We start from the raw sequence: 54697 nt of genomic DNA, 5'->3' as shown, positions 1-54697 counted from the left end.
GAACGCCCGTTTGCAGTGCTCCGATCTCGAGCCGTGGGCGAAGTTCGCGTTCGAGCTTGCGACGCATTGCTCTTTCAAAATCCTCAAACCCGGAGGCGATCTCCAAAAATGCGCCGGGGCCGTGCAGAACATTATTTTCGTAAAACGGGATCAGATACAGCTCACCTTCAAAATCGGCTGCATTGATGACAAGCCCGTTGACGATGATGTTCTCAAACGGAAAGTGCTTGTAGGCTATCCGGGGACCGTAACCATCATTGTTCGAGCCGTCACCAGATACATCGATGGTTTGGAACAGGCAGTTTGGTGCCTCTTCCATCAGCGATGCACCAAACGCCATTGCGTATCCCATCGCAGTAGCGGAACCGCTGTCTGAACGCACTGAATTTGCGATTTGTGTCGAAGCGGCGAGCAGGTCGGGGGGCTGCTCAATGAGTTTCCAGCTCAGGATTACTCTTTGAGTTGTTCGGCCACTCCATTCATACACCGCAAGTGCAACTGGCATTGGAGAAGAGAAGAAGGCTTCCTGAACCTCGGGTGCGAGTAGCGCAGCTGCCAGCCCCTGACGTTGCAGAGTATCTTCGGTCGCATCGACAGAGGTCGAGATGTCCATCGCAAGCGCCAAAGCGAGGCGGCACTGGGCCGCCCAGACAGGGCTGCCCAGACAGGCCAGCCCCAGTGATATCAGCCAGCGGATTACCAGTGACCAGTGCTTTCCATGCTTGCCCAGGGTTCGGCAGGTTCAAGCGCCTCACCATTCTGCAGCAGTTCGACCGAGATATTGTCAGGTGAGCGGACAAAGGCCATGCGCCCATCACGCGGTGGTCGGTTGATCACGATACCGTTGTCCTGAAGGTGCTGACAGACCTCGTAGATGTTATCGACGCCATAGGCCAGATGCCCGAAATGTCGGCTGTCACTGGGCAGCGCATCGTCGCCATCCCAGTTGTAGGTCAATTCAATCGGCACGTCCTCTTGCCCGGGAGGTGCGAGAAAAACCAGTGTAAACCGAGCGGCCTCACTTTCATAACGACGCGTTTCTTTCAGCCCCAGCAACTCATAAAACGCTATGGATTTCTCCAGATCCTTCACGCGGACCATGGTGTGAAGATAGGTCAGGCCCATCGCGGCTTTCCTTTCGTTATTCGTGTTTGAGCGCAGGTTAGCGCGCTGACTTGGCGTGTCGAGGGGGACACGAAGAATTACTTATCCACATATTTGTGTGAAAATGAACCCAAACCCCTTGATATCGCGGTTCCGGTGGTGGTGAGGCCGAGATATAGTGGTGGGCGACTCATTACAGGAGAGGATGTTTTCATGCCGCTGTCTTCCGACCAACTGGCCGAGATCGAGGCGCAACGCGCGCAATCGCAATCAACACGCCGCGTGGTGGCCTCGGGCATGGAAGAGCACCTGTATACGGCGCACCAGGTACTGGATCACGGTTTCGTTCGTGTAATCGACTACATGGGAGATGATGCCGCTATCTGCCAAGCCGCGCGTGTTTCCTACGGTAAGGGCACCAAGTCGGTTCAGAACGACGAAGGGCTGATCCGTTACCTCATGCGCCATTGGCATTCGACGCCGTTTGAAATGTGCGAGGTCAAGCTGCACGTCAAACTTCCGGTATTTGTTGCGCGCCAGTGGATCCGGCACCGTACTGCCAATGTGAACGAATACTCCGCGCGGTATTCGATCCTTGACCGTGAATTCTATATCCCGGCACCCGAACACGTCGCCGCACAGTCTGAGGTGAACAATCAGGGCAGGGGATCAGCCCTTGAGGGTGAAGAAGCCGCGCGCGTTCTGGAAATCCTCAAAGCTGACAGCACTCGTTGCTACGACAACTATGAGGCCATGATCAGCCAGGACGGCCAGCAAGGGCTTGCCCGTGAACTGGCACGTATGAACCTGCCCGCCAATGTATATACGCAGTGGTATTGGAAGGTTGATCTGCACAACCTGTTTCACTTCTTGCGTTTGCGGGCTGATCCGCACGCGCAGTACGAAATCCGGATTTATGCAGAGACCATGTGCCGGATCGTAGCTGACTGGGTACCATTTGCGTACAAAGCGTTCGAGGATTATCGCCTTGGCGCGGTCAATCTGTCGGCGCAAATGGTCGAGGCGCTGCGTCGTATGCTGAAAGGTGAAGCTGTCACGCAGGAAAACTCGGGTATGACGGCACGCGAATGGCGTGAGTTCGAAGCCGTCATCCGCGAAGGCTAATCAGGTAAAACGCATATCGATTGTCTATACATTTGTCATGGAACTGTTACACTGGTTCCATGACCTGTTCTGTTTTCAGCCGAGCATTTTGCCTGAGCATGCTTCTTGTAGCGCCTGTTCATGCGAAATCCCCCATCGCCGAAGTGATTTGCGAACCGACGGGCCGAATGCACGAAAAGCTCTCCCGTCAGTTTGGGTCACAGCAAACGGCATCCGGTATCCGCGGGCCTGAACAGATTATGGAAGTCTGGACCAGCGAACGAGGCGACTGGACGCTGGTTATGACCTACGCCACCGGAACATCCTGCATCGTTGCAATGGGCGAAAACTGGAACACTCATGCCAAAACGGATCCGGCACGAGGGTAGCGCAGTTACCTGATGTGTGGTTAACGGCCGATAATTGGCCGTTAACCTTCTTTGATTTACCCACCGAAGCGGGATCGCATTAAAGCGGCTTCAAATCTGCCGCCATCTGGCGGCCGTCACGTCCGTCCTGCAACTCGTACGAGACTTTCTGATTGTCAGCGAGTCCGGTCAGACCGGATCGTTCTACGGCCGAGATATGAACAAACACATCTTTGCCCCCTTCATCAGGAGCAATAAAACCATAGCCTTTGGTCGTATTAAACCACTTCACGGTGCCGGTTGGCATTTCCCGTGTCTCCTTCTACTTTCAAGTCGCCCCAAAATAATTGCCGGGGCAGAGGCTGACGTAATCGCAACGCATGACGGTTTCGCTAACGCGATACAGTCAGAATTGCGTGTTTCGCCTTTTTCAACATTGCACGGTGAAGTAAAAAATCAAGAATAACTGGGGTAAGCTCATAGTTTTGCCCGATTTTATTGCACAAGCGAGAGAAACGAGAATATGGACCTTTACGGGCTCAAAAACTGCGATACATGCCGTAAGGCATTGAAATCAATGCAAGATGTGGAATTGATCGATGTCAGAACGCAGGGAGTTCCTGATTCTGTGCTGTCGCAAGCTTATGAGCGCTTCGGCGAAGCTTTGCTCAACACACGCTCGACAACCTGGCGTGGTTTGGCCGAAGAAGAGCGCTCTCGCCCCGTGCTTGAACTTTTGAAATATTACCCGGCTCTGATGAAACGTCCGTTGATTGACCGGGACGGAGAGTTGTTTCTTGGCTGGACCCCTGAGACACGTGCAGGACTTGGTGTCGCGTAGCAGAGTGCTTATCTGGTTGGTCTTAGCAGCGGAGACATTGAATGCGTAATGCGACCATGATTTTGGGCGTCATCGCCGGCCTAGTCGGCATGATCGTTGGCTTTTTCGGATATGGTTATGTCGAAGCCATTAAGCACTTTGGTGAGATTGAAGGCGTGGCCGAGCAGGTCAAGGATCCCGAACTGATTCAGGCGGCATCAATAATCGCACCGCTACTTGCCATCGCTGGGGGCGCAATGGCGCACGCACGGGCATTGATCGCGGGCATTTTGTTATTGGTGTCAGCTGCAGGGATGTACTACGCGTTTGGATTTGGCGTGTTTACCATGTTCCCGATCGCATTTGCCGGCGTGGCCGGGATCCTTGGGATCGCCGCGGGAAAACCGGACGAACCCAAGGCACATTTCTAGATCATTTGAGGCGCAGAAGCCGGTCTAGCGAGATTGGGCCTGCGCCATTGATCGCGATCACGAGGAACAGGAAGGTCCACATGACACGCTGATCCATCAGAGTGATTGCGTTGTCGAACAGGCTACCCAGCTTGATGCCATGTCCATTGACATCGACCAGCGTCTGAACCCAGACAAAGCCAATCATACCTACAGCTGCCAGTCGTGTCAGCAAACCGACCAGAAGCAGCGCAGGCAAAACAAACTCGGCCACTGTGCCGAGGAAAATGACAACACGCTGATACAAGGTCATCTGAGACACGTCGTACAGAACCGCCTCTGCTGCTTTTGGAAAGATCTGACCAAATGCGCCAGCCGAAGGCGAAAAGATCGAGCCGTCGATCTTAAGAGTGGCGGAATTCCAGTAGTAGACCAACAAGACCGCGACGAACACCAGCCGCGCCAGTGTCGGCGTCAGCCAGTTGGAAGCATGATCCAACTTTCCGAGTGCGCTGTTGTGAAAAGAGATCAGGGCAGTCATGTGTCCAGCCTTTCGATAGTCACAGAAGTTATTGCGGCACCCTGCAACAGCAGGGCCAGAGTGGTTCCGAGGTCAAAGTCGGGGATCTCGGCAGTGGTGATTTCAAAAGCTTCGCCAATGGTTTGTCCTGACAGAAGTCCGGATATCCAATCTGCGCCACCGGGGGGCAAAAGCTGTGGTGTTGGGTCGTATTCCGGACGAGTGACCAGCACGTCCTGTGCGCCAGGCTCGGGCTTAGGGGCATCCGGATCGTTGTTGAAGCGCCAGATAGCATGCACTGGCCAAGCCGATTTCAGCACACGCATCGATGGGGCAAATCCCAATTTCGCCTGCATCAGATCTTCAGGTGATACCGCAAGTGCGTCGGCGTCAATCGGTTGACTATCCGCAGCGTGATAGGATTCACGTATGGCCAGCTCCAGCCTCGCGACGTCTGGTAGGTATCCCAGATGCGAGAGCTGTTCCATCCTCGATAGAAACTCCGGAAACTCCTGACCATAGAACATCATCAGTGGCGATGAGGGTGGGTGTTGACGCAGGAACAGGCCCGCTAGCCCATCCATGTTTTGCGGCCCCAGCAGTTTGGTGATGACCGGAAAGGCCTGATGCATCGCTTCTGTCAGGGAAACGGCCACGTTGTTGCGATAAACGCTGAAGCGACGACCGGCGGGTTGCGACGACGCGTCCAGCAGACCGTCAGGAACGGGTTTCGCTGCATCCAGAAGGGCCGCTCGAAACTCCGTCTGCGAAACGCTCATGCCGGCACCCGATCCAGCGCTGCCTGTGCTCGAACGGCTTCGTCGCGCAGCACAGGCCAGTCAGGCACATCAGTATCCCATTCGATCAAAACAGGCTTTGGGCCAGACCGGTCCAACACATAATCCAGCAACGCCCAGACAGGATCGACCACTTCGCGACCGTGACTGTCAATCAGCAACGGATGCCCATGATCATCTTCGTCTTCATCATGTCCGCCGAGATGAATCTCACCGACTTTTTCAAGCGGATACTCGTTGATGTATTCCTGCGGTGAGTAGTCCAGATTGGTCGCAGAAACAAAAACGTTGTTGACGTCCAGCAACAAACCGCAGCCGGTGCGCTGCGAGATCTCTCGCAGGAAATCTGGCTCGGACCAGGTACTTTCTTCAAATGCCAGATAGCTGGAAGGATTCTCCAGCAACATCTGCCGCCCGATGGTGTTTTGAACCTGATCGATGTGTTCGCAAACACGGGCAAGCGTCATATCGGTATAGGGTAGGGGCAGCAGGTCGTTCAGAAAATGCGCGTCATGTGTGGACCATGCCAGATGCTCGGAAAAACTGGCTGGGTTGAGCCATTCCACAAGATGTTTCAGGCGGGTGAGGTGATCGGAGTCCAGCGAACCTTCGCCGCCGATCGACAAACCTACACCGTGAACTGAGATCGGGAACTGTTCTGACAGGTGACGCAACTGGGCAAGCGGACGCCCGCCATCACCCATGTAGTTTTCGGCATGGATTTCCAGCCATGCAACCGGTTTGGCATGTTCAAGAATCTGCGTGAAGTGCTGCGGTTTATAGCCAACACCCGGTGCTGCGGGCAGACGGTTCGACCTAAGTGCATCATCCAACATTTGCGAGTTTCCCGATTGCAACAAAGAGGGCGGGCGATATCCGATTGCCCGCCCTCTCGTTCATATCCTGGCTCTTATGCCGGCAGGTCGCGTTCCAGCGGCTCCAATGAACCCTTGCGCGGTGTGCCATTTGCTTCGGCAGGCAGTTCAATATCTGCGCAGGTGCCTGCATCAACCAGAGTCCATGCATTGCCCTGATAATCTACCGTCGAGGTGCCGGCGCATGTGGTGCCGGGGCCAGCGGCGCAGTCGTTCTGACCGGCTTTTGACACGCCATAGCATTTCTCTTTGGCTTGTGCGCTTGCGGTTGTAGCTGCGCCCGATACGGCTGCTGCAACGGCAGTTGCGATAACCAGGGTTTTTGCGGTGTTCGACATCTCGGTAATCCTTTTAATGACTGCGTATGTCTGCTTGTGACAATGACAAAGGTAGTAGCTTAATCGGGGCAGGTGAATTCACGAGCCCGTGTCTCACAACCCCGTCAAAGAGCGTAATGCCCTCTTGAAGCTTAACAAATTGTTTTTGAATTGAAAAATGTAATTTGTTTCAATCCGGCCCCGTTTTTGGGGCCGGATTTCGGGCGATTTGTCGCCGAATGTTACAGAAGGTCCGGCGGAGTTGCTGCCGTGCTCAACTCATTTGTTACAGCATCAAGTGCCTGAACCTGCGTCTGTTTTTCGCCGAGACGACGCACACTTACGGTGCGTTCTTCGACTTCACGATGGCCGACCGCCAGAATGACCGGCACTTTTCCGACTGAATGCTCGCGGACTTTGTAGTTGATCTTCTCGTTGCGGATATCCGCCTCGGCGCGAACGCCTGCAGCTTTGAGAGTTTCAACCACTTCCATCACATATTCATCGGCGTCTGACGTGATCGAGGCGACCACAACCTGACGCGGTGCCAGCCAGAAGGGCAACTTGCCAGCATGTTCTTCGATCAGGATGCCGATGAAGCGTTCGAACGAGCCAAGCGTTGCCCGGTGCAGCATGAACGGACGGTGCTTGGCACCATCAGCGCCGATAAAGCTGGCGTCCAGACGCTCGGGCAGGTTGGGGTCAACCTGCAGGGTGCCGCACTGCCAGTCCCGACCGATTGCGTCGGTCAGGGTAAACTCCAGCTTCGGACCATAGAATGCGCCTTCACCTTCGAGAGTCTCGAAGTCATATCCAGCAGCTTTACAGGCATCTCCCAGAGCTTTTTCGACCAGATCCCAGCTTTCGTCCGACCCGATGCGTTTCTCTGGACGGGTGGAAAGCTTGATGGTCCAATTGTGGAAACCCAAATCTGCGTAGACTTTGGACAGAAAGGCGATGAACTTGGCGGTCTCGGATTCGATCTGTTCTTCTGCACAGAAGATGTGGCCATCGTCCTGGGTAAAGCCGCGCACTCGCATGATCCCGTGTAGGGCACCGGAGGGTTCATAGCGGTTACAAGAACCGAATTCCGCCATGCGCAGGGGCAGGTCGCGATAGGACTTCAGGCCCTGATTGAACACCTGCACGTGGCAGGGGCAGTTCATCGGCTTCAGCGCGTTGATCGCCTTTTCGCGCGCATGCTCCTCGTCCACTTCGACGATGAACATGTTCTCTTGATACTTGTCCCAGTGACCCGAGGCTTCCCACAATTTGCGGTCGACGACCTGAGGGGTGTTCACTTCGACATAGCCGTCACGTTCCTGCATCCGGCGCATATAGTCTTGTAGGGTGGTGTAGATTTTCCACCCATTTGGATGCCAGAATATCTGACCAGGGGCCTCTTCCTGCATGTGGAACAGGTCCATCTCGCGGCCCAGCTTGCGGTGGTCGCGCTTGGCGGCCTCTTCCAGCATATGAAGGTGGGCTTTCAGCTTTTCCTTGCCGGTAAAGGCCACGCCGTAGATACGCTGCAACATCGGGCGCGAGCTGTCGCCACGCCAATAGGCGCCAGCAATGCTCATCAGCTTGAAGGCGTCGCCCGGCAGTTGGCCGGTGTGTTGCAAGTGCGGGCCGCGGCACAAATCCTGCCAGTGGCCGTGCCAGTACATTCGCAGGGGCTCATCACCCGGAATGGCTTCGATCAGCTCGACCTTGTAGGGCTCATTATTAGCCTTATAGAATTCGATCGCGCGTTGGCGGTCCCAGATCTCGGTTGTAACAGGATCACGCTTGTTGATGATCTCTTTCATCTTCTTTTCGATGAGGCCGAGATCTTCGGGCGTAAACGGCTCTTCCCGATCAAAGTCGTAGTACCAGCCATTTTCAATAACGGGGCCGATGGTGACCTTGGTTGCGGGCCAGATTTCCTGCACCGCGCGCGCCATAACATGAGCTAGATCGTGACGGATCAGCTCGTTAGCTTGTTCCTCATCCTTCATGGTGTGGATGGCGATCTGCGCGTCAGAATCGATGGGCCACTGCAGGTCCCAGTGCTGGCCGTTCACCGTGGCTGAAATCGCCTTTTTGGCCAATGAAGTCGAGATATCGGCAGCGACCTGCGCGGGCGTCACGCCTGCGTCAAATGATCGGGAATTGCCGTCGGGAAAAGTAAGGGAGACTGACTGTGAGTCCAGGGCCATATCGGCTCTCCTCGTCGGTTTGGCGCCCACTGAACGCCCGGTTGCGGGTTATGTGTGTTTGGCTCATGTGGCAGGTGCAGCAAAACCTGTCAAGTGTCGAACGCTATCTGAACTGACGCCGCGGGATGGTGGAAATCGGGAATTGCGACCATCGGGCTGCCGTGCATGATGTTCCTCAAAGAGAAAGAGGATTTCATGGCAGCGACGGATTTTCTGGAAACAGCGCAGGGTCGGCGACTGGCGTATCATAAGACCGAGGGCGCAGGACCGACCATTGTTTTTCTGGGCGGGCTCAAGTCGGATATGGAGGGCACCAAGGCGGTGCATCTTGAGGCATGGGCGCAGGCGCGCGGTCAAGGCTATCTGCGCTTTGACTACTCGGGTCATGGCGAAAGTTCGAATGCGTTTACAGATGGCTGCATCGGTGACTGGCATGAGGATACGCTGGCAGCGGTTGCGTCATTGACTGACGGACCGCTTATCGTTGTGGGGTCTTCAATGGGGGGATGGCAGGCCCTTCTGTTGGCACGAGCCCTGCCTGAACGTATTGCGGGATTGGTGACAATCGCCGCTGCGCCGGATTTCACAGAAGATGGTTATTGGGCTTCGTTCTCAGATGAACAGAAGGCTGCTCTGGATACTGTGGGTCATGTCGAACTGCCGTCGGATTACATGGAGCCCTACATCATCACAAAGCGCATGATCGAAGACGGGCGTCAGAACCTAGTTCTGCGGAACGCACTGGAATTGCCATTTCCTGTCCGGTTTCTTCAGGGAACCGCAGATACGGCCGTATCGACTGAAACCGCAATTCGTTTGCTGGAACATGCCAACGGTGCGGATATGCGGCTGCTGCTTGTCAAAGATGCCGATCACCGGTTTTCTGACGGCCCATGCTTGGGGCTGATCGAAAATGCCGTTGTCGAAGTGATGGGAGAACAATAATGCGGCGTTTCGGTCAATTCCTTGGACGCCTGTTGCTGGCGCTGATCGTCGTTGGTGGACTGATCTATTGGTTCGGACCTCGGGAAGAGGTGAATTTGAACCCAACTTTCGATCCCCGAAAATTTGGGGAAGGGGTTCAGGTTTACTTTGAAAGCGTCGAATCCGGGTTCGACGACATCACACCCGGCGTCGAAAAACGGGTCATCTGGCAGGATGGGTTCAAAGAGCAACGCACACCGGTTTCCGTCCTTTATGTGCACGGCTTCTCGGCTACTTCCGAGGAAATCCGCCCCGTTCCTGATCTGGTGGCGAACGCATTGGGTGCAAATCTCGTCTATACCCGGTTGCAAGGACATGGCCGGGTTGGCGAGGCTATGGCCGAAGGAACCGCGTCGGGCTGGATGCAGGATTTGGCAGAAGGATTGGCCGCAGCGCGAGCAGTAGGTGAAAAAGTCGTCGTTATCTCAACATCGACAGGTGGAACCTTGGTCGCAGCTGCGGCTTTGAACCCAGAGCTTAGCGAGAATATCGCCGGAATGGTCTTTGTTTCCCCGAACTTTGGCGTCAACGCGCCGGGCGCATGGATCCCGGGACTGCCCTGGGCCAGAGACTGGCTGCCCCTTTTGATGGGCGAAGTCCGTGATGTTTCCGGCCCTGATCCGGAAAAGAACAAGTACTGGTCGTCGGTTTATCCGTGGGAGGCAGTCGTTCCCATGACCGCTTTGGTTGAAACAGTCTATGCGCTTGATTTCTCTGATGCGCAGGTTCCGGCGCTGTTTTGGTTTTCGGACGATGATCAGGTTGTACGGCCCGATCTGACTCACAATGTGGCCGCGGCATGGGGCGCGCCTGTCGCCGTGGAGTTGGTCACAATGGGGCCACAGGATGATCCGTCTTCACATGTGATCGCCGGGCGCCTTATGTCCCCGGGGCAAACCGAGGCCGCTGTTGCAGGCATACTGGCCTGGTTGAAAGAGCAGGGAGTCGAGTGATGGAGCAACGTGTCAGCCTGATTACCATTGGCGTAGATGATCCCGAAACTGCAGCCGGGTTTTATGAAAAACTGGGATGGCAGAGAGTTGATAGCCCGGATGGTGTGATTGCCTTTGATCTGATCGGTCAGACATTGGGCCTGTACCCGTTGTCGGCATTGGCCGAAGAAATCGGGGTCGATGTTGGCACTCTAGGGCAGGGCGCGCTTACTCTCAGTTATAATTGCCGGACAAAGGAAGACGTCGCGCAAGTGCTGAGTATGGCCGAAACTTCTGGGGCAGAGGTGCTCAAACCGGCCTCAGATGTTTTCTGGGGCGGGCATCATGGGTACTTCCGTGCACCTGATGGAACGATCTGGGAAATCGCGTTCAATCCGTTTTCGAAACTTGGGCCAGATGGTGCCTTTCGCTGGAACGGGTACTGAAGATGCGTAAGCCGGGCAGTATGTGGAGCCTCGAGAACCTTGGCCGCATACGCTTGTCCCGGCATTTTTTTATGCGGGACTTTCTTTACTCTGAAATAGGAAATTTTCATCAGAAGCAGAATCTCCCTGAAAATCCCGATCTTGCGATCGAGACTGGCCGCGCCTTTTGCGAGACGTTGCTGGATCCTTTGGAAGAGACCTTTGGCCGGATTGCAGTGAGATCAGGTTATCGTTCGCCATCGCTCAATCAGTTCGGAAACGAAAATAAGCTGAATTGCGCTCGCAACGATAATCCACTGGAATGTCACATCTGGGATCTGGGTGAAGGTGACGCCCGTATTGCCGGTGCATCCATCGTCGTTCCTTGGTTTGCAGATCAATACGCTGATGGCAGGGATTGGCGCGACCTGGCGTGGTGGATGCACGACCATCTGGATTACTCAGAGATCTGGTTTTTCCCAAAACTGTGCGCATTCAATCTGGTGTGGAGACCCAGGCCTCTGCGTCGGATCGACAGCTATATAGCCCCGCGTGGTAGCCTGTTGCGCGCTGGGGAAGAACCAGAGGAAAGCCTGACCTCCCGACAGTCGCGCTATGCGGATTTTCCTCAGTTCCGAGGTATTCAGTACCCCTGAACTTTTGCTTGATTGCCGGAGATGAAACTCCCATCCTGATAGAAATTGAGAACCCTCGGAGCTCCGAGAAGATGGAGGCCCCGCGTGATCGAGCCGCTGGTTTTGTTGCCTGGTTTAATGTGTGATGCTCGGCTGTTTCGTGCCCAGACAGAAGCGCTTTCGCGTGACAGGGCAGTCACTGTTGCGCCTGTTTCTGCGGGTGACCGGATCGAAGAAATCGCTTCGGGATTATTGGACCAACTTCCTCACAGGTTTGCTTTGGCCGGCCTTAGCATGGGCGGTGTCGTTGCGCTGGAATTGATCCGTCGAGCGCCAGACCGCATAACTCGGCTGTGTTTGATGGCAACAGATGCTCAGTCGGATACACCACAAATCGCTGCGGCACGCGAAGACCTGATTGTGGGTGCACAGGCAGGGCGACTGGAAGAGGTTATGCGCAAGGTTGTAGGCTCTGACACGCTGGCCCCCGGTCCACAACGAATTCCCATCCTGAATGATTTGTTGAAAACGGCCATGGAGCTGGGGCCCGAATTGTTCGTACGTCAGATGCGGGCGCTGCAACGTCGCCCCGATCAGCAAGGAACACTGCGCAAGATCAAAGCCCCGACACTTGTATTGTGCGGGGCGCATGACACGCTGACTCCGGTTCGAAAACATGCGTTTATGGCTGATTTGATCCCAGGGGCAGAGCTGCAAGTCATCGACGATGCCGGGCATCTGCCAACTTTGGAAACGCCTGAAACTGTGAACGAAGCGCTTGCACGTTGGCTGCAATCGCCACTCAAAATGTTCTAGTCGTAAAGACCTGCGCGTTCTTCGAGCGTAATAACATGCGAGGCTACGACAGGCTCGCCAGTTGTGAGGTTGAAGAAAGGGGTTTGTCGCCAGCTGCCTGTGAGCCAGGACTTCAGTAACCGTTTGGACAATCCGAATGCCGCATATTGCAGCTTTTCGTGTTTTTGCTTTCCATTTGGTCGCGGCACAAATCCGCGAGTGGTGACAGACCCCAGACGATCAGTGTCTGCGATCCGTTTCACGATGAAACTGGCGAATGGAAATTTTGGAGTACCTGGCGTCGTCGCCAACGGTGCATTGCAGCATCTTGCGTACCAACGAAACATACCGTTGGGGCTAAGCTGCATAAGCGCCAGGTTTTCTGCGCCTTCAGTGAATTGAATCTCCTCGGGGCTCATCTGGAAAACATCCACTGGTCCCGGTGCAGGATCTGGTTGATGGAAGTAGAGTTGTGCCGCCCGGCAATCATGACAGAAACAGGCGCAATGGGTTCCCGCCGTTACTCCGGAGCCGGTAATCTGGCCACGCAAACCACCGCAATCACATGAAAACGAAAGCGGCGGTTCGGTGTTATGCGCCATGGCTTAGGCTGCGCTGTTCTTGTTGGCAGCGCGCCGCTTGGATTTGGGCTTGCGCTGATTGTCATTCATGAAATCGATGACCAGAGGGCGGATATTGTCGCGCCAGCTGCGGCCAGCGAAAATGCCATAGTGGCCAGCGCCGGGCTCGACATGGCTCGCCTTTTTGCTGTCAGGCAAACCGGTGCAAAGGTCCAATGCGGCAATGCACTGTCCTGGGGCTGAAATATCGTCATTCGCACCTTCAACCGTTTTGACGGCGACGTCGGTGATTTTGCCGATATCCACTTTGTGGCCCGCCACGACAAACTCGTTCCGCGCAATTTCGCGGTTTTTGAAGATACGCTCGACGGTCGACAGATAGAACTCGGCCGTCATGTCCATCACGGCAAGGTACTCGTCGTAGAAACGGTTATGAGCGTCGTGCTCGGTGGCCTCGTCACGAACCACGCGCTGGATCTGGTCCGAGAACGCTTTGCTGTGACGTTCCGCATTCATAGACATGAAAGAGGCCAGTTGCAGCAGACCCGGATATACCATCCGACCCACGCCTTTGTATTTGAAGCCGACCCGCTGGATCATGGTTTCTTCCAGCTGGCCCATAGTTACCCGACGACCAAAGTCGGTGACCTCGGTAGGGGTCGCGTCCGGATCGACCGGCCCGCCAATCAGGGTCAGCGTGCTGGGTTGTGCTTTTGGATCAACTTCAGCCAGATACGCGGTTGCGGCCAAGGTCAGGGGAACAGGCTGGCAAACCGCAACAACATGCGTGTCCGGGCCGAGTTCCTTCATAAAATCGACAAGGTAGAGCGTGTAGTCCTCGACATCGAACTTGCCTTCGGAAACCGGGATATCGCGCGCATTATGCCAGTCGGTGACATATACCTCGCAATTGACCAGCAGGCTTTTGACCGTCGACCGAAGCAGCGTCGCATAGTGGCCCGACATCGGTGCAACCACAAGAACTTTGCGTGGTTGCTCTTCGCGCCCATTCACGCGAAAGTGGATCAAGTCTCCAAAGGGACGCTCAATAACTGTGGTGACGTCAACAAGATGATCCTTGCCATCTTCGCATGTAAACGTACGAATGCCCCAGTCGGGCTTCACGATCATGCGCTGGAATGTACGCTCGGTGACCTCACCCCATGCAGCCATCCAGCTGAACGCGGGATTGGGGACCATGGAAAACAACGGATACGACGCCATCGCACTGGCCGTAGCACCCAGCCACTGGTTGGTGTTGCGCATGGTTTCCATGAGGTCGTAGGTCATCATATAGCGCATGAAATGGGGCCTCCTGAGTGTCAGCCTGAGAGTTCGGACCATTCGCCGCTTTGCCCCCCAGCACCCACGACGTTATTCTGCATAGCAGCGAGGTTAGGGGGGAATTGTTAAAATGACAACAAGTGAAGGCCAAGCACCCGAAATGACCGACGAACATATTGAACGTATTAAGGAAAATATGGAAAAGGTCGAGCAGCTGTCTAAGCGCCTGATCGAAGTCATGGCGACAAAAAAGCCACACACCCCTGCGCTGGATGGTCCGAATCAAGAGCTTTTTGCACGAGCAGCAACAGCTTACTGGGCCGAGGCTTGGCAAAATCCTGCCAAGTTATTGGAACAACAGATAGAATACTGGGGCAAATCGGTTCTGAACTTTGCTGAGGCGCAGCAAGCTTTAACCGGTGCCGAGGTTGAAGAGCACGCGGAATTACCCCGTGATAAGCGCTTCTCGAACCCACTGTGGGAGACAAACCCCTATTTCCGGCTGGTCAGGCAGCAGTACCAGACCAATGCCGAGGCTATCGCACACGCTGTTGCCTCGGTTGAAGATCTGGATGCCAAGGACAGGCAGCGGCTGAAGTACTTTTCGCAGCAGATCGTTGATATGATGTCGCCGACCAATTTTCTGGCGACAAATCCGGATGCACTGGAAAAAGCGGTTGAAACCGAAGGGCAGTCGCTGATCCAGGGGTTGGAAAACCTGGTTTCCGATCTCGAAGCCAACGATGGCGAGCTTGTGGTCAAGCTGGCGGATGAAAGTGCATTCCAGATTGGCGGTAATATCGCGACCACTCCGGGCGATGTGGTTTACCGCAACCGAATGATGGAGCTGATCCAGTACAAGCCGGCAACCGAGACGGTGCATGAGACCCCTATCGTGCTGTTCCCGCCGTGGATCAACAAATTCTACATTCTGGATCTCAAGGCGCAGAACAGTCTGATCAAATGGGTGACCGAGCAGGGGTACACTCTGTTTGTCGTTAGTTGGGTCAACCCTGATGAATCCTATGCCGATACCGGGATGGAAGACTACATTCAGGACGGTTTTCTGACAGCGATTGATGAGGTCAAGAAGATCTGCAAGGTCAAGCAGGTCAACGCTGTCGGGTATTGTATCGCGGGCACCACTCTCAGCCTCACACTGTCGCTGCTCAAACAACGCGGAGATAAGTCTGTTAAGTCGGCAACCTTTTTTACGGCGCTGACGGACTTCTCGGATCAGGGAGAGTTCACACCTTTCCTGCAGAATGACTTCATCGACGGGATCGAAGAGGAAGTGAACAAGGAAGGCCTGCTGAGATCATGGATCATGGCGCGCACCTTCTCATTCCTGAGATCACGAGACCTGATATATGGCCCCGCGATCCGCAGCTACATGATGGGCGAAACACCTCCGGCTTTTGATCTGCTGTATTGGAACGGAGATGGTGCGAACCTGCCGGCTAAAATGGCAGTGCAGTATTTGCGGGGGCTCTGTCAGCGAAATGAATTCGCCACCGACGGGTTTGAGTTGATGGGGCACACATTGAAAGTGTCCGAGGTTGATGTGCCGCTGATGGCCATCACATGCCAGACTGACCATATCGCGGCCTGGAAAGACTGTTATAGCGGTGTGCAGAAAATGGGGTCGCGTTCCAAGACATTCGTGGTGTCGGAATCCGGTCACATTGCGGGGATCGTCAATCCCCCAAGCAAGAAGAAGTATGGGCACTATACAAACGCGGATCTGAAGGCAGACGCTGACACATGGTTGAAAGATGCGACCTTCAATGAAGGGTCGTGGTGGCCGATGTGGGAGGCTTGGCTGAAGAAGCGTTCAGGCAAGCAAGTGCCAGCCCGCGATCCGGGCGATTCGGGCCACCCGTCATTGGGACCTGCTCCAGGTACCTATGTTGTGGTCAAAGCAAGCGCCTGATTTTACACTGAAATCAAAAAATTTCTGCGCTGCAGCAAGAAAAAACTTGAAATGCTGCAATGCGGCAATCATATTACCTTCAAGCTGATGAAAACCGGGGTGGGCTCGGTTCGGCAAAAAGGATTATGACAATGGCAAAGACCCAAGACTTTACCGCGATCATGAAAGACATGATGGGCGCATTCCCGGTAGACACATCTGCTCTGGAAGATGCATTCAAATCGACTGCTTCTCTGAACGAGAAACTGTCGGGTGTTGCTCTGGAAGCAGCTGAGAAGTCGGCAGAAATCTCGAACAAATGGACCAAGGAAACCCTGGCCAAGCTGACCGAGATGTCGAAAGCAAAAGCCGAGCCTGCCGACTATGCCAAAGCCGCAACTGATTTCGCCAGCGCGTCTGCCGAAGTTGCTGCCGAGAACATGGCTGCATTCGCAGAAATCGCAAAGAAAGTTCAGTCCGAATCCATCGAACTGCTGATGGCTGCCGGCAAAGAAGCTGCAGAAGACGCAACTGCAGCTGTTAAGAAAGCTACCAACGACGTAACCGCTGCTGCGAAAAAAGCATCGGCTGCCAAGTAAGGTAAGTCCGCGACAAGCACCCATTCCTCCCAATCGGTGCAATCGCAAGAGGGCAGGTCGCTTGACCTGCCCTTTCTTTTTGTTCTGCAGTCGCATAACCTCTGCTGCAACGCATCATCCTTGGGGAGGGTAACCGGTGTCAGAACAAGAAAAACCGCTGTTGATAAAGCGTTACGCCAGTCGTCGACTGTATAATACAGAGACCAGCGATTACGTTACGCTTGAGGATATTGCCGGGTTCATTCGCGACGGACGCGAAGTGCAGATCATAGACCTGAAGACCGGTGATGATCTGACACGTCAGTATCTGCTTCAGATCATTGCCGAACACGAAAGCCGAGGCGAAAATGTTCTGCCGGTCAACGTCCTGAACGATCTGGTACGCAGCTACATGATCCCCGGCGGAGGCATGATGCCTCAATTCCTGCAAAGCTCGTTCGAGATGTTGCGCGAAAGCCAGACCAAGATGATGGAAAACATGAATGCCATGAATCCCATGAGTGGCATTCCGGGCTTTGATGCGATGCAGGCGCAGCAAAAAGCGTTTTTGAAAGCGATGACCGGTGGGTTGTCCGGCAACTGGTCTGGACCTGATAGCGAAGAAGAGGCCAAGCCAGAGGCAAAGGAAGACCTTGACGATATCAAGAAACAACTGGCCGAGTTGCAGCAGAAGCTCTCAAAACTGAGCTGATCGGAGACATGGATGCGATGGCTCATCCTGCTTGGTGCATTGCTCTGGGCAGGAGGAGTGTTCGCGCAGGGCCAGTTTTCAGAAACCTGGGAGCCAATTTGCACATTGGGCCAAGATACGGCTCTGGGCTGCAGTGATATCCGTGCCCGTGAAGTCTTGGATGCGTCTCAAGACCCTTGGCGGGCGATCGGGCGCGTCAACTTTGCGGGCAGAAATCAGCGTTCACATTGTACTGGCGTCCTCGTATCTGAACGATTGGTCCTGACTGCAGCGCATTGCCTTTACAACAGCGCCCGCAAGCGTTGGATACCCCCGTCGAGCATTCGTTTCGCCGCCGGGTATGAGCGTGGCAAGGCGGCTGCCGTGTCGTCAGTCAGAAAATTTCGTTTGGCCCCTGAGCAGGGAGTGGACGGCAGTTTCATAAATCGTGCTGAATTGGACTGGGCTGTTCTGGAGCTGAATGAGCCTATTGGTCAAAAGGTCGGATTTCTGGACGTCGCAATGGCTGGACAGGGCGCTGCCTTTGTCGCTGGCTATCCGGGTCTTCGTCCGCATGTGCTGAGCCGGACCAACAATTGCAATCCGCGCCTATATGGAGGCGGGTTAATGCTAGCGAATTGCCCGGTGATGATGGGAGATTCTGGCGCGCCGCTACTGGCGCAGGCTGAGACGGGACTACAGGTGGTCGGCATCCTGTCTCGCATTGCACCAACCCCTGAGGGGATTGATGCGCTGTTCTTGCCACCTGACTTGTTTCAGTTGGGCGACGACTAAACGTCAGGTGCCGTAGGCCGGGACCGCGTCAGCTACCTCTGCGACCGAAGCCAGCAGGATATCGGCGATGACATCCAGCTCTTCCCGCGTCAGACGTACAGGCAGACGCACGTCGCATGCTTTCATCAACATGTCGCGTGTCTGGGGCAGGTCGAACTTTTCAGGCAAAAACTGCCAGTTCCAGAAGGCACGGGCGTTGTCTTCACTCAGGCCAAATACCTGAACCTTGACACCACGCGCATCTGCCGCGGCAGCAAAGGCGCGTGTTTCAGCCTCATCCAACCCGACCAGATTGAACTGAATCGAATCCGGCGCGCGACGCTCGGGTTTCAGTGGGGCAGGGACATTGATGTAGGGCGAGGTGTTGAGGCGTTCGGCCACATAATCGTGGTTCGCCAAGCCATCGCGTACACGGCGCGCAAGCTCGGGGATTTGAGGGCGGATGACGGCCGCGCTCAGGTTGCTCAAGCGCAGGTTATAAAGGGGCAGTTGGTTCTGCCAGCGGGCAAAGGCCTGTTCCAATTCCGGTGAGTTATCACCCCGCGGACCTTTGTGTTTTTTCCAGTTGTGTTCATATGCGCCCGACATGATGACGGCACGAGCGACCAGATCGGCATCATCAGTTATCAGGATGCCACCTTCGCCTGCATTGATCATCTTGTAGGACTGAAACGAGAAGCATCCCACATTGCCAATCGTACCGATATTGCGACCATGCCAAGTTGTGCCCAGCGAATGTGCGGCGTCTTCAATAACCGGAATGCCCCGCGCGTTGCACAAATCCATAATGGCGTCCATGTCGGACGTGTGGCCGCGCATGTGGCTGATGATTACAGCCTGCACGTCATCAAGTTTGACTGCAAAGTCGGCCATGTCGATGCGATAGTTCTCACCCACCTCGCAAAGAACCGGAATGCAGTCTGCGTGAACCACCGATGACGGTACAGCGGCAAAGGTAAAGCCCGGGATCAAAACCCGCGCGTCCCGTGGCAGGTCCAGAGCTTTGAGCGACAGGAATAGCGCGGCTGAGCATGAGGAAACAGCCAGCGCGTATTTGGAGCCCAGCAATTCCGCAAACTCAGCCTCGAGCAGGGCGACAGGTGCATCCTGCGGTGCGGTGTAGCGGAACAAGTCCCCCGACTGCATTAATGCATCGATGGCTTCTCGTGCTGCTGCTGGGATGGGTTCGGCGTCATGAACGTTGGGTGGAAGCGTCATATTTGGATTTCCCGAATTCTATCTTTTGTAAAGATAAAGTCAGGATGCGGGCAAGCCAAGCTCTCATTCGCGCTGTCGGCGAAATTTCACCAAATTGTTGCGTTTAGAAAGTCACAGTCCCAACCGGTCGCGCATTGCGTACCAAGTCATTGCCAACACCAATAGGGGACTACGCAGAGCAGGACCGCCAGGGAAAGGCAGCGAAGGGACTTTACTCATCGTGTCAAACCCTTCGGATTGGCCTTGAATAGCCATTGCCATCAGTTGACCCGCATGGGTGGCGGTGCCGACCCCGTGGCCGGAATAGCCCGAAGCGGAAAGGATGTTGGGTGCTAGCCGCGTCAGATACGGCATACGCCGCATAGTGATCGCCAGCGTTCCACCCCAAGCATAGTCAATTTTGACATCGCGCAGGTGCGGAAAAATCTCGACCATGGGTTTGCGGACCTTGGCTGCGATATCAGCCGGGAACCGATAGCCATAGCTTTCACCGCCCCCAAACAGCAGACGTCCATCTGCACTCAGCCGGAAATAATTCACGACAAACTTGGTATCGGCGACTGCTATATCCTTGGTCAGAACCTGCTGAACATCAGCCCCCAAGGGCTCTGTTGCAGCAATGAAATTGTTTATCGGCATAACGCGTGCAGCAACCTGCCGGTTCAGATCACCCAGATACCCGTTGCAGGCGAGTATCGCATGATCCGCAGTCACCTGACCATTTTCTGTTCGGATAGTGACCTGCTGCCCCTCGTCAACCGCCAGAACCTCCGTCCCTTCATGAAGACGCGCTCCGGCTTTGATAGCAGCCCGTGCCAACCCGAGCGCGTAATTCAACGGGTGCAGATGCGCGGCACCCATATCCAGAAAGCCACCAGAATAAGCCGGAGAGGGGCACAAATCATGCCCGGCCGCCTTATCCAGTTGCTGTATTTGGTCATAGCCATACTTGCCCGACAGGTGCGCAGCATGCTCGTGTAATTCGTCTCGTTCGGTATCGGTGAAACCCAAAGTCGCTATGCCGGGCTTCAGATCGCACTCGATCTGGTGTTTCCCGATCAGCTCTTTGACCAGTGTCTTGGCATCCTCGGCCAAATCCCAGAGCTTGGCTGCATCTGCGTCTCCGACAAGCCGCTCCAGGTCTTCCTGCTCCATGCGCTGGGCGCTGCCCAGTTGACCGCCATTTCGTCCCGAAGCGCCAAAGCCCACACGATGAGCCTCAAGAAGCACCACATCGTATCCTGCCTCGGCCAAATGCAAAGCAGCCGACAATCCGGTATATCCGCCACCAACGATACAAACGTCGGCTTTTACATGCCCATTCAGCGGAGCGGTTTCTTCGGCACCATGTGCGGTAGCGGCGTACCAACTGGGTGGATAAGCGCCGCGCGTATCATTGCTGTAGAGCAGGTTCATTCAGCGCCCTCGTCAGACGTTCAGAAGCAGGTGCTCACGCTCCCACGGGGAAATCACTTGCAAGAACTCCTCGTATTCCGCCCGTTTGACGATGCCATAGACACGCGCAAACTCTGGTCCGAGAACCTCGTGCAGGGCTTCAGCTTCATCAAACAGATCCAGCGCTTCGCCCATGACCTGCGGAATGTCACCATCGCCCTCATAGGCATCGCCATAAAACTGTCGGCGCGGACGTTCCTGATGCGTCAGTCCCAGATACCCGCAGGCAAGTGAAACTGCGATCCCCAGATACGGGTTGCAATCCATACCGGCGATGCGGTTTTCAATCCGGCGGCTTTCAGGCCCCGACAAGGGAACGCGAATACCGGTAGTGCGATTGTCGCGCGCCCATTCCAGATTGATTGGTGCGGCATGGTCTTTCACATAACGACGATAGGAATTCACATAGGGTGCCATCACAGCAAGACCTGCTGGCAGATGGGTCTGCAGACCAGCGATGAAATGGTAGAATGCGTCAGTCTCACCACCCTGAGGACCCGAGAAGATGTTCTGCCCGGTTTCAGTATCCGTGATCGAGTGATGAATATGCATCGCCGATCCCGGCTCATCTTCGATCGGTTTTGCCATGAAGGTGGCGAAGCAATTGTGGCGAAGCGCAGCTTCTCGGATCAGCCGTTTGAAGTAGAAAACCTCATCGGCCAGCTTGACCGGATCACCATGGCGTAGATTGATCTCAAGTTGTCCGGCGCCGCCTTCCTGCGTGATGCCATCGATCTCAAAACCCTGATGTTCGGCAAAATCGTAGATGTCATCGATCACCGGCCCGAACTCATCCACGGCCGTCATCGAATAGGCCTGACGTGCTGCTGCCGGACGACCGGAGCGGCCCATCATGGGCTCGATGCCCTGCGCAGGGTCGACATTGCGGGCAACCAGAAAGAACTCCATTTCCGGTGCGACGATAGGGTTCCAGCCCTTGTCTCGATACAGTTGCACAACCCGCTTCAGCACGTTGCGCGGGCTGTAGGGGATCGGCTCCCCCTCGCGGTCGTAAGCATCGTGGATCACCTGCAATGTCCAGTCGCCTGTCCAGGGGGCGGCTGACACGGTTGAGAAATCCGGCTTCAGGATCATGTCGCGTTCGATGAACCCGTCCTCGCCTGCCGCTTCTCCCCAACCTCCGGTGATGGTCTGGTAAAAGATGCTGTCGGGCAGGTGGAAATAAGACTGCCGTGCGAATTTTGATGCGGGAACTGCCTTGCCTCGTGCGATACCGGGCAGGTCTGAAATAATGCACTCGACCTCATCAAGGCGATGACCATCGATATAGTCCTGTGCTGCCTGCGGCAGGTTATCCGTCCAATCGGCCATCAGGCCCTCGCTTTCTTTAAGAAATCCGCCATGTATCGTGCGATTTCCGGGTTGCTGTTCGAGGCATCTTGTCGGTTTGCGGCATCCTGCATTAGGTCATCGGGTACGACACCTTTGCCACGCGTCTGCATCAACCCTTCGACAAAACCATTCGAAAATTCCGGGTGCGCCTGCACGGTCCAGATCGTATCACCGTAGGACAGCATCGCGTTCTTGCAAAAATCGTTGGTACCCAGCACCTGTGCGCCATCGGGCAGTTCGACGACCTGATCCTGATGCCATGCGTTCAGGGATACCTTGTGACCGTCGAAATCATATTCGGTTCGACCGACTGCCCAGCCACCCTTGAATTTCTCAACCGTCCCGCCAAGGGCTTGGGCGATGATCTGATGGCCAAAACACACGCCGATCAGAGGTTTGCCGCTTTGCTGAATGTCGCGGATCAGATCCTCGAGTGGGGGTATCCAGGGATGGTCTTCGTATGCACCGTGACGAGAGCCGGTGATGATCCAGCCGTCCGCATCATCAACACTTTGCGGAAACTTCTGATCTACAACCGAAAACGTTTCGTATTCAAAGCCGTTTCCGTCCAGAAGCGTACGGAACATTTCGTCATATTCGCCGAACTTGTCGGTCAACTCGTCAGGTGAGTGGCCGGTTTGAAGGATGCCGATTTTCATGGGTCACCAAATTTGATCAAATTTAATCTAGCCGAGTCTCAGACAACGGGCAAGAGGGTCATACGGCCTCGAGATAACTGAGCCAGTGCTCCTCGGCCGGGCGGTCTGCAAAGCGGGCGATTTCCTGCCGCTTGGTCATCGCCATAAAGCGGATCAGATCGGCAGGGAAGATGCGAGCGACTTGCGGATCGGTTTCAAAACCCGCAATGGCCGATTGCCAATCCCCTGCCAGTTGGGGAAGGCCGTCGATCTCATAGGCATTGCCCGAGATTGGCTCGGGTGCCTGTGACCCATCTTTGATGCCATTGAGGGCGGCCCCCAAAACAGCGGCCAACATGAGATAGGGATTGATATCTCCGCCTGCGACGCGATGTTCGATCCGGCGTGCCGCTGGTGCGCCACCGGGAATCCGGATGGCGGCCGTTCGGTTTTCATAGGCCCAGCTGGCACCGGTCGGGGCGTGTGCACCCGGGATGAGGCGGGTGTAAGAGTTGCCATGGGGCGCAAAGATCAGGGTGCTGCCGGGCATTGCCGCAAGACAACCGGCAACGGCTGAGCGCAAAACCTCGGTGCCCTCCGGACCGCCATTATCGAAAACATTGTGGCCTTTCTCATCCACAACCGAGAAATGCACATGCATCCCGTTGCCTGCATCTTCGGAATAGGGTTTGGCCATGAAGGTTGCCGAGAACCCGTGTTTGCGCGCAAGCCCGCGGGTCAAAGCCTTGAAAAGCCACGTATCATCTGCACAGCGCATCGCATCCTGATGATTCAGGTTGATCTCGAACTGACCAATTCCACTTTCCGAGATGGCGGTCTGGGCCGGAATTCCCATCTCCGCACAGCCATCGTACAGGTCGTTAAAAAATGCATCGAACGCGTCCAGTTCGGCCATGGACAATACAGCCTCGTCTGAAAGGCGACGGCCCGTTAGTGGATTGATTGGCGGCATGGGCGATGAACCCGACGCATCCAGCAATGTAAATTCAAGCTCGGTAGCTGCGATAACAGACCAGCCTCGCTCTGCGTAATCGGACAAAACCGTTGCCAGTGCGTGGCGCGGATCACCGGCAAACGGCTTACCATCGTCGTCGTAAAGACACATCGGAACCAGCGCCGTTGGTGTATCAAGCCAAGGCATAGGTACCGGGCCGCGCTCTGTCGGAAGCAAAACACCATCGGCATCGCCGGATTCAAATACCAGCGGACTGCCATCTATATCAGCCCCCCAGAGATCCACATTGAGTGCTGAAAACGGCATCCGGACTGCACCCTTGTCGAGTTTTGCAGCATAAGAAGAGGGTACACGCTTGCCTCGCATCTGACCGTTGAGGTCACAAGCGGCGACGCGAAAGGTGTGCAGCGTACTCAGGTCCATTGGGAACTCCATTGGTCTTGCTCTCGCAAGGTGTAGCCGAGGAGAAATACGATGTCACGGAATTTGATCAAATTACCGCACGCCGTTTTGAGCTGACGTCTGAAAATCGGGATTGATTGGTTTCGTACGCAGGATCGCCGTGGGATTATTTGATTTGTACCAAACGCTCTTGGTGCATTCACTTGCCAAACTATAAGCAGAGATCTGCCCTAACAGTCAGGCGCATCAGGTTGGGCTTTCGCGACAAAGGGATGAACGCGTCGGGGTCAATTCGGCAACCTGCTGTGAATTTTCAGCTACCGGAATGCTGTCGTTCAGAACCAAGAACACCTATGTTGAGTTCCGGATGACATTCGGGTGTCATACGCTGACAGAGATTTGGGATGTTGTGCCATGTTGATTTTTTTTGCAATTCTGCTGCTGGTTGCAGGGGGGATGGGCTACTATTTCTGGTCCCGGAAACAGGCGCGTGCCACACTTCTTGCAACGCCTCTGTCGGAACATCAGCGTGCGGTCATCGAGGCAATGGTGCCGATTGTAAAACGGCTACCTCCGGATTTGCGTGACAGGCTGCAAGGTAAGGTGAACCTGTTTCTGGATCAGGTCGATTTCATTGGCTGCGATGATCTGGAAGTGACCGAAGAAATGCAGCTGTCCATTGCTGCGCAGGCCTGCATCCTCGTCGTGAACAGTGATATGTGGTACGACAACCTCACAACAATCCTGATTTATCCGAACGCTTTCAAATCCCAGCAACGCAGGCACAGTGGTTATGTGGTGACCGAGCAGGAGATTGTGCGCACCGGTGAAAGCTGGGATCGCGGACCGGTAATCCTGTCATGGGCCCACAGTAAGCAAGGTGCCAGAGATGACCATGACGGGCACAATGTCGTGTTTCATGAGTTCGCCCACCAGATCGACGATCTGTCTGGGGGTACGAATGGTGTTCCATTGCTGGCCGAAGGTCAGACCTTTGCGGAGTGGGAGCGCGTCTTTCTGACGGCCTTTGAGGCCCATGTTCATGCGGTTGAGAGTGGGCGTCGAACGGTGATCGATCCGTACGGCGCCGAGGGTCATGAAGAGTTCTTTGCCGTTTCGGTCGAAGTGTTTTTCGAGCGGCCGCAAGCCCTCAAGCATGAAAACCCGGAAGTTTATGAGCAATTGTCAAAGCTGTTCAGGTTGGATCCTGTTGCGTGGGTATAGCTGTACCACTGCTTGGTCGGGGACCGCTGCGTAGGTAGGGTAAGGGCTGCAGATCAATCCTGCCTGCCCACATTCCTTTGGACCAATTGCCGACGCTTCACCTACAGTAGACTTGGATCCATGAGTTCGAGGCAGAAGTTTAGGGTATGGCAACATTTGTTCTGGTTCACGGTGCCTGGCAGGGCGGTTGGTGTTGGAAGCGCGTCGCAAAGCTGTTGCGCCGGGCAGGACATGATGTGTTCACGCCAACACTAACGGGTCTTGGAGAGCGGTCGCATCTGTTCAGCAAAGACATCGATCTTGATACACACATCACGGATGTCCTTGCGGTGATTGAGTGGGAAGAATTATCCGAGATCATTCTGTGTGGTCACAGTTATGGTGGAATGGTTGTCACCGGAGTTGCTGACCATGCGCCTGAAAAAATCCGCTCTTTGGTCTATCTTGATGCGTTGGTGCCTGACGATGGTCAGAACACGTTGGACTGTCTGCCTGCCGAAGCGGCATCCGGCTTGCGGGATGGTTCAATGGATGGTCGCGCAGCGCCGGGACCGGCTGAGGCATTTTCCGTAAACGCTGATGACCGTGCGTGGGTCGACAGGCGTAACGTCGCCCATCCCTTCCGGAGCTTCGAGCAGCCCATTCGACTGGTGGGCGACTGGGAGAAAGTGGCCAGGCGCATCTATGTTTATGCAACCGGCTGGACCCCGGGGATTGGCCGCCCATATTTTGAGAAAGTCAGTCACGAGACCGAATGGCGGGCTGTTTCGGTAGAATGCGGGCACTACGTCATGATCGATGTGCCCGAAGAACTGACCCGCATCCTGTTAGCCGAAGTTTGATTGCGGCCGCGCTGAAGGTTTTTTGCGGGTGATGATCCAGCCGGACCAGATGTCAGAACCCGGCGCTTAGCGCGCCAGATTCAGACGGAAGCGCATCTTGGCTTTCCTGGCGGCGGGCAGGTGTCGGTTCAGTCGCTTGTTGACCAGACCAAAACCTCCGACGATCACCAGCGTCAGCAGGATGAAATAGAAGGCGAGGATCGGGTAGGGGATAAACGGGTTGAACGTTTTGTCCGCAAAATAGCTGGCGTAGTAGAGCGCATCACCGCGCTGTTGCCAGGCCGGGAATGCCGAGAAGAATACCAGTGTAGTGGCGTGGAACAGGAAAATGGCCTCGTTGGTGTAGGCAGGCCAAGCCAGTCGCAGCATAGTCGGCCAGACAATCCGGCGGAAACGCGACCAACCGGACATGCCGTAGGCATCCGCAGCTTCGATATCACCCTTGGGGATCGAGCGCAGGGCGCCATAGAAAATCTCGCCCGAATAGGCGGCCGTGTTCAGGAATAGCACGATCAGCGCACCCAGCCATGCCGATGTGAACGCATCGAACATCGGATAGGATTTCTTCAACGACAGGAAGAAGAAATAGGCGAAGAAAAACTGGATAAAGAGCGGTGAACCCCTGAAAATGAAGATGAACCACTCGGCCGGTTTGCGCAGCCACTTGTTGGGCGATGCCTTTCCGACCGCCAGTGCTGTGGCGAAAAAGAACCCTGTCGCCAGTGCCATGATCCCGAAATAGACGTTCCAGATCATGCCCGAGCCGATCAGTGTGAACTGCTCGCACAGGGTAAAGTCGCTGCGGGGCAACAGGCGTTCGCCAAGTCCGATTGAACGCAGGCCGTAGTCCTGAATGGTTTGCAAGCAGCTCATTGGGTGGTCTCCTTGCGCAGTAGCTCGCCACCGGATGTGGCCTGACCGTGGGACAGCTTGCGCATCAGACGCTCGAGCCCGATTTCCGAGACGCGGGTCATTCCAAGGTAGAAGATCAGCAGGAACAGGAAGTACCACATGCGCCAGTCACCATGCGGGTAGGCGGTAAATTTGGATGTCTTGGTACCGCCCAGTTCGCGGGCCCAATAGACGATATCTTCGATACCCAGCAGGAACAGCAACGGTGTCGCCTTGATCAGAACCATCCACAGATTGGACAGGCCGGGCAGGGCATAGACCCACATTTGCGGAACCAGGATGCGCCAGAATGTTTGGCGCCGCGTCATTCCATAAGCTTCGGCTGTCTCCAGCTGCGCGTGCGGAACGGCGCGCATACCTCCAAACAGGACGTTCGCTGCAAAAGCGCCGAACACGATAGAGAAAGTGATGACCGCGAGGAAAAAGCCATAGGTTTCGTGAACCCATTCCGGAGCAGTGCCCAGCGGTAGTTTTGCGGCCTGACAGACAAGGAAATCGTTGCCCTGACGAATGGGATCGGTCCATTCGGGGCATAGAATCTTGTGCCGCGTCCACTCGAACGCCTGATCCAATGCGATGACGAAGAACAGAAAGAAGGCAATGTCAGGAACGCCCCGGACGATTGCGATGTAACCTTTGCCGAGCCAGCTGAGCGGCAGGAAATGCGAGCGGGCGGCCATCGCACCGGCAAACCCAAAGCTGAGTGCAACGGGCGCGGTTACAGCCAGCAAAGCCAGAACCTTGACGAACGACAGGTAGAACGACCAGTGCACGCCGTTGGTCAGATAGCAGGAGAACCAGCGAAACGTGCCGAGCGTGTCGGGGTCAGCGCAATAGGAAAACATGAAGCGTCTTTCGAACGTCAGGCCTGACGGATGGTCAGGGTGATCCGGCGCCCAATCGGCGCCGGATCATTTAGACGGAGGGCTTAGTTGGTAACGACCGAGCCGTCAGCGTTGTAGGTGGGAACACCTTCGCCAAACCACTTAACGATCAGCTCGTTCAGTGTGCCGTCAGCTTTCATCGAGGTGATCGCTTCGTCGAACTTGCCGCGCAGTTCGCCATCCGATTCACGCAGGCCCAGGCCAATGCCACCGCCCAGCGGTACATCATCACCTACGAAAACCAGCTCGCCACTCGATTCTTCAACGATCGGAACGAGGAAGTCTTTGTCTGCGAATACCGCATCGGCTTCGCCGTTACGGACAGCCGCGATGGTTTCTTCCGGAGTTGCGAATTCCACCAGTGTTGCGCCGCTTTGCGCAATGTGGCCTGCCTGAATGGTCGCTGTCTGTGCTGCGACAATGCCACCGCTCAGATCAACACCGTCCGAAGCTGCTGCATATGCCGAAGCTGCTGGCGGGAAGTAGTTCTGGGTAAAGTCGATGACTTCATCACGCTCGTCAGTTATCGACATGCCGGCGATGATGGTGTCGTAGTTGCCCGAAACCAGGTTCGGAATGATCGAATCCCAGTCGTTCTTGACCCACTCGCATTCCAGACCGGCGCGCTTGCACAGCTCGTCGCCAACTTCACGCTCGAAGCCGTCGATCTCACCCGCATCGTTGATGAAGTTGTACGGAGGGTAAGCGCCTTCGGTACCCATGCGGACAGTGTCGGCCATTGCGATACCGGCGGTCAGCGCCAGTGCTGCTGTGGTCAGAATCAGGTTTTTCATTGGTTACTCCCCAGTTTGGTTCTGTTCTGAAGTTATGCCGCCTTGGTGGCGGAGAGAAAACCCTGAAGCCGTGCGGATTCAGGGGCTGTAAAGATATCCTCGGGTGTGCCTTCTTCTTCGATCAGGCCCTGATGCAGGAACACGACGTGGCTGGAGATATCAGCCGCCATTTTCATGTCATGTGTCACGATGATCATGGTGCGGCCTTCAGCGGCCAGATCCTTGATCACCTTGATTACTTCCTGCTCCAGTTCAGGGTCGAGCGCCGAGGTTGGCTCATCAAACAGAAGTGCTTCGGGCTCCATGCAAAGACCGCGGGCGATGGCCGCGCGCTGTTGTTGGCCACCCGACAGCTGAGCCGGGTAGACATCGCATTTGTCACCGATGCCAACCTTTTCAAGATACTTGCGGGCGCTGTCCTCAACCTCGGCCTTGTCGCGGCCAAGAACGGTGACGGGTGCCTCCATCACGTTTTGAAGGATCGTCATGTGCGCCCACAGATTGAACTGCTGGAACACCATCGACAGGTTTGTACGGATGCGCAGTACCTGTTTTGGGTCGGCCGGGCGGCGGTGGTGATGATCACCAGACCAGCGTACGGGCTCACCCTTGAACAGGATTTCGCCTTGCTGGCTGTCTTCCAGCAGGTTGCAGCAGCGCAGCAGAGTGGATTTTCCGGACCCGGATGAGCCGATCAGAGAGACGACGTCGCCCCGATGCGCGGTAATGTCCACTCCTTTCAACACTTCGAGATGACCGAAGCTTTTGTGAAGGTTTTTGATCTCGATGACGGGAGCGGATTCTGTCACGGGTAGTCCAGATGTTGTTGGCGTCGTTGGTGCGGTACTAGGGCTTAAAAAACTGACCAATGCAATGCGCAAATGACAAGTTCAAGACCCGAAACCGCCGAAATGACCAGAGGTTTTGGTCAAAATGGTCAGGTTTGTGTGCGAATTGCCTGCGGCGTTGGCGGATTGGGAACGGCGAGGTAGTCCTCGGCTGCGATATCGATCAACCCATGGATGTGAAGCGCTTGCCGGTCTTCTGGTGTCAGGCTGTCGATCGCTGCCCGAACGGCTTGTCCGATGCGGCCTGCATCCTGTCCGTTTGAGGTGATATAGGGCAGCACAGGTGTCGGTTTGGTTGTTGTGACCTGACACAGCTTGTCGCCCAGATCCGAATGTTCGGTGAGCAGCGTCCAGGTCAGGGCATCTAGTGAGGCAAGATCAGCGCGTCCTTCAGCCACCGCCTGAGCCGACAGAGCGTGGCCGCCCGTTTCCAGAAGGGAACTGGGTGTAAGCCCAAGGTCTGACAGATGAACCACCGGTGCGGCCCAGCCGGATTGCGACAGCGCTTCGTTGTAGGCAAAGGTCCCGGCGACGAGTCCTTCAAGATCGCGGTCATCATCGACCCGTGCAACAAAAACCGAGCAGTAGTGGCCGGGTGGGCAACCGGGTAAGCCGTAATCCGGTGTCCCAACCAGTTGTACCTCACCGTGCAGACGTGTCCGGTAGGGCATGCCGCAGGTTTGTGCGAAAACCAGTTCCGGATCTTTCCAGATGTCCCAGAAATCGCGATCTCTGGTCAGGTGCTCCGGGCCTTCGCCCAGATGGGCACGAATCAAAGTCCAGAATCGGTCATTGGCTGGCTGAAGTGCTGGCATGTCATACATGCCCAGCATTGCGGTCACGATTTTGCAGCCTTCTGACGGGCGAGTGCCGAATCCACGTCACTGATGCCCAGCAGACTGACAGCCAATCGGATCAGCGAATCTTCGTCTTCCGAGCGTTCGCCATCGGCCAGCGCCACGGACCAAAGTGCCTCGACCACGCCAAGGCGATGGTCATAAGGGACAGCCTCTTTGATTGCGCGGGTGAAGCGGACAGTGTCGGGGGCCTGGGCCTCCAGATCTTCGGCGCGGGCGCGTAAACCTGCAGCCTCGAACGGCGACAGGCCATAACGTTCGGCTGATATGCGGTCGATCCGAGCCATCTCGGTATCGGCATAGTCATTGTCGGATCGCGCAATGCGTACCAGCAGGGCCGTCAGGGCCAAGCGGGCATCATCATCGGCAAGCGGGTCGGGCTGCGGCTGTGTGAGCCGGGACAGGAAATCACTGAACATGCAGAAAGATATAGACGCAGGTTAGCTGGCTTCCAAGCGACTTTGCACCCGTTCGCGTGCATCGCGACTGTCGTTAAAGCTGAGTCCCATGGCAGCGCGGGCTTCTTCGACGATCTTGATCTCACCTTCGTCCGAGTTGCCATCGGCCAGAACAACCTCCCACAACGCCTCAAGCGCTGCCAAGCGTTCCTGCAGATCAGTGGTTTCGCGGATCAGTTTGCCAAATGTATCGGTTTCCGGCGCCGCAGCATGTAACTTTTCGCAGGTTGCGCGGACTTTGGCGGCTTCAATCGCGTTGTGCTGATAAAGCCGGGCGAGAATCCGGTCGATCAGGCTGATTTCCTCGACCTTGTAATCCCGATCGGCCTGCGCAACGCGCACCAAAAGAGCACCCAGGGCAAGCTCGGCATCCGGATCTGGCAGGGTGGTTTGTTGCGGCGGGCGAAACGCCTGAAAGAACTTCTTCAGCATGGGCACAGGTTATTCCATATTTTGTGGTCCGCCAAGCAGAGACTACCCGTCATAGCCCTGAATGATCACAAGATCGCCCATCGACACAGGATCGCGCAGGGCCTTTGCCTTCTGATAGGCATCGCTTTCATAGCAGGCTAATGCCTGTTCGTAGCTGGGAAATTCGATCACCACGGTCCGTGATCTTGATGCGCCCTCTTTGACCACGCGATCGCCACCGCGCACAAGAAAGCGCGCGCCGTACTCAGCGAAGGGTTCAGCGTTGGCGGTGATGTACTTTTTGTACGTATCCATGTCGTCCACGTCGACATGGGCAACCCAATATCCTTTGGTCACAGGCTCGGCTCCGTAATTTGCTCCGGGCCAAACTGACCCGGAACGAAGAGCAAGGCAACCAAAAGAGGTGTGCAGAAGCGTCAGACCAGACGCGAGGTTTCCTTGGCTGCGCGCACGAACTCGCGGAACAGAGGATGAGGATCAAAGGGTTTGGATTTCAGTTCGGGATGGTATTGCACCCCGATGAACCATGGGTGATCCGACCATTCGACTATCTCGGGCAGGCGACCATCCGGAGACATGCCCGAGAACTTCAGGCCAGCCTCTTCGAGCTTCTCGCGGTATTTGATGTCCACCTCATAGCGGTGGCGGTGGCGCTCTTCGATATTGGTGCTGCCATAGACTTCAGCAACCTTTGAGCCTTCGCCTAGAACAGCATCATAAGCGCCCAGGCGCATGGTGCCGCCCTTGTCGTCGCCAACCTTGCGTTCGACCTTGTGGTTCCCCTGCACCCATTCTTTGAGGTGATAAACCACTGGCTCAAAACGCTTTTTGCCTGCTTCGTGATCGAATTCTTCGGAACCGGCCTCTTTGATGCCCGCAACATTGCGGGCAGCTTCGATGACGGCCATCTGCATGCCAAGACAAATGCCCAGATAAGGCACCTTGTGCTCGCGCGCGTATTGCGCTGCTTTGATCTTGCCTTCTGTGCCGCGCTCTCCGAACCCGCCAGGAACGAGGATTGCGTGATAGCCCTCCAGATGCGGAGCCGCGTCTTCCTTGTCGAAAATCTCGGCATCGACCCACTCAACCTTGACCTTAACGCGGTTGGCCATGCCACCATGGGTCAGGGCTTCGGCGATCGACTTATAGGCGTCTTCCAGCTGGGTGTATTTACCGACGATAGCAACCTTCACTTCGCCTTCGGCGTTGTGGATACGGTCGCTGACATCTTCCCATTTCGCCAGATCGGGTTTCGGTGCCGGGCTGATCTGGAACGCATCCAGAACCGCCTGATCCAGACCTTCGCGGTGATACGCCAGCGGAGCGTCGTAGATCGTGCTCAGGTCCTGCGCGGCAATTACGCTGTCAGGGCGGACGTTGCAGAACAGTGCCAGTTTTTCCCGCTCTTTGGTCGGGATAGGCCCTTCGGAGCGACAAACCAGAATGTCGGGGGCCAGACCAATCGAGCGGAGCTCTTTCACCGAGTGCTGGGTTGGCTTGGTTTTCAGCTCGCCAGAGGCCTTGATGTAGGGCAGCAGTGTGAGGTGCATAAAGATACACTGACCACGCGGTTTATCCTGGCTGAACTGACGGATCGCTTCGAAAAACGGCAGGCCTTCGATGTCGCCAACGGTGCCACCGATTTCGCACAGCATGAAATCAACCTCATCTTCGCCAATGGAGATGAAATCCTTGATCTCGTTGGTGACGTGCGGGATCACCTGAATGGTTTTACCAAGGTAATCACCACGGCGTTCTTTCTCGAGCACGTTGGAATAGATCCGGCCTGAACTGACCGAGTCGGTTTTGCGCGCAGCAACGCCGGTGAAACGTTCGTAGTGACCAAGGTCCAGATCGGTTTCCGCGCCATCATCGGTGACGAACACTTCGCCATGTTCGAATGGTGACATCGTGCCCGGATCGACGTTCAGATAGGGGTCGAGCTTGCGCAGACGCACCGAATATCCCCGGGCCTGCAGCAGCGAGCCCAAAGCCGCCGAAGCCAGTCCTTTGCCCAAGGACGAAACCACACCACCAGTGATGAAAATAAAACGCGCCATGTTTTCGGCTGCTCCCGTGAGACGTCAAAATCAGCTGCCCGACGGTTCCGAAAAACCGCTGCATCACGGGACTTCACATATAAAGGATTCGCGCCAATAGCGCAAGAGAACCGCAAGATGCTGTTGCAGTTCTCTTTTAGGTTTCTAGGTCTAGTGGATCAGTCGGCTTGCGGAATCAGCGGCGCGTTGTCGCCCTGCGTCGGAGGCAGCAGATCATCCGCCGACGGAACCGCCGGTGTGCTTTCTTCGGTCGCCGCAGGTGCCGGAACGCCCAGACGATCGATGACCGAACTGCCAGAAGACTTCTGAGCGGCCAGAATGGTCAGCGTGATCGAGGTCACGATAAAGCACGCAGCCAAAATCCATGTCAGCTTACCCAGAGCGGTTGCAGCTGCGCGACCGGTCATGGCACCGCCGCCACCGCCGCCCATGCCAAGGCCACCGCCTTCGGACCGCTGCATCAGAACAACGGCAATCAGGCCAAGGGCCAAGAGGAGGTGGATGATGAGAACGACGTTTTCCATGGTCTTCCTGTGCGGCGTGACGTGTATCGCGTGGTATCTATGCAAGTTTGATGCTGGGGGCAAGGGAGGAGTTGGCATCAAGAACGGTGATGTTTCAGATCACGGCAAAGGGACTGGACAGCAGGGCTTTGCCTCGCGCAGGCTGCGGCCATGCCACATGATGATCACGACCACCCGCACGCCCTTTTGCCACCTGAACCCGCGCTCCGCGTCAAAGCGCTTGAGACGATTCTGACTCGCAAGGGTTTGATCGATCCCGCGGCGTTGGATGAGATCATCGATACCTATCAAAACAAGATTGGTCCCCAGAACGGCGCGCGTGTCGTCGCCAAGGCTTGGGCAGATCCCGAATTTAAAGATTCTTTGCTCAATGATGCGACCTCGGTGGTGGCTGAATTGGGCTACTACGGTCGTCAAGGTGAGCACATGGTCGTGGTCGAGAATACGCCTGGGCAGCACAATATGGTCGTTTGTACCTTATGCAGCTGTTACCCATGGCCGCTGCTGGGAATTCCGCCGGGCTGGTACAAATCCGATGCCTACCGCGCCCGCGCTGTGCGAGAGCCGCGCAAGGTGCTGGCCGAATTCGGGGTTACGTTGCCCGCTGAAACATCGGTGCGCGTTTGGGATTCGACAGCAGAGGTGCGGTATCTTGTTCTGCCGATGCAACCGAAAGGGAGCGAAGGGTTTAGTGAGGAAGAGCTTGCCGCCCTTGTCACGCGGGACAGCATGATCGGAACCGGCCTGCCCAAGGTGCCATCATGACGCGCGTACATGATATGGGCGGGCGTTTCGGTGACGGTCCGGTTAATCCCGAATCTGAGGATGCCCCGGTGTTTGCCGAAGACTGGCACGCGCGGGCTCTGGCAGTGACGCTTGCCGCCGGATCGCTGGGGCAGTGGAACATTGATATCTCGCGCCATGCCCGCGAGAGGTTGTCGCCCAAGGACTACACGCGGTTTTCCTATTACGAGAAGTGGATTTCTGCTCTCGCCGACCTGTTGGTTCAAAGCGGTGTGTTGACCGAAGAGGACTTGCGGGGTGAGGCTGACGGTGGCGAGCATGCTCTGGCCAATCGGGCATTGAAGGCGGAAGCGGTAGCAGGTGTATTGGCCAGTGGCGGTCCCGCTGATCGGCCTTCGAACGTGCCTGTGGAATTCGAAATCGGGCAGGAGGTCGTCACTGCACGCCCGGCTGCGAACCGTCTTGTTGACGGTGGACACACGCGGTTACCCATTTACGCAGCCGGAGCGAGGGGCCGCATTCTGATGGTCCATGGAACACATGTGCTGCCCGACTCGAGCGCGCACAGATTGGGTGAGGCACCTGAACCCCTTTATGCCGTGGCATTCCCTGCATCAGAACTGTGGGCGAACCCGGAACATCCACAGGATGAGGTCGTGCTGGATCTGTGGCAAAGCTATCTGGAACCCGAATGAGTGACTGTCTGACGCATTCCGCCCCTGAACCTGTCTTTGTCGAGCCATGGCATGCGCAGGTATTTGCCGTGACTGTGGCATTGAACGAAGCCGGTCGGTTTAACTGGTCGTACTGGGCGGCACGGTTTTCACAGACTCTTAAGCGTCATGGCCTGGATCGCGAACTGGATGGTGGTGATGACTACTTCCATGCCTGGCTTGAAACATTGGAATCACTGCTGGCCGAGCAGGGCGAGGCGGCACCGGCAGATGTGGATACGATGAAAAATGCTTGGGAAGATGCCTATCTGACGACCCCGCACGGCCAGCCGGTGCGATTGGCACCTGTCTGAGCCTCCGATAGGTTCAACTGCGTCGAATTACCGGTTTCCCTGCCGCTTTCCCCCCGCTATACGAGCCGAGTTTGATAACTCAGCGCAAAAGGACCGGATATGGCCAATGTGGTTGTTGTCGGCGCCCAGTGGGGTGACGAAGGAAAAGGCAAGATCGTCGACTGGCTCAGCGAGCGGGCGGATGTGATCGCGCGTTTTCAGGGCGGGCATAATGCAGGGCATACGCTGGTCATTGACAGCGAGGTTTACAAGCTGAACGCGCTTCCATCCGGCGTTGTGCGCGGCGGCAAGCTGAGTGTGATTGGCAACGGTGTTGTTCTGGACCCGTGGCATCTGGTTGGCGAAATCGCATCGATCCGCGAACAGGGTGTCGAGATCACGCCCGAAACACTGATGATTGCGGAAAACACCCCGTTGATTCTTCCGATCCACGGTGAACTCGATCGCGCCCGTGAAGAGGCCGCCAGCAAAGGCACCAAAATCGGGACCACAGGTCGCGGTATTGGCCCGGCATACGAAGACAAGGTAGGCCGCCGTTCGGTGCGTGTTGCTGATCTTGCTGACCATGCAACGCTGGAAGCACGTGTTGATCGCGCGTTGCAGCACCATGACCCGCTGCGCAAGGGTTTGGGGATCGAGCCGGTTGATCGCGATGCCCTGATTGCTCAGTTGAAAGAGATTGCCCCGCAGATTTTGCCGTTCGCTGCGCCCGTCTGGAAAGTGCTCAACGAAAAACGCAAAGCTGGCAAGCGGATCCTGTTCGAAGGCGCGCAGGGTGCATTGTTGGACATCGATTTCGGTACCTATCCGTTCGTGACCTCATCCAACGTAATTGCCGGGCAGGCCGCGACTGGGGTTGGCATCGGCCCGGGCTCGGTCGATTTCGTTCTGGGGATCGTCAAAGCATATACCACCCGCGTCGGTGAGGGGCCGTTCCCGACCGAGCTGGATGACGACGACGGCATGCGTCTGGGTACTCGTGGACATGAGTTCGGAACCGTAACTGGCCGTAAGCGCCGCTGTGGCTGGTTCGATGCCTGCCTGGTGCGCCAAACCTGCGCGACCAGCGGTGTTAACGGCATCTCGCTGACGAAGCTGGACGTTCTGGACGGGTTTGAAACCCTGAAGATCTGCGTGGGCTATGATCTGGACGGCGAACGTCTGGATTATCTGCCAACCGCAGCTGATCAGCAGGCGCGCTGCACGCCGATCTACGAGGAAATGCCAGGCTGGAGCGAATCCACTGAGGGTGCACGCAGCTGGGCCGAACTGCCAGCCAATGCGATCAAGTATGTACGTCGGGTCGAAGAACTTATCGAATGCCCGGTCGCACTTCTTTCCACCAGCCCGGAGCGGGATGACACCATTCTGGTGACCGACCCGTTTGCAGATTGATGAGTGGTGAACAGAAATCTGGCCTAAGCTACAAGGCTCGCCGGCGCTGGTCGCTGGTGATCCTTGTGATCGGGTTGCCGCTTTACATTGTGGCGGTGGTGACGGTGGTGAACTGGCTCGACCGTCCACCAATCTGGGTCGAACTTCTGGTCTACATCGTACTTGGCGTTTTGTGGGCACTGCCGTTCAAGTTCGTCTTTCGTGGTGTCGGCAAAGAAGACCCAGATCAGGATTCAAACTAGCCCCGGCTGTTGATCGAAAATCACCTGCATGACAAACTCACTGAATCGAATGTGTTTTGGTGATATATTGGCTTGCAGGTGAAACATGAAACAAGCGGTTGCGGGGGCATTTGCGATTGCCATATCGGGGATTGCCCCAGAGCCTGTGCAGGCCAACGATTGGGATTTTGTGGTAGCACCATATCTCTGGGGACCGGAATTCAGAACGTCTCTGGATATTGGACCCAATCCCCCGGTCGATGGCAGTAAGTCTATCTTTGATATTCTGAACAGCGCGTTCCTTATTGCCGGTGAGGCGCGAAAGGGACGATGGGCGATTGGTGGAGAGTTCAACTATCTCAATCTCGGAGATAACGTTCCGATTGGCCCATTCAACGATCTGGCGAACTGGGAACTCGATGGCATCATGATGTCTCTGGGCGCCAGCTATACGGTGTTTCAGGACAGCCAATCGCGCGTCGAGGCGATGGCAGCGTTGCGCCATTGGGACCTTGATCTTTCAACGACTGTTGCTCGATTTACAGCCAGCACGGATCAGAGCTGGACCGATCCGCTGATCGGCGCGCGATACCACCGGGCGATCAATGACCGGTGGAACTTTTCTGCGATGGGGAATGTTGGCGGGTTTGGCGTTGGGTCAAAATTTCAGTGGGAGGCATTGATCCAGGCAGGCTGGAAATGGACTGACACGACCCATGTTGTTGGCGGATACCGCCACCTGAGCGTTGATTTCGAAGGCGGACAAAATGTTATCGATCTGACGTTGACCGGTCCTTACGTCGCACTGGCATTCAACTTCTGACTTTAGTGATCATAGGCAAAAAAGAACGGCCGGAGAAACTCTCCGGCCGTTACCATTTTCTGTTTGTGCCTTACCCGGCCGCGCGTTTGTCGTCCGGACGGAAACCAATCTGGTTCGAGGCCGCGAAACGACCTCCACCGGCCTTTTCGATCTTACCGTCGCGCAGCAACTGACCGAACGAGCGCAGGCTCTCTTCACGATTGAACTCATCCTGCTTCAACGAGCGGACCTTGTTCATGAGTTGCGGGCGCGAGAATTGTTCCTGGCCTTCGATGAAGGACAGATAGGCCGCAGCCGCTTCGAGCAGATCGGGAAGGGATTGAGCGCCTTGTTCCTGTGCAAACGAGGCAAAGCCGCCTTCTTCTGATGTATCTTCGTCCTCTTGAGCGGCTGTGACACGGCGCGGCGTAATAGGCCCTGCATCTGTGTCCTGCGTATCGATGCGCTGCTCAGCCACCAGTTTGAGGGGCGCCGCATTATCGGTTTCAGGGCGCAGGCTTGTGACTTCAATCTCGGCAGGGCGACGGGGGCTGACAACGGACGCCAGATCGCCGCGATAGTCGGCGTCGCCCGCAGCGGCAGCATCTTCACCCGCCTCGTCGCGCTCTGCTTCGGTGGCAGCAACTGCTGTCCGCAGGTGCGAATAGGTTTCTCGCTGATCGTTGGTCGCAGGGTCGTCCATCCGTGCGTCGGCCTTGTCCATCAGTCGTGAAACATCCTGATCAATGCCGGATTCTTCGGACAGTTTATGGCCGGTACGGGCATCCATCTCTGCTTCGACTTCCGAAATCTCATTCAGCAGATTGTGTTCGTCCTCTGCGGTCAGGATACCATCATGCGATTCGAACACGATGTCGGACTGCTCCAACTGCAGAGTGCTGTTCTCGTCGTTTTCAGTTACATCGTCTTCATCAGATTCATCGACATCGAGAATGTTGACGATTTCATCCTGTTCTTCTTCGGCCTCGGGCGCTTCGTCGAGATCCGAGAACAGAACGTCAGTGGGTTGATCAGCCTCGGCCAGTTCTTCCTGAACCTCTGCTTCGGCAATGGTTTCCTCGATTTCGGGGGTCGCTTCGGGTTCAATGACTGGTTCAGGCGCTTCAGGAGCAGCTTGCGGGGCTTCGCCCGTTGCCGTGTCGTCCAGATCCTCGGGGCTCAGGGCGCCCGACTCGAATGCCGCCGAAATGGCGTCAACCTTTGGCTGGGCTGGGGTCAGGTATCCGTTGTCTTCATCCTCGGAATACGCTGTCGAGCCTTCGTCCGCATGCGAAACAACCGCGCGGATGCGCTGCAGCTTGGCAGCGATGCTGTCGGCGGCAGCGGGCTGAGCAGGTTCAACCGGTTCGGCCTCGGCAAAGAATGCGTCAGCGCTTGTGGAGGGCGCCGTGTCCACAACAGTCAGATCGGGGGTGCTGTCAGGCGTTTGTTGTGGCTGGGGTTGTGGTTGTTCGGCTGCGATTACCGGCGCGACCGGCTGTGGTTCGGCTGTGGGCGCTTCTTCGGTTGCGCGTAATAGCAGGCCAGTTTCATTCTGGCTGGCCTCGACACGGCGCGAAGCGTCGCGCTGGGCGATGCGGGTCAGCATTTCTGCGTCTGGCTGTGGGGGTTCCGATCCAAAGTAGCGATCATCCGCTGCGAGATCGCGAAAATACTCTGCAATCGCTTTCATCGTTTCAAATGAATCATCAAAACCTTCCAAAGTGCACGAGAAGGTTCCGTAGGAAACGGTCAATACCTTGTTATTCTGTACCATCAGACGCACGTCCTTTACAAACTACAGAGCCAATCCGCGCGACGCTGGGCGCAGAGTCGGCTCGGAACTGTCTAGATGAACCTATCATTTTGTGGTCTCAATGTGTCCAAAACCGGGAAAAATGGTCAATCTTGTAAAAAATAGCCCGATTGTATGTTCTCAGAGGCCAATAGCACTGATCGGAGGGGGACAAATCGGTCCTGATGACCTGAATTTGGTGCTAAGCCGCGTCAATCAGGTGGTCGCAGCGGATGGTGGAGCCGCCGCCGTCATCGAATCGGGTCGGATGCCGGACGCGGTAATCGGAGACTTCGATTCGTTGGAGAGAAGGTATCGCGAGCAGATCCCGGAAGAGCGTTTGTTTCCGATACGTGAACAAGATAGCACCGACTTTGACAAAGCACTACGCAGCATTGAAGCGCCTCTTGTTTTAGGTGTCGGGTTTCTGGGGGGGCGTCTGGATCATCAGCTTGCCGTACTTAATGCGTTGGTCCGGCTTCCCGATCACCGCTGTATCTTGCTGGGCGAGCATGAGGTCGCGTTTCACGCACCCCCACATATCACGATGACCATTGAGCCGGGGCAGACAGTTTCATTGTTTCCGTTTCAGCGTGTAACGGGGCGAAGTAAAGGTTTGGAATGGCCAATCGATGGGCTGGTTCTGGAACCGGATGGGCGAGTTGGGACCTCAAACCGGGCCATGTCGGATGTTGAGCTTGAGGTGGATGGTCCGGGCCTGCTGGTCATGGTGCCGCGAACGGCTTTGGATCAGGTCATGCTGGCGTTTCAGTCGGAGCGGACCGGGCGTTGGCGCGCTCACGCAGGATGACATAGAGCCCGGCGCAGATGGTGATCAGAATCCCGATCGCCGCAAGGCCATCAGGCAGATCGTGAAAGATCATCCATCCGATCAGCGTTGCCACGGGAATCTCGAGATATTGCATCGGTGCGAGCGTGGCGGAAGGCGCATAGCGTAGCGACCATGTCATCAGCAGATGAGCGACCGTTCCCAACACGCCGATCGCGATCAGCAGCCAGTGGGTTTCGCCTGCGGGTACGATCAAAGAGAGCTCCCATATGTCGGCCCCTGTCCCGATCAGGAGAAGCGGAAGAAGCATCACTGTCGCGAAAGAGCCCGAAACCGCCTGGAGTGCGATCGGATCTGTTTCTTTCGCGATCTTCCGTGTGACCAGCATGAAAAACGAAAACACCACCGCGACCACGAGCGGCAGCAAAGCGGGTGCACCGACCTCGGCAAAGCTGGGTTGGATAACCAGCAGGGTGCCAATGAAACCAACGATGCACGCGATCAGACGCCGGGCACCGACTTCCTCACCCAACACATAGCTGCCCAGCAGCAGCATGATGAAAGGCATGACGAAGGCGATCGCGACCGCATCGGCCAATGGCAGATATTGCAGCGCACTGAACATGGCGGCAATCCCCGCGATGTGCAGGATCGTGCGGATCAGTGTTAACCTCAGTATACGGCCACTCATTCGCCAGGGACGACCCGTCACAGCGACCAGCGGGATCAGGATGATCGCCTGAACAGCAAAGCGGACCAGAACCAGCAGACCCAGTGGGGTTGTTTCGCCCAGCAGTTTGGCCATTGCATCACCAAGCGGTGCAAGCACACAAAAACCAAGCATCAGAAAGATGCCAAAGACGGGACGATCCTGGGTCATGACGGGCACGCTAGGTCAAGCCGTGCCCGTGTGAAAGAGCAAACTGTCAGGTCAGCAATTGGGTACGTTTACGGCAAGGCCACCCAGAGAAGTCTCTTTGTACTTTTCATGCATGTCATGCCCGGTCTGGCGCATGGTTTCGATCACCGCATCCAACGGCACGAAGTGTTTGCCATCCCCGCGCAGCGCAAGCGAAGCTGCAGAAACTGCCTTGATTGCAGCCAGTCCGTTGCGCTCAATGCAGGGAACCTGAACCAGACCTGCAACAGGATCGCAGGTCATGCCCAAATGATGTTCCAGCGCAATCTCAGCTGCGTTCTCAACTTGCTCGGGCGTGCCGCCCATCACTGCGCACAGGCCTGCCGCGGCCATTGCCGAGGCGCTGCCGACCTCTGCCTGACACCCGGCTTCGGCACCGGAGATCGAGGCGTTATACTTGACCAGTCCGCCAATCGCGGCGGCGGTTAGTAGAAAATCCTCGATATGGCTTTCCGAGGCGCCGGGCACGTGATCCAGATAGTACCGAAGCACCGCAGGCAAAGTCCCTGCAGCGCCATTGGTGGGCGCGGTGACCACCTGACCGCCTGCAGCGTTTTCTTCGTTCACGGCCATCGCGTAGACGCTCATCCAGTCATTGATGGTGTGCGGCGCGTTCAGGTTCATGCCGCGCTCGGCTTGCAGCGCGTCATAGATACCCTTGGCGCGGCGGCGTACATTCAGGCCACCGGGCAGGATGCCGTCGGTGGTAAGGCCGCGCTCGATGCAATTGTTCATTACTTCCCAAAGTCGCGCCGACCCTTTGGCGAAGCTATCGGCACAGCCGCGCGCAATCTCGTTCTCGCGCTTCATCGCAGCGATGCTCTTGCCGCTTGAGTTCGCCATTTCCAGCATCTCGGCAGCCGAGTGAAACGGGTAGGGTACAGCTGGGCCGTCGTTGGTATCTTTGCCTTCGGCCAGTTCTTCTTCGGTCAGGACAAATCCGCCGCCGACGGAATAATAGACCTGTCGCAGGATCACATCGCCCTGCGCGTCGGTTGCCATCAGGATCATGCCGTTGGCGTGACCGGGCAGGTTGTGGTCATAGTCAAAGACAAGATCTGTTTTCGGATCGAATTTCAGTGTCGGCAATCCGTCGGGTGTGACCGTGTGCGTCGCCGCGATTTCAGCCAGCGCTGCCTCGGCCTTGTCATTGTCGTAATTGTCCGGGACGAAGCCGGCCAATCCCAGAATGGTGGCCCGGTCGGTGGCGTGCCCGACACCGGTAAACGCCAGAGACCCGTGCAGCGATCCACGCAGTCCTGCGAAGTCAAACGGAGAGGCGCGCATCAGATCAAGAAACCGCGCGGCTGCAACCATTGGTCCCATGGTGTGCGAAGAGGAAGGGCCGATGCCCACTTTGAACATATCGAAGACAGAGAGGAACATGTCAGGTAGCTGAGCCTTCTGGAGGGTTGGCGTAAGTCGGAGATGTAAAGGGCGTGACGCCCAATCCTTCGGCAGCAATAGCCGCGCGGGTTGCAGGTCGGGTTTCCATCTGCATCAGGATTTGTTGCAGGTAGGGTGTGTCAGCTAGTTGATACCAGCTGCGGTCGATCTTGGCAGGATAAAGCGCCATCCAGCGCATCATGCAGGCCAGATAGTAACATAGAACAGTGGGTTGATCACCGCGCAGCCAATCGGGGGCATTTTGCGCCTCAGCATCCAGCAGCTTCAGGTGTTGTCGCAGCCTGGGCTGGATGCCTGCGCGCAAAGTGCCGGCCTCTACCGGGTCGATGTACTTTTCCGCATAGAACAGGATGCGCAAATCGGCATGCAGCGTGTTTGATGCAAAAAACAACCATTTGAGAAAGGCGGCCCGGTCCGGATCATTCGGGTCAGGTGCCATCTGGCCATGTTGGTCGGCGAGCCACAGCAATATGGCCGCAGTTTCGAAAATTGGGCCCTGAGGCGTTTCGAGTACCGGTATCAGACCATTGGGGTTGAGGGCCCTGTAAACTGCTCCATCCTGTTCGTTCCGGCGGCGGTTAACCAGCGCGGTTTCATAGGGCTGACCCATCTCTTCCAACACCAGCCGGATCACCAGCGAAGCGTTGTCGGGGGCGTAGTGGAGCAGGTACGGCTTTTCCATCATGCTTAATTATAGCAGAGCCGCGGTGCGGGAAGACTCGATTGCGACGTTTCCAATAGGAAACGCGTATTTCAGCGACATGTTTTGCGGGGGCGGGATGCGAATTGGGTCTCGCAGTTGTGCAGGGCTTTCCGTATAAGTCCGGCTAAGACTTGAGGGGAAGCTGCAATGACCGGAAAACTGTCACCCATCGACAATGCCAAGTATGTCGCTGCGCGTCGCGCAGCTGAAATGGTTCAGGACGGAATGCGCGTCGGTTTGGGAACCGGATCGACCGCAGCATGGCTGGTGCGTCGTCTGGGCGAACGCGTTCGCGACGAAGGCCTGAAGATCAAAGGTGTTCCGACCTCGACTGCGACCGCGCAACTGGCGCGCGAGGTTGGCATCGAAGTCGTCTCGCTGGATCAGGCTGGCTGGCTGGATCTGACAATTGACGGGGCGGACGAGTTCGACGGTGAGCTGAGCCTGATCAAAGGTGGTGGTGCAGCGCTGTTGCAGGAAAAAATCGTTGCCACCGCTAGTGACCAGATGGTTGTGATCGCCGACGCGGGCAAGGAAGTCGAGGCACTGGGCGCATTCCCGTTGCCGGTCGAGGTGATCCCGTTTGGCTGGCAGACCACCCGCACACTCATCGAAGAAGCGCTGGATACGATGGATGTTCTGGGTACCTCTGTCACGCTGCGGATGAATGGAGAGGCCCCCAAGATCACAGATGAGGGGAACCACATTCTGGATCTGCATTTGCAGCGCATCGGCAACCCAAGACAGCTGGCACTGGTATTGAATCAGGTGCCGGGAGTGGTCGAAAATGGACTGTTCATCGACATCTGTGACAAAGTTGTGATCGGTCACGGCGATGGCCGGGTCGAGCTGCGCGACATCAATGAAGGCACCGTTGAGGTCGACGAACTGGGTGATGACGGCGAGAACCTGTTTTCAGATCTTGCGGATTGAGGGTTGGAAGGAAGACCTACCTATGTGGTCAGAGAAACTCGGCTGACGCGATCTGTACGTTTGTTGATCAGGGGGGGCTGGGCCACGTTTTTGAGGCTGATGCCGTTTGCTTATTTCGGGTACGCACCGCGTGCAGAAGGGCCAGTTGCCTTTTTCTATGATTTGTCGTTTGGCATTCTGGCTGCGAGCATCCTTGTCTATTTGGTTCAACTGTTACGTAGGAAAGATGTTGTGGCCGCCGTCACACCCGAGGGACTTTCCTTTGCTCACAAAAAGCCGAGCGGGCTGTGTGAAATTGTATCCTGCGGTTGGAATGAAGTTTGGGCAATTGAGGTTTTGCGGATTGAACGGTGGGCACCTATTCCAACCCAAACAATCTGTATTCGCCTTCGAAACGAACACAGCTTCGCGGATTTTCCGTTGAAAGGCATTCCGCAGAGCATATCTGACGAATTCATCAAAGCGCTGCGCCAACACTGGCCGGATTTGGATATCCCCTGGGAGGCTCAACTTGCCAAGCGGAAGACTATGGACAGCAGCGCGAGATAGAGTACACCCCTTGTAGCGCCTTTGTGGTGATTGCTGAAGTTTGGAAGAGGCAGTGCAAATGAGCTTTGACTATGATCTGTTCGTCATCGGCGGAGGCTCGGGCGGGGTCCGGGCGGCGCGTGTGGCTGCCGGTGAAAACGGCGCCAAAGTGGCGCTGGCCGAAGAGGATCGCTATGGCGGGACCTGCGTTATCCGGGGCTGCGTTCCGAAAAAGCTGATGGTTTTCGCCAGCGAATACGCAGACATGGTCGAGGATGCGCAGGCCTATGGCTGGGATATCAAGCCCGGCGCGTTCAATTGGGATATCTTCCGCGGCAAGCTTTATGCTGAGCTGGACCGGCTGGAGGGGATCTATCGCAATATCCTCAAGAACAACGGTGTCGAGACATTCGACCAGCGCGCCCGCCTCGTGGATCCGCATACGGTGGAACTGGCTGACGGGACGCGCAAGAGCGCGAAACATATCCTGGTCGCGACGGGTGGACGACCGGTTGTGCCTGAGTTCCCAGGATCTGAACTGGCCATTACCTCGAACGAGATCTTCCATCTGGACAAACTGCCAGAGACGATGCTGATCGTCGGTGGCGGCTATATCGCTTGCGAGTTTGCCGGGATCATGAATGGCATGGGCGTCAAGACGACCCAGTTTTATCGCGGGGCGCAAATCCTGCGCGGTTTCGACGACGAAGCGCGGGGCCTTATCTGCGAAGAGATGTGTCAGAATGGCGTTGATGTTCATCTGGGCACCAATGTGCTTGAGATGAAGAAACAGGGCGACAAAATCTGGGTAAAAGCCACGAATGGCTCAGAACAGCTGTTTGATGTGGTCATGTATGCCACAGGCCGTGCACCCAATGCTGACGACCTTGGACTCGAAGGGCTTGGCGTCGAGCGCGGACGGAAGGGCGAAATCGTGGTGGACGAATACAGTCAGACTGCCGTGCCTTCGATCTATGCGATTGGCGACGTCACCGACCGTGTAAACCTGACACCGGTGGCGATCCGCGAAGGGATGGCATTTGTCGAAACGGTTTTCAAAGGCAATCCGACACCGGTGGACCATGAACTGATCCCGACAGCGATTTTTACGCAGCCCGAAATGGGCACCGTGGGCCTGAGCGAGGAAGAAGCAGCCGAGCAGGAACCGATCGAAGTTTATGCGACTTCGTTCAAGCCGATGCAGAAATCGTTTGCCGGGGGCACGCAGCGCGTGTTGATGAAACTGATCGTAAGCCGGGCTACAAGGAAGGTATTGGGATGCCATATTGTGGCACCGGGTGCGGGAGAAATGATCCAGTTGGCCGGAGTCGCAGTAAAAATGGGTGCAACCAAAGAAGATTTCGACCGTACGGTTGCGGTTCATCCCGTGATGGCCGAAGAACTGGTTACAATGCGGCAACCTGTACGCACCGCTTGATTTGCAAGCGCGCGTACACAGGTTACAAGGGAAACCGTGATCACACGGGCCAAAACGAAGGAATTGAAACACATGGCGGGCAACAGCGGTGGCCCCTGGGGGGGCGGAGGCTCTTCCGGCGGCGGAGGAAACAGGGGTAACAACGGAGATGGGCGTCGCCCACCCGAAGGCGATGGCCCGCAGATTCCCGAAATTGATGAGCTGATGAAAAAGGGTCAGGAGCAACTGCGCGTCCTTATGGGCGGTCGCGGAGGCTCGGGCCAGGGCGGTGGCCAGGGCTCTGGCGGCGGCGGGCCTGCGTTTACCAAAGGCACGGTCGCAATTGGCCTGCTGGTAGCGGCTGGTCTTTGGGCCGCGGCAAGCTTCTATACCGTGAAACCCGAAGAACAGTCGGTCGAGCTGTTTCTGGGCGAGTTTTCTTCAGTCGGTAATCCTGGTCTGAACTTTGCCCCTTGGCCTGTTGTCACTGCAGAAGTCATCCCGGTAACACGCGAACAGACCGAAGATATGGGTGGCACGCGCGGTAGCGATGATGGCCTGATGCTGACTGGCGACGAAAATGTTGTCGATATCGATTATCAGGTTGTCTGGAACATCAACGATCCGGCCAAGTTCCTGTTCAACCTACGTGACCCACGCCAAACAATCCGCGCGGTTTCTGAATCGGCCATGCGTGAGATCATTGCGCAAAGCGAGCTGGCACCAATCCTGAACCGGGATCGCGGTGTAATTGCGGACCGTCTGCAGGAACTGATCCAGTCCACGATGGACAGCTATGATTCCGGCATCAACATCGTCCGCGTCAACTTTGACAAAGCCGACCCGCCTCAGGACGTGATTGCTGCGTTCCGCGACGTTCAGGCCGCTGCTCAGGAGCGTGACCGCGAACAGAATATCGCGGATGCCTATGCCAACCAGGCGCTTGCGCAGGCACGTGGTGAAGCTGCGCAGGTACTGGAAGAGGCCGAGGCGTACCGCGCCCAGCAGATCAATAGCGCACAAGGTGAAGCCAGCCGCTTCAGCGCGGTTTTGGAAGAATACTCCAAGGCCCCCGACGTGACCCGCAAACGCCTCTATCTGGAGCGGATGGAGCAGGTTCTGGGTGATGTCGACAAGATCATTCTGGACGAAAACTCGACCGGTTCGGGGCAGGGCGTCGTGCCGTATTTGCCGCTGAACGAATTGCGCCGCAATCAGGCCGAGGAGAGCAACTGATGCGTAAGTCACCTATTATTCTCATTCTGGTCGTGATCCTTGGCGTTGTTGGCCTGTCCTCGATCTTTATCGTGGACGAACGTGAACGCGCGCTGGTGCTGCAATTTGGTCGTGTCGTTGCGGTCAAAGAAGAGCCCGGTCTGGCGTTCAAGATTCCTTTGATTCAAGAAGTCGTGCGCTATGACGACCGTATCCTGTCCATCGACGTTCAGCCGCTGGAGGTTACGCCTCTGGATGATCGTCGTCTGGTGGTCGATGCTTTTGCCCGCTACCGCATCTCGGACCTGAATCAGTTCCGTCAGGCGGTTGGTGTCGGTGGCATCCCTGTGGCTGAGGACCGTCTTGATCGTATCCTGCGCGCTGAAACTCGTGAAGTTCTGGGTTCGGTCTCGTCGCGTGACATCCTTAGTTCGGACCGTGCGGCCCTGATGCTGCGGATCCGCAACAGCGCGATTGCCGAAGCGCGCGCGCTGGGTGTCAACGTGATCGACGTGCGCCTGAAGGCAACCGATCTGCCGCAGGCCAACCTCGAGGCGACCTTCGACCGGATGAAGGCCGAGCGGGAACGCGAAGCAACTGACGAACGCGCCCGCGGTAAGGAAGCCGCGCAGCGCATCCGCGCGCAGGCCGACCGGACCGTGGTTGAACTGGTCTCGGATGCCAACCGCGAAGCCGAGATCATTCGCGGTGAGGCTGATGCTGAACGCAACGCGATCTTTGCCGAAGCCTATGGTGCGGATCCGGAGTTCTTTGAATTCTACCGGTCACTAAGCGCCTATGAAAACGCGCTGCAGGGCGGCAACAGCTCGATGATTCTGAGCCCGGATTCGGAATTCTTTAACTACCTGAAATCGCCCACCGGGCAGGCGACCCAGTAATGGGTATGGTTCTGCTGGCCTTAGGGCTGGTGTTGATTGTCGAGGGGCTGGCCTATGCGCTGGCCCCTTCGCTTATTGAGCGCATGTTGGAAGTTTTACGCGCGCTGCCGGAATCCGCGCGACGACTTGCAGGCCTGCTATGTGTCGTGAGTGGGTTCATTCTGCTTTGGGGTGCTTATCAGCTGGGGTTTTGATCGATTGATTTCACTTGCCGGTGAATTCCCCATGATCCCGAGTTGCGGGCGAGAACAAACTGACTACATTGGATATCAAGCGCGGTTACCCCTACGGGGTGGCTGGATAATGCATATCGACAAGGAGACCACAGGTGCAGGCAAAAGCACGCAGTATTTCCCTTCGGCGGGATGAGGTTTTTATTAAGATGCGGCTGATGTGGCTGTTGTTTGCCGGAATGCTTCTGGTACTGGCGCAGACTGCGGCGGCACAGGCGCGGGGTGAGAGCCTTGCGCCATTGGCGGAAAAGATCAGCCCGGCGGTGGTCAACATCACGACCTCGACCCTGATCGAGGGTCAGACGGGGCCACAGGGTATCGTGCCCGAAGGCTCTCCGTTCGAAGATTTTTTTCGCGAGTTTCAGGATCGCGGCGGGGAAGATGAAAATCGTCCGCGTCGTAGTAATGCCCTCGGTTCAGGTTTCGTGATCTCAGAAGACGGATACATTGTCACCAACAACCACGTAATTGCTGAAGCGGATGAAATCCTTGTCGAGTTTTTCCCCGGCGATGGTCAGCCCGTAAAGGAACTGCCTGCCAAAGTGATCGGGACAGATGAAAAGACCGATATTGCGTTGCTTAAGGTCGAAGCATCAAGCCCGCTCAAATACGTTCAATTTGGCAACAGTGACACCGCACGTGTGGGTGACTGGGTCATTGCGATGGGCAACCCGCTGGGGCAGGGGTTCTCGGTCTCTGCGGGGATTGTCTCGGCACGTAATCGTGCCTTGAGCGGTTCGTATGACGACTACATCCAGACTGACGCTGCGATCAACCGGGGTAACTCGGGCGGGCCGCTGTTCAATATGGATGGTGAAGTTATCGGTGTGAACACGGCGATTCTGTCTCCTAACGGTGGCTCGATCGGGATCGGATTCTCGATGGCGTCCAACGTTGTTGTCAAAGTCGTGGACCAGCTGCGTGAATTTGGCGAAACCCGCCGCGGTTGGCTGGGGGTTCGCATTCAGGATGTGACCGAAGACATGGCCGAGGCGATGGGGCTGGATGAACCCGGTGGTGCACTGATCAGTGATGTACCGGAAGGCCCTGCCAAAGAAGCCGGACTGCTGGCGGGTGATGTTATTCTCAGCTTTGACGGCGTCGAGGTGAAAGATACACGTGGCCTTGTACGGCAGGTTGGAGAGACCACCGTTGGCAAGTCTGTACGTGTCGTCGTGCACCGTGATGGTGGTACGCAGACCGTACTAGTGACGCTCGGCCGCCGCGAAGATGCGGAACGGGCTGAGAATGGTGAGGACGAGGAAGAATCTGATGCACCGGCAGAAGAAAACACGGATGTGCTTGGTCTGACGATTTCGCCTCTGACAGACACATTGCGCGAGGATCTGAGCCTGGATGCCGAGGCAGAGGGCCTGGTTGTCACCGATGTGGATGAAGCGTCTGAGGCATATGCCAAAGGCCTGCGTGCCGGTGACCTGATCACCGAAGCGGGACAGCAAAAGGTGACTTCGATCGACGACCTTGATGCGCGTATGGAAGAGGCGCGTGAGGCGGGGCGCAAGTCGTTGCTGCTGCTTGTACGTCGCGGTGGTGATCCGCGCTTTGTCGCGCTGAGCCTTCAGCAGGAATAGGCTGGATTGCCTGAGAAACATCAAGGCCGGGGCATCGCCCCGGCCTTTTTTTGATTCTGTGGTGCTGAAAATAAAAGAGCCATATGCCGGGGAGGCATATGGCTCTGGTACAGGGAGAGGCCAGTGGACAGATATCGGGGATGATACGCTGGCCCCCTACGGTAACCATTGTCAAACTAGTCTAAGCTGGAGGCACTGTATGTGAAGCGGATCACACCGAGTCTGATATGGTTAGATGAGGTCAGATTCAGCCAGTTGCCGTAGCGCGTCGAAGTCCTGAATGACCAGGCCGCCGCGCGATGCCTCGACCACGTTGCTGCGTCTCCAGTTCGAGATCGTCTTGGACACGGCCTCGCGTGTGGCCCCGACGAACTCGGCCAGTTCGCTTTGCGACAGGGTAATCCGTTCGCTTGGAGAATCCTGCTGACTGGCCAGATGCAGCAGCTTGCGGGCCAGACGGATCGGCATCGGTAGGAACACTTGCTCGTTCAGCTGTGCACCCATCCACCGCATACGCAGACCGGCCAACCGGATCATATCGACAGCCAGATCGGGCTGTTTGCGAATTTGGTTCATAACATCATCGCGTCTGACCCTTAGGACACGCGATGGAACGGCCGCGGTAATGGTCGCTGTGCGAGGGCCATTGTCGAATAAGGCGATCTCACCAAACACCTCACCCGGTCGCATCAGACTAAGCGCGAGTTTGCGGCCGCTCATGGCCAAAAATGAAACTTCGAGCATGCCTTCGATCAGGGCGTAAAGTGCATCGCCTTCATCCCCTTGCTCAAAAAGCACTTGTCCCTGATCCAGGGTGATCTCGGAGGCTTGGGCTGCGAGCATTTCGCGCAGACCATCGGAAGCTTCAGAAAGAAATCCGCTATTCGGAAAGGCCGTCATTGGTGGCACGGTTCTCTGGTTGTGAGTGGTGGGTGGGCACCAGCCTCACACAGCTTTCGCGCCAAGCCAAGGAGTTTATTCGGCTTTTTGACGTTTCGATCCCGTAAATACTAAGTTTTTCACAGAAAGTTTCTTATTGAGAGACTGCAGTCATTTTTTCTGCGGGCGATCGGGTTCTTCCATGTAGCTCTGCAACATGCTGATCTGGAGCATCAGGAAAACCATTAATGCGATTGGAAAGCCGAAGGTTTCGATTTTAACCCAGAGATCTGTTGAAAGTGTGCGCCAGACCACTTCATTTGCAACGGCCAGTACGGCGAAACAGGCGCACAGGCGACGGGTCAGGATCATCCAGCCCTCATCGCGCATGGGCAGCACCTCATCCAACACATAGGCAAGGTAGGATTTCCCCTGCAATAGCCCAATGCCCATGATGAGGGAGAAGAAGCCATAAACCAGCGTGGTCTTCATCTTGAAGAAACGCTCGTCATTGAACCACGCGGTTAGACCTCCGAAGAAGATGACCATGAAAGCGGTGAAGATCTGCATCCGGCTGAGCTTGCCGGTCAAGAACCAAAGTATTCCCATCGCCGCCAGCATCAGAGGAACGAATATGATGGTCGCGACGATAAAGCCGGAATACTCGGTACCGCCGATCAGAAAGCTGTCGTCCCGCAGGCGCAGGTAGATGAAGAAAAAGGCCAGCGGCGGTCCCAGCTCCAGCACCTGTTTGAGAAACGGGTTGATCTCTTTCTTGCCAGTCATGATTCCGTCCTGCTGCTTATCCGCCCATTTCAACTATTACGGCGCCCAATGCAATCAATGCCATGAGCGCGATGCGCCGTGGTCCCACTGTTTCCTTGAGTGCAAGCCAACCAATCAAGGCCGCAAACACAGTGGATGTCTCACGTAACACCGCCGCTTCACCCACCTTGTCGAGCCGTGTCGCCAGCATAATCGCTCCGAATGACATGGGGGCGATGATCCCGCCTACAAGCCCCCGCAACATCAAAGGACCGATAGCAGGGCGATTGATCATGGCGCGCCATCTGAGGAAGGCATAGATCGGCATTGTTGCCCCGTCGATCATGAAGAACCATGCCAGAAAGGTGAACGGATCGGCAGTGGCGCGGATTCCGTATGCGTCATAGGTGGTGTAAAGCGCCACAAACAGACCGGTTGCGAGGGCCAGCGCGAGCGCAATCCCAAGTGTTTCGCGATTGGTTTCGAGAAAACGGAAGTTATAGGCTGCCAGTCCGAAGATCCCTGACAGCAGGACCGCCACCCCGAGCCATTGAATGCCCGAGAAGATCTCTCCAAACAGCAAATAGGCTCCGATGACAGTAAACAAGGGGCCAGTGCCGCGAACGACGGGGTAGACCACCGTGTATGAACCCTTGGTGTAGGCCATAGCCTGAAGGGTTTTGTAGAAGATGTGGATCAGCCAGACGGTCGCAAAAATAGGCCACATGTAGGGCTCGGGCCATGGGACCACAAAAAAGGCGAAGGGTGCGGCCATCAAACAATATGATGCGTCGATTGCACCGCGCGAAAGCCACGGATCGTGCCGCCCCTTTTGCAGCGCACCGAACACCGCGTGCAGAAAGGCAGCCATAAGGGCAAGGCCAAGGGCCAGTCTGTGGCCTGTCTCAGTCCCCTCAAGTGAAATGAGCCATTCGCTCACAATATGGCCTTTCGCAGGAAAGAGGGGTGGAGGCGATGTGCCTCTGCACCCTTCGAAATGTCAATGATGCTGAGAATTTAGCGTGTTTCGAGACCTGTCAGCGCAGCGGCGAATTCTTCCGGATCAAATGGGGCAAGATCATCGATCTGTTCACCAACGCCAATTGCATGGATCGGCAGGCCGAATTTATCCGCCAGCGCGACAAGGACACCACCTTTGGCCGTCCCGTCCAGTTTGGTCATCACCAGTCCCGATACATCGGCGAGATTGCGGAAGGTTTCGACCTGACTCAGCGCGTTCTGACCGGTTGTCGCGTCTAGAACCAGCAACGTGTTATGAGGCGCAGTTTCATCCTTTTTACGGATGACGCGGACGATCTTGGCCAGTTCCTCCATCAGATCGGCCCTGTTTTGCAGGCGGCCTGCAGTGTCGATCATCAGCAGGTCAGCCCCTTCTTCCTGCGCTTTGGTCAGCGCATCAAAGGCCAGCGACGCAGGATCAGAGCCTTCCGGTGCCGTCAGAACGGGAACACCGGCGCGATCGCCCCAGACCTGCAATTGTTCGACCGCTGCGGCACGGAAGGTATCGCCAGCCGCGATTACGACCTTCTTGCCAGCCGATTTGAACTGACTGGCGAGTTTGCCGATGGTTGTGGTTTTACCAGACCCGTTGACACCGACGACCAAAACAACCTGTGGGCGCTTGGGGTAGATGGGCAATGGCTTTGCCACCGGTTCCATCACGCGGGCCACTTCCTGAGCCAGCAGCTGTTTGATCTCATCGGTCGAGAGTTTACGGCCATAACGCCCCTCGGCCATGTTGGCGGTGACGCGCAAGGCTGTGTCCACGCCCATGTCCGATGCAATCAGCAACTCCTCAAGCTGTTCCAGCATGTCATCGTCCAGCGTACGACGGACCACGGGACGATCATCGCGGTTGAACAGGCGGCCTAAAATACCTTTGGACTGGGTTGCCTCGGGTACTTCCGGGGGAGGAGGAGCAGGTGTCGGGTCAACCGGCTGAGGCGAGGGCGTCTCGACCGGTTGCGGCGCGGGGGCTGGCTCGGGCACTTCCGGAACGGGTTGTGGTTCCGGCTCGGGCTCCGGAATTATTGGATCGGGCGTTGGGGATTCCTCGCCGCCATCTTCTACAATGGCCTCCAGCCCCTGTTCGAGGCGGGATGAAGATTTAAAAAGCCGGTCCTTGAGCTTGGAAAAAAACGCCATTCTGGGTCTCCGCAGGTGTTACCCTCACCTAATGCGGATTTACGCCAGTTGCAAAGGGTCACGAGAAGGCAAAGTAAAAGCCTGCTTGCGCCCCCCAATAGAGCGGCCACACCAGATAGGGTGTCAGCTTCAGGGCCGGGTGATCTTTGGGCAGTAGGAATTTCTCGGTCGCGAGGATCAGATCTGAGGCGATGAAGGCCAGGGCGGCGGGCAGCGCCCATCGCAAAGCACCGGATTCAGGCAGTGCCAGTACTGTCACGCC

63 protein-coding genes (2 of these 63 only partly in view) are annotated in these 54697 nt (G+C 56.2%); 29 read left to right on the top strand and 34 right to left on the bottom strand.

What is annotated here, in order from left to right; translation table 11 throughout:
• Together GOX61_RS15650 and GOX61_RS15645 are read right to left on the bottom strand one after the other, a co-directional pair.
• Nucleotides 1-703: the 5' portion of a DUF1194 domain-containing protein gene (locus tag GOX61_RS15650; protein ID WP_170335346.1), read on the bottom strand. 8 nt of this gene lie to the left of the window's left edge; 703 of the gene's 711 nt are visible here — the first part of the coding sequence; the start codon lies at nucleotides 701-703; its stop codon lies beyond the left edge, outside the window.
• On the bottom strand, nucleotides 697-1125 hold the full coding sequence (locus GOX61_RS15645; RefSeq protein ID WP_170335209.1) for a VOC family protein: 429 nt from the start codon (nucleotides 1123-1125) through the stop codon (nucleotides 697-699). The genes GOX61_RS15650 and GOX61_RS15645 overlap by 7 nt, the downstream gene beginning before the upstream one ends.
• 192 nt (nucleotides 1126-1317) lie before the next feature.
• On the opposite strand from GOX61_RS15645, the gene thyX reads away from it, so the two are divergent.
• Both thyX and GOX61_RS15635 read left to right on the top strand, forming a co-directional pair.
• Nucleotides 1318-2229 (top strand): FAD-dependent thymidylate synthase, encoded by a 912-nt coding sequence (thyX, locus tag GOX61_RS15640; RefSeq protein WP_155151590.1) that lies wholly within the window; start codon nucleotides 1318-1320, stop codon nucleotides 2227-2229.
• A 59-nt stretch (nucleotides 2230-2288) separates the two neighbouring features.
• Nucleotides 2289-2597 (top strand): hypothetical protein, encoded by a 309-nt coding sequence (locus tag GOX61_RS15635; protein WP_254436893.1) that lies wholly within the window; start codon nucleotides 2289-2291, stop codon nucleotides 2595-2597.
• Nucleotides 2598-2676: 79 nt separating this feature from the next.
• Here GOX61_RS15635 and GOX61_RS15630 read toward each other — a convergent pair whose 3' ends face one another.
• Entirely contained in the window at nucleotides 2677-2883 is a 207-nt protein-coding gene (locus GOX61_RS15630; RefSeq protein ID WP_008758035.1) for a cold-shock protein, read from the bottom strand.
• A gap of 216 nt (nucleotides 2884-3099) precedes the next feature.
• On the opposite strand from GOX61_RS15630, the gene GOX61_RS15625 reads away from it, so the two are divergent.
• Nucleotides 3100-3417 (top strand): ArsC/Spx/MgsR family protein, encoded by a 318-nt coding sequence (locus GOX61_RS15625; protein WP_170335207.1) that lies wholly within the window; start codon nucleotides 3100-3102, stop codon nucleotides 3415-3417.
• Between the two features lie 41 nt (nucleotides 3418-3458).
• Nucleotides 3459-3827 carry a hypothetical protein gene (locus GOX61_RS15620; protein WP_170335205.1) on the top strand — a complete coding sequence of 123 codons (369 nt, stop codon included), beginning with the start codon at nucleotides 3459-3461 and terminating at the stop codon, nucleotides 3825-3827.
• Between the two features lies 1 nt (nucleotide 3828).
• Here the strand turns inward: GOX61_RS15620 and GOX61_RS15615 are convergent, their stop codons facing one another.
• The 5 genes from GOX61_RS15615 to thrS all read right to left on the bottom strand — a co-directional run bounded on the left by GOX61_RS15615 (nucleotide 3829) and on the right by thrS (nucleotide 8516).
• Entirely contained in the window at nucleotides 3829-4347 is a 519-nt protein-coding gene (locus GOX61_RS15615; protein WP_155151581.1) for a DoxX family membrane protein, read from the bottom strand.
• A complete protein-coding gene (locus GOX61_RS15610) occupies nucleotides 4344-5105 on the bottom strand; it encodes an HvfC/BufC N-terminal domain-containing protein (RefSeq protein ID WP_170335203.1) in 762 nt (253 codons plus the stop codon). Before GOX61_RS15610 ends, GOX61_RS15615 begins: the two co-directional genes overlap by 4 nt.
• Nucleotides 5102-5959: an MNIO family bufferin maturase gene (gene bufB / locus GOX61_RS15605; RefSeq protein WP_170335201.1), complete on the bottom strand. Its 858-nt coding sequence runs from the start codon at nucleotides 5957-5959 to the stop codon at nucleotides 5102-5104. The genes GOX61_RS15610 and bufB overlap by 4 nt, the downstream gene beginning before the upstream one ends.
• Before the next feature lie 74 nt (nucleotides 5960-6033).
• A complete protein-coding gene (locus GOX61_RS15600; protein ID WP_155151572.1) occupies nucleotides 6034-6336 on the bottom strand; it encodes a BufA1 family periplasmic bufferin-type metallophore in 303 nt (100 codons plus the stop codon).
• A 221-nt stretch (nucleotides 6337-6557) separates the two neighbouring features.
• Nucleotides 6558-8516, bottom strand: coding sequence for a threonine--tRNA ligase (thrS, locus tag GOX61_RS15595; protein ID WP_170335199.1), 1959 nt, complete (start codon nucleotides 8514-8516; stop codon nucleotides 6558-6560).
• Between the two features lie 195 nt (nucleotides 8517-8711).
• Between thrS and GOX61_RS15590 the strand changes: the two genes are divergently transcribed.
• The 5 genes from GOX61_RS15590 to GOX61_RS15570 all read left to right on the top strand — a co-directional run bounded on the left by GOX61_RS15590 (nucleotide 8712) and on the right by GOX61_RS15570 (nucleotide 12308).
• Nucleotides 8712-9461, top strand: a complete 750-nt coding sequence (locus GOX61_RS15590) for an alpha/beta fold hydrolase (protein WP_170335197.1) — start codon at nucleotides 8712-8714, stop codon at nucleotides 9459-9461.
• Complete coding sequence (locus GOX61_RS15585; RefSeq protein ID WP_170335195.1) at nucleotides 9461-10453, top strand: alpha/beta hydrolase; 993 nt, start codon at nucleotides 9461-9463, stop codon at nucleotides 10451-10453. Before GOX61_RS15590 ends, GOX61_RS15585 begins: the two co-directional genes overlap by 1 nt.
• Nucleotides 10453-10878 carry a VOC family protein gene (locus tag GOX61_RS15580; RefSeq protein WP_170335193.1) on the top strand — a complete coding sequence of 142 codons (426 nt, stop codon included), beginning with the start codon at nucleotides 10453-10455 and terminating at the stop codon, nucleotides 10876-10878. Before GOX61_RS15585 ends, GOX61_RS15580 begins: the two co-directional genes overlap by 1 nt.
• A gap of 20 nt (nucleotides 10879-10898) precedes the next feature.
• Nucleotides 10899-11513: a hypothetical protein gene (locus GOX61_RS15575; protein WP_170335344.1), complete on the top strand. Its 615-nt coding sequence runs from the start codon at nucleotides 10899-10901 to the stop codon at nucleotides 11511-11513.
• Between the two features lie 84 nt (nucleotides 11514-11597).
• Nucleotides 11598-12308, top strand: a complete 711-nt coding sequence (locus tag GOX61_RS15570; RefSeq protein WP_170335191.1) for an alpha/beta fold hydrolase — start codon at nucleotides 11598-11600, stop codon at nucleotides 12306-12308.
• Here the strand turns inward: GOX61_RS15570 and GOX61_RS15565 are convergent.
• Together GOX61_RS15565 and phaZ are read right to left on the bottom strand one after the other, a co-directional pair.
• Nucleotides 12305-12889: a DUF6151 family protein gene (locus tag GOX61_RS15565; protein WP_170335189.1), complete on the bottom strand. Its 585-nt coding sequence runs from the start codon at nucleotides 12887-12889 to the stop codon at nucleotides 12305-12307. The genes GOX61_RS15570 and GOX61_RS15565 overlap by 4 nt on opposite strands.
• Nucleotides 12890-12892: 3 nt before the next feature.
• Nucleotides 12893-14170 carry a polyhydroxyalkanoate depolymerase gene (gene phaZ, locus GOX61_RS15560; RefSeq protein WP_155151555.1) on the bottom strand — a complete coding sequence of 426 codons (1278 nt, stop codon included), beginning with the start codon at nucleotides 14168-14170 and terminating at the stop codon, nucleotides 12893-12895.
• Between the two features lie 112 nt (nucleotides 14171-14282).
• Here phaZ and GOX61_RS15555 point away from each other — a divergent pair, with 112 nt between their 5' ends.
• The 4 genes from GOX61_RS15555 to GOX61_RS15540 all read left to right on the top strand — a co-directional run bounded on the left by GOX61_RS15555 (nucleotide 14283) and on the right by GOX61_RS15540 (nucleotide 18128).
• The gene (locus GOX61_RS15555; RefSeq protein ID WP_170335188.1) at nucleotides 14283-16085 is read left to right on the top strand and encodes a PHA/PHB synthase family protein; all 1803 of its coding nucleotides are present in this window, start codon (nucleotides 14283-14285) and stop codon (nucleotides 16083-16085) included.
• Between the two features lie 131 nt (nucleotides 16086-16216).
• Nucleotides 16217-16663 (top strand): phasin family protein, encoded by a 447-nt coding sequence (locus tag GOX61_RS15550; protein WP_155151549.1) that lies wholly within the window; start codon nucleotides 16217-16219, stop codon nucleotides 16661-16663.
• Between the two features lie 136 nt (nucleotides 16664-16799).
• Nucleotides 16800-17354 (top strand): polyhydroxyalkanoate synthesis repressor PhaR, encoded by a 555-nt coding sequence (gene phaR / locus GOX61_RS15545; protein WP_170335186.1) that lies wholly within the window; start codon nucleotides 16800-16802, stop codon nucleotides 17352-17354.
• Nucleotides 17355-17366: 12 nt separating this feature from the next.
• Entirely contained in the window at nucleotides 17367-18128 is a 762-nt protein-coding gene (locus tag GOX61_RS15540) for a trypsin-like serine peptidase (protein WP_170335184.1), read from the top strand.
• A 3-nt stretch (nucleotides 18129-18131) separates the two neighbouring features.
• Here GOX61_RS15540 and GOX61_RS15535 read toward each other — a convergent pair whose 3' ends face one another.
• From GOX61_RS15535 to GOX61_RS15515, 5 genes are all read right to left on the bottom strand, one after another.
• Nucleotides 18132-19346, bottom strand: a complete 1215-nt coding sequence (locus GOX61_RS15535) for a DegT/DnrJ/EryC1/StrS family aminotransferase (protein ID WP_170335182.1) — start codon at nucleotides 19344-19346, stop codon at nucleotides 18132-18134.
• A gap of 111 nt (nucleotides 19347-19457) precedes the next feature.
• Nucleotides 19458-20762 carry an NAD(P)/FAD-dependent oxidoreductase gene (locus GOX61_RS15530; protein ID WP_170335180.1) on the bottom strand — a complete coding sequence of 435 codons (1305 nt, stop codon included), beginning with the start codon at nucleotides 20760-20762 and terminating at the stop codon, nucleotides 19458-19460.
• A gap of 12 nt (nucleotides 20763-20774) precedes the next feature.
• A complete protein-coding gene (locus GOX61_RS15525) occupies nucleotides 20775-22133 on the bottom strand; it encodes a glutamine synthetase family protein (protein ID WP_155151537.1) in 1359 nt (452 codons plus the stop codon).
• Nucleotides 22133-22813, bottom strand: a complete 681-nt coding sequence (locus tag GOX61_RS15520; protein WP_170335178.1) for a type 1 glutamine amidotransferase — start codon at nucleotides 22811-22813, stop codon at nucleotides 22133-22135. Before GOX61_RS15520 ends, GOX61_RS15525 begins: the two co-directional genes overlap by 1 nt.
• Before the next feature lie 58 nt (nucleotides 22814-22871).
• On the bottom strand, nucleotides 22872-24191 hold the full coding sequence (locus GOX61_RS15515; protein ID WP_170335176.1) for a glutamine synthetase family protein: 1320 nt from the start codon (nucleotides 24189-24191) through the stop codon (nucleotides 22872-22874).
• A 393-nt stretch (nucleotides 24192-24584) separates the two neighbouring features.
• On the opposite strand from GOX61_RS15515, the gene GOX61_RS15510 reads away from it, so the two are divergent.
• Nucleotides 24585-25394 (top strand): zinc-dependent peptidase, encoded by an 810-nt coding sequence (locus tag GOX61_RS15510; protein WP_170335167.1) that lies wholly within the window; start codon nucleotides 24585-24587, stop codon nucleotides 25392-25394.
• Nucleotides 25395-25540: 146 nt separating this feature from the next.
• Nucleotides 25541-26236 (top strand): alpha/beta fold hydrolase, encoded by a 696-nt coding sequence (locus tag GOX61_RS15505; protein ID WP_170335165.1) that lies wholly within the window; start codon nucleotides 25541-25543, stop codon nucleotides 26234-26236.
• A gap of 66 nt (nucleotides 26237-26302) precedes the next feature.
• Here the strand turns inward: GOX61_RS15505 and GOX61_RS15500 are convergent, their stop codons facing one another.
• The 10 genes from GOX61_RS15500 to secG form a co-directional block, all read right to left on the bottom strand.
• The gene (locus GOX61_RS15500; protein ID WP_170335163.1) at nucleotides 26303-27109 is read right to left on the bottom strand and encodes an ABC transporter permease; all 807 of its coding nucleotides are present in this window, start codon (nucleotides 27107-27109) and stop codon (nucleotides 26303-26305) included.
• Nucleotides 27106-27993, bottom strand: coding sequence for an ABC transporter permease (locus GOX61_RS15495; RefSeq protein WP_155151517.1), 888 nt, complete (start codon nucleotides 27991-27993; stop codon nucleotides 27106-27108). The genes GOX61_RS15500 and GOX61_RS15495 overlap by 4 nt, the downstream gene beginning before the upstream one ends.
• A gap of 83 nt (nucleotides 27994-28076) precedes the next feature.
• On the bottom strand, nucleotides 28077-28826 hold the full coding sequence (locus tag GOX61_RS15490; RefSeq protein WP_155151515.1) for a transporter substrate-binding domain-containing protein: 750 nt from the start codon (nucleotides 28824-28826) through the stop codon (nucleotides 28077-28079).
• Nucleotides 28827-28858: 32 nt separating this feature from the next.
• Nucleotides 28859-29635: an ABC transporter ATP-binding protein gene (locus GOX61_RS15485; protein ID WP_170335161.1), complete on the bottom strand. Its 777-nt coding sequence runs from the start codon at nucleotides 29633-29635 to the stop codon at nucleotides 28859-28861.
• 128 nt (nucleotides 29636-29763) lie between these two features.
• The gene (locus GOX61_RS15480) at nucleotides 29764-30516 is read right to left on the bottom strand and encodes a phosphate/phosphite/phosphonate ABC transporter substrate-binding protein (protein WP_437436575.1); all 753 of its coding nucleotides are present in this window, start codon (nucleotides 30514-30516) and stop codon (nucleotides 29764-29766) included.
• Nucleotides 30513-30950, bottom strand: a complete 438-nt coding sequence (locus GOX61_RS15475; RefSeq protein ID WP_155151512.1) for a TerB family tellurite resistance protein — start codon at nucleotides 30948-30950, stop codon at nucleotides 30513-30515. The genes GOX61_RS15480 and GOX61_RS15475 overlap by 4 nt, the downstream gene beginning before the upstream one ends.
• Nucleotides 30951-30971: 21 nt before the next feature.
• Nucleotides 30972-31421 carry a TerB family tellurite resistance protein gene (locus tag GOX61_RS15470; protein WP_170335159.1) on the bottom strand — a complete coding sequence of 150 codons (450 nt, stop codon included), beginning with the start codon at nucleotides 31419-31421 and terminating at the stop codon, nucleotides 30972-30974.
• A gap of 42 nt (nucleotides 31422-31463) precedes the next feature.
• The gene (locus GOX61_RS15465; RefSeq protein ID WP_170335157.1) at nucleotides 31464-31757 is read right to left on the bottom strand and encodes a DUF1330 domain-containing protein; all 294 of its coding nucleotides are present in this window, start codon (nucleotides 31755-31757) and stop codon (nucleotides 31464-31466) included.
• 80 nt (nucleotides 31758-31837) lie between these two features.
• On the bottom strand, nucleotides 31838-33481 hold the full coding sequence (locus GOX61_RS15460) for a CTP synthase (protein ID WP_155151505.1): 1644 nt from the start codon (nucleotides 33479-33481) through the stop codon (nucleotides 31838-31840).
• Nucleotides 33482-33639: 158 nt separating this feature from the next.
• Nucleotides 33640-34005: a preprotein translocase subunit SecG gene (secG, locus tag GOX61_RS15455; RefSeq protein WP_155151502.1), complete on the bottom strand. Its 366-nt coding sequence runs from the start codon at nucleotides 34003-34005 to the stop codon at nucleotides 33640-33642.
• 150 nt (nucleotides 34006-34155) lie between these two features.
• Here secG and nthA point away from each other — a divergent pair, with 150 nt between their 5' ends.
• The 6 genes from nthA to GOX61_RS15425 all read left to right on the top strand — a co-directional run bounded on the left by nthA (nucleotide 34156) and on the right by GOX61_RS15425 (nucleotide 38215).
• The gene (gene nthA / locus GOX61_RS15450) at nucleotides 34156-34770 is read left to right on the top strand and encodes a nitrile hydratase subunit alpha (protein ID WP_170335155.1); all 615 of its coding nucleotides are present in this window, start codon (nucleotides 34156-34158) and stop codon (nucleotides 34768-34770) included.
• Nucleotides 34767-35444 (top strand): nitrile hydratase subunit beta, encoded by a 678-nt coding sequence (nthB, locus tag GOX61_RS15445; RefSeq protein ID WP_170335153.1) that lies wholly within the window; start codon nucleotides 34767-34769, stop codon nucleotides 35442-35444. The genes nthA and nthB overlap by 4 nt, the downstream gene beginning before the upstream one ends.
• Nucleotides 35441-35776, top strand: a complete 336-nt coding sequence (locus tag GOX61_RS15440; RefSeq protein ID WP_217353885.1) for a nitrile hydratase accessory protein — start codon at nucleotides 35441-35443, stop codon at nucleotides 35774-35776. The genes nthB and GOX61_RS15440 overlap by 4 nt, the downstream gene beginning before the upstream one ends.
• A gap of 99 nt (nucleotides 35777-35875) precedes the next feature.
• A complete protein-coding gene (locus GOX61_RS15435) occupies nucleotides 35876-37171 on the top strand; it encodes an adenylosuccinate synthase (protein WP_170335149.1) in 1296 nt (431 codons plus the stop codon).
• Nucleotides 37171-37413: a DUF2842 domain-containing protein gene (locus GOX61_RS15430; RefSeq protein ID WP_155151488.1), complete on the top strand. Its 243-nt coding sequence runs from the start codon at nucleotides 37171-37173 to the stop codon at nucleotides 37411-37413. Before GOX61_RS15435 ends, GOX61_RS15430 begins: the two co-directional genes overlap by 1 nt.
• A gap of 85 nt (nucleotides 37414-37498) precedes the next feature.
• Complete coding sequence (locus tag GOX61_RS15425) at nucleotides 37499-38215, top strand: hypothetical protein (RefSeq protein WP_170335147.1); 717 nt, start codon at nucleotides 37499-37501, stop codon at nucleotides 38213-38215.
• A gap of 70 nt (nucleotides 38216-38285) precedes the next feature.
• Here the strand turns inward: GOX61_RS15425 and GOX61_RS15420 are convergent, their stop codons facing one another.
• Entirely contained in the window at nucleotides 38286-39971 is a 1686-nt protein-coding gene (locus tag GOX61_RS15420; protein ID WP_170335145.1) for a hypothetical protein, read from the bottom strand.
• A 121-nt stretch (nucleotides 39972-40092) separates the two neighbouring features.
• On the opposite strand from GOX61_RS15420, the gene GOX61_RS15415 reads away from it, so the two are divergent.
• On the top strand, nucleotides 40093-40800 hold the full coding sequence (locus GOX61_RS15415; protein WP_170335143.1) for a thiamine diphosphokinase: 708 nt from the start codon (nucleotides 40093-40095) through the stop codon (nucleotides 40798-40800).
• Here GOX61_RS15415 and GOX61_RS15410 read toward each other — a convergent pair.
• Genes GOX61_RS15410 through GOX61_RS15400 form a run of 3 tightly spaced genes read right to left on the bottom strand, consistent with a single transcriptional unit; the run spans nucleotide 40745 to nucleotide 43787 of the window.
• A complete protein-coding gene (locus GOX61_RS15410) occupies nucleotides 40745-41659 on the bottom strand; it encodes a DMT family transporter (protein ID WP_170335141.1) in 915 nt (304 codons plus the stop codon). The genes GOX61_RS15415 and GOX61_RS15410 overlap by 56 nt on opposite strands.
• A gap of 51 nt (nucleotides 41660-41710) precedes the next feature.
• Entirely contained in the window at nucleotides 41711-43084 is a 1374-nt protein-coding gene (locus GOX61_RS15405; protein ID WP_170335139.1) for an L-serine ammonia-lyase, read from the bottom strand.
• 1 nt (nucleotide 43085) lies between these two features.
• The gene (locus tag GOX61_RS15400; protein ID WP_170335137.1) at nucleotides 43086-43787 is read right to left on the bottom strand and encodes a glutathione S-transferase family protein; all 702 of its coding nucleotides are present in this window, start codon (nucleotides 43785-43787) and stop codon (nucleotides 43086-43088) included.
• A gap of 168 nt (nucleotides 43788-43955) precedes the next feature.
• Here GOX61_RS15400 and rpiA point away from each other — a divergent pair, with 168 nt between their 5' ends.
• From rpiA to GOX61_RS15370, 7 genes are all read left to right on the top strand, one after another.
• Nucleotides 43956-44741 (top strand): ribose-5-phosphate isomerase RpiA, encoded by a 786-nt coding sequence (rpiA, locus tag GOX61_RS15395; RefSeq protein WP_155151470.1) that lies wholly within the window; start codon nucleotides 43956-43958, stop codon nucleotides 44739-44741.
• A 162-nt stretch (nucleotides 44742-44903) separates the two neighbouring features.
• Nucleotides 44904-45290 carry a hypothetical protein gene (locus GOX61_RS22370; RefSeq protein ID WP_217353884.1) on the top strand — a complete coding sequence of 129 codons (387 nt, stop codon included), beginning with the start codon at nucleotides 44904-44906 and terminating at the stop codon, nucleotides 45288-45290.
• A 58-nt stretch (nucleotides 45291-45348) separates the two neighbouring features.
• Nucleotides 45349-46707 carry a glutathione-disulfide reductase gene (gor, locus tag GOX61_RS15390; protein ID WP_170335135.1) on the top strand — a complete coding sequence of 453 codons (1359 nt, stop codon included), beginning with the start codon at nucleotides 45349-45351 and terminating at the stop codon, nucleotides 46705-46707.
• A gap of 72 nt (nucleotides 46708-46779) precedes the next feature.
• On the top strand, nucleotides 46780-47922 hold the full coding sequence (gene hflK, locus GOX61_RS15385; RefSeq protein WP_155151461.1) for an FtsH protease activity modulator HflK: 1143 nt from the start codon (nucleotides 46780-46782) through the stop codon (nucleotides 47920-47922).
• A complete protein-coding gene (hflC, locus tag GOX61_RS15380) occupies nucleotides 47922-48800 on the top strand; it encodes a protease modulator HflC (RefSeq protein ID WP_155151458.1) in 879 nt (292 codons plus the stop codon). The genes hflK and hflC overlap by 1 nt, the downstream gene beginning before the upstream one ends.
• Nucleotides 48800-48994, top strand: a complete 195-nt coding sequence (locus GOX61_RS15375) for a DUF2065 domain-containing protein (protein ID WP_170335133.1) — start codon at nucleotides 48800-48802, stop codon at nucleotides 48992-48994. The genes hflC and GOX61_RS15375 overlap by 1 nt, the downstream gene beginning before the upstream one ends.
• 134 nt (nucleotides 48995-49128) lie before the next feature.
• Nucleotides 49129-50625: a Do family serine endopeptidase gene (locus tag GOX61_RS15370; RefSeq protein ID WP_170335131.1), complete on the top strand. Its 1497-nt coding sequence runs from the start codon at nucleotides 49129-49131 to the stop codon at nucleotides 50623-50625.
• Between the two features lie 231 nt (nucleotides 50626-50856).
• On the opposite strand, the gene GOX61_RS15365 is transcribed toward GOX61_RS15370, so the two are convergent.
• From GOX61_RS15365 to GOX61_RS15345, 5 genes are all read right to left on the bottom strand, one after another.
• A complete protein-coding gene (locus GOX61_RS15365; protein WP_155151453.1) occupies nucleotides 50857-51525 on the bottom strand; it encodes a Crp/Fnr family transcriptional regulator in 669 nt (222 codons plus the stop codon).
• 150 nt (nucleotides 51526-51675) lie between these two features.
• Nucleotides 51676-52290, bottom strand: a complete 615-nt coding sequence (locus GOX61_RS15360) for an inner membrane-spanning protein YciB (protein WP_155151909.1) — start codon at nucleotides 52288-52290, stop codon at nucleotides 51676-51678.
• A 16-nt stretch (nucleotides 52291-52306) separates the two neighbouring features.
• Nucleotides 52307-53209 (bottom strand): EamA family transporter, encoded by a 903-nt coding sequence (locus GOX61_RS15355; protein ID WP_170335129.1) that lies wholly within the window; start codon nucleotides 53207-53209, stop codon nucleotides 52307-52309.
• 77 nt (nucleotides 53210-53286) lie between these two features.
• Nucleotides 53287-54435 carry a signal recognition particle-docking protein FtsY gene (ftsY, locus tag GOX61_RS15350; RefSeq protein WP_170335127.1) on the bottom strand — a complete coding sequence of 383 codons (1149 nt, stop codon included), beginning with the start codon at nucleotides 54433-54435 and terminating at the stop codon, nucleotides 53287-53289.
• A 58-nt stretch (nucleotides 54436-54493) separates the two neighbouring features.
• Nucleotides 54494-54697, bottom strand: the 3' end of a protein-coding gene (locus GOX61_RS15345; protein WP_170335126.1) for a lysoplasmalogenase. It continues 435 nt past the right edge of the window; the window shows 204 of its 639 coding nt (coding positions 436-639); the start codon falls outside the window, past its right edge; it ends in the stop codon at nucleotides 54494-54496.

It is taken from the genome of Ruegeria arenilitoris (assembly GCF_013030265.1).
GTDB lineage: Bacteria > Pseudomonadota > Alphaproteobacteria > Rhodobacterales > Rhodobacteraceae > Ruegeria > Ruegeria arenilitoris_E.
The sequence above is the reverse complement of the archived record's forward strand: the minus strand, read 5'-3'. Positions and strand labels throughout refer to the sequence as shown.

Bases quoted from the DNA above. Each gene is read 5' to 3' on its own strand.
- bufB (WP_170335201.1), bottom strand. From the start codon at position 5,959: ATGTTGGATGATGCACTTAGGTCGAACCGTCTGCCCGCAGCACCGGGT.
- GOX61_RS15475 (WP_155151512.1), bottom strand. From the start codon at position 30,950: ATGTTCAGTGATTTCCTGTCCCGGCTCACACAGCCGCAGCCCGACCCG.
- GOX61_RS15575 (WP_170335344.1), top strand. From the start codon at position 10,899: ATGTGGAGCCTCGAGAACCTTGGCCGCATACGCTTGTCCCGGCATTTT.
- ftsY (WP_170335127.1), bottom strand. From the start codon at position 54,435: ATGGCGTTTTTTTCCAAGCTCAAGGACCGGCTTTTTAAATCTTCATCC.
- GOX61_RS15430 (WP_155151488.1), top strand. From the start codon at position 37,171: ATGAGTGGTGAACAGAAATCTGGCCTAAGCTACAAGGCTCGCCGGCGC.
- rpiA (WP_155151470.1), top strand. From the start codon at position 43,956: ATGACCGGAAAACTGTCACCCATCGACAATGCCAAGTATGTCGCTGCG.
- GOX61_RS15585 (WP_170335195.1), top strand. From the start codon at position 9,461: ATGCGGCGTTTCGGTCAATTCCTTGGACGCCTGTTGCTGGCGCTGATC.
- nthB (WP_170335153.1), top strand. From the start codon at position 34,767: ATGACGCGCGTACATGATATGGGCGGGCGTTTCGGTGACGGTCCGGTT.
- GOX61_RS15425 (WP_170335147.1), top strand. From the start codon at position 37,499: ATGAAACAAGCGGTTGCGGGGGCATTTGCGATTGCCATATCGGGGATT.
- GOX61_RS15520 (WP_170335178.1), bottom strand. From the start codon at position 22,813: ATGAAAATCGGCATCCTTCAAACCGGCCACTCACCTGACGAGTTGACC.
- GOX61_RS15610 (WP_170335203.1), bottom strand. From the start codon at position 5,105: ATGAGCGTTTCGCAGACGGAGTTTCGAGCGGCCCTTCTGGATGCAGCG.
- GOX61_RS15630 (WP_008758035.1), bottom strand. From the start codon at position 2,883: ATGCCAACCGGCACCGTGAAGTGGTTTAATACGACCAAAGGCTATGGT.
- GOX61_RS15540 (WP_170335184.1), top strand. From the start codon at position 17,367: ATGCGATGGCTCATCCTGCTTGGTGCATTGCTCTGGGCAGGAGGAGTG.
- GOX61_RS15435 (WP_170335149.1), top strand. From the start codon at position 35,876: ATGGCCAATGTGGTTGTTGTCGGCGCCCAGTGGGGTGACGAAGGAAAA.
- GOX61_RS15440 (WP_217353885.1), top strand. From the start codon at position 35,441: ATGAGTGACTGTCTGACGCATTCCGCCCCTGAACCTGTCTTTGTCGAG.
- GOX61_RS15510 (WP_170335167.1), top strand. From the start codon at position 24,585: ATGTTGATTTTTTTTGCAATTCTGCTGCTGGTTGCAGGGGGGATGGGC.
- GOX61_RS15505 (WP_170335165.1), top strand. From the start codon at position 25,541: ATGGCAACATTTGTTCTGGTTCACGGTGCCTGGCAGGGCGGTTGGTGT.
- GOX61_RS15525 (WP_155151537.1), bottom strand. From the start codon at position 22,133: ATGGCCGATTGGACGGATAACCTGCCGCAGGCAGCACAGGACTATATC.
- GOX61_RS15535 (WP_170335182.1), bottom strand. From the start codon at position 19,346: ATGACGCTTCCACCCAACGTTCATGACGCCGAACCCATCCCAGCAGCA.
- GOX61_RS15420 (WP_170335145.1), bottom strand. From the start codon at position 39,971: ATGGTACAGAATAACAAGGTATTGACCGTTTCCTACGGAACCTTCTCG.
- GOX61_RS15580 (WP_170335193.1), top strand. From the start codon at position 10,453: ATGGAGCAACGTGTCAGCCTGATTACCATTGGCGTAGATGATCCCGAA.
- GOX61_RS15360 (WP_155151909.1), bottom strand. From the start codon at position 52,290: ATGACTGGCAAGAAAGAGATCAACCCGTTTCTCAAACAGGTGCTGGAG.
- GOX61_RS15565 (WP_170335189.1), bottom strand. From the start codon at position 12,889: ATGGCGCATAACACCGAACCGCCGCTTTCGTTTTCATGTGATTGCGGT.
- GOX61_RS15615 (WP_155151581.1), bottom strand. From the start codon at position 4,347: ATGACTGCCCTGATCTCTTTTCACAACAGCGCACTCGGAAAGTTGGAT.
- GOX61_RS15375 (WP_170335133.1), top strand. From the start codon at position 48,800: ATGGGTATGGTTCTGCTGGCCTTAGGGCTGGTGTTGATTGTCGAGGGG.
- GOX61_RS15490 (WP_155151515.1), bottom strand. From the start codon at position 28,826: ATGAAAAACCTGATTCTGACCACAGCAGCACTGGCGCTGACCGCCGGT.
- GOX61_RS15530 (WP_170335180.1), bottom strand. From the start codon at position 20,762: ATGAACCTGCTCTACAGCAATGATACGCGCGGCGCTTATCCACCCAGT.
- GOX61_RS15460 (WP_155151505.1), bottom strand. From the start codon at position 33,481: ATGGCGCGTTTTATTTTCATCACTGGTGGTGTGGTTTCGTCCTTGGGC.
- GOX61_RS15590 (WP_170335197.1), top strand. From the start codon at position 8,712: ATGGCAGCGACGGATTTTCTGGAAACAGCGCAGGGTCGGCGACTGGCG.
- GOX61_RS15555 (WP_170335188.1), top strand. From the start codon at position 14,283: ATGACAACAAGTGAAGGCCAAGCACCCGAAATGACCGACGAACATATT.
- phaZ (WP_155151555.1), bottom strand. From the start codon at position 14,170: ATGCGCTATATGATGACCTACGACCTCATGGAAACCATGCGCAACACC.
- GOX61_RS15600 (WP_155151572.1), bottom strand. From the start codon at position 6,336: ATGTCGAACACCGCAAAAACCCTGGTTATCGCAACTGCCGTTGCAGCA.
- GOX61_RS15400 (WP_170335137.1), bottom strand. From the start codon at position 43,787: ATGGAAAAGCCGTACCTGCTCCACTACGCCCCCGACAACGCTTCGCTG.
- GOX61_RS15550 (WP_155151549.1), top strand. From the start codon at position 16,217: ATGGCAAAGACCCAAGACTTTACCGCGATCATGAAAGACATGATGGGC.
- GOX61_RS15470 (WP_170335159.1), bottom strand. From the start codon at position 31,421: ATGCTGAAGAAGTTCTTTCAGGCGTTTCGCCCGCCGCAACAAACCACC.
- hflC (WP_155151458.1), top strand. From the start codon at position 47,922: ATGCGTAAGTCACCTATTATTCTCATTCTGGTCGTGATCCTTGGCGTT.
- GOX61_RS15410 (WP_170335141.1), bottom strand. From the start codon at position 41,659: ATGACCCAGGATCGTCCCGTCTTTGGCATCTTTCTGATGCTTGGTTTT.
- GOX61_RS15635 (WP_254436893.1), top strand. From the start codon at position 2,289: ATGACCTGTTCTGTTTTCAGCCGAGCATTTTGCCTGAGCATGCTTCTT.
- GOX61_RS15500 (WP_170335163.1), bottom strand. From the start codon at position 27,109: ATGAGCTGCTTGCAAACCATTCAGGACTACGGCCTGCGTTCAATCGGA.
- GOX61_RS15495 (WP_155151517.1), bottom strand. From the start codon at position 27,993: ATGTTTTCCTATTGCGCTGACCCCGACACGCTCGGCACGTTTCGCTGG.
- GOX61_RS15365 (WP_155151453.1), bottom strand. From the start codon at position 51,525: ATGACGGCCTTTCCGAATAGCGGATTTCTTTCTGAAGCTTCCGATGGT.
- secG (WP_155151502.1), bottom strand. From the start codon at position 34,005: ATGGAAAACGTCGTTCTCATCATCCACCTCCTCTTGGCCCTTGGCCTG.
- thrS (WP_170335199.1), bottom strand. From the start codon at position 8,516: ATGGCCCTGGACTCACAGTCAGTCTCCCTTACTTTTCCCGACGGCAAT.
- nthA (WP_170335155.1), top strand. From the start codon at position 34,156: ATGCCACATGATGATCACGACCACCCGCACGCCCTTTTGCCACCTGAA.
- thyX (WP_155151590.1), top strand. From the start codon at position 1,318: ATGCCGCTGTCTTCCGACCAACTGGCCGAGATCGAGGCGCAACGCGCG.
- GOX61_RS15620 (WP_170335205.1), top strand. From the start codon at position 3,459: ATGCGTAATGCGACCATGATTTTGGGCGTCATCGCCGGCCTAGTCGGC.
- GOX61_RS15415 (WP_170335143.1), top strand. From the start codon at position 40,093: ATGGTCAATCTTGTAAAAAATAGCCCGATTGTATGTTCTCAGAGGCCA.
- GOX61_RS15645 (WP_170335209.1), bottom strand. From the start codon at position 1,125: ATGGGCCTGACCTATCTTCACACCATGGTCCGCGTGAAGGATCTGGAG.
- gor (WP_170335135.1), top strand. From the start codon at position 45,349: ATGAGCTTTGACTATGATCTGTTCGTCATCGGCGGAGGCTCGGGCGGG.
- hflK (WP_155151461.1), top strand. From the start codon at position 46,780: ATGGCGGGCAACAGCGGTGGCCCCTGGGGGGGCGGAGGCTCTTCCGGC.
- GOX61_RS15405 (WP_170335139.1), bottom strand. From the start codon at position 43,084: ATGTTCCTCTCTGTCTTCGATATGTTCAAAGTGGGCATCGGCCCTTCC.
- GOX61_RS15515 (WP_170335176.1), bottom strand. From the start codon at position 24,191: ATGGACCTGAGTACGCTGCACACCTTTCGCGTCGCCGCTTGTGACCTC.
- GOX61_RS15625 (WP_170335207.1), top strand. From the start codon at position 3,100: ATGGACCTTTACGGGCTCAAAAACTGCGATACATGCCGTAAGGCATTG.